The 57,671-nt window shown below is 42.9% G+C and carries 48 protein-coding genes and 1 other RNA gene (1 of these 49 running past the window's edge); 26 read left to right on the top strand and 23 right to left on the bottom strand.

The window, feature by feature from the left end; all coding sequences use genetic code 11:
• The 5 genes from lon to AACX68_RS06575 form a co-directional block, all read left to right on the top strand.
• A protein-coding gene (lon, locus tag AACX68_RS06595; RefSeq protein WP_228857822.1) for an endopeptidase La crosses the window boundary here: on the top strand, positions 1-1,278 show its 3' portion. The gene continues 1,077 nt to the left of window position 1, outside the view; only the last 1,278 of its 2,355 coding nucleotides appear in the window; its start codon lies beyond the left edge, outside the window; the stop codon is at positions 1,276-1,278.
• A 240-nt stretch (positions 1,279-1,518) separates the two neighbouring features.
• Positions 1,519-1,794 carry a nucleoid-associated protein HU-beta gene (hupB, locus tag AACX68_RS06590; RefSeq protein ID WP_153043670.1) on the top strand — a complete coding sequence of 92 codons (276 nt, stop codon included), beginning with the start codon at positions 1,519-1,521 and terminating at the stop codon, positions 1,792-1,794.
• Positions 1,795-2,020: 226 nt separating this feature from the next.
• On the top strand, positions 2,021-3,886 hold the full coding sequence (gene ppiD, locus AACX68_RS06585; RefSeq protein ID WP_228857821.1) for a peptidylprolyl isomerase: 1,866 nt from the start codon (positions 2,021-2,023) through the stop codon (positions 3,884-3,886).
• Between the two features lie 147 nt (positions 3,887-4,033).
• Entirely contained in the window at positions 4,034-4,411 is a 378-nt protein-coding gene (locus AACX68_RS06580; protein WP_339389299.1) for a ComEA family DNA-binding protein, read from the top strand.
• Between the two features lie 146 nt (positions 4,412-4,557).
• On the top strand, positions 4,558-4,968 hold the full coding sequence (locus tag AACX68_RS06575; RefSeq protein ID WP_228857819.1) for an acyl-CoA thioesterase: 411 nt from the start codon (positions 4,558-4,560) through the stop codon (positions 4,966-4,968).
• Between the two features lie 42 nt (positions 4,969-5,010).
• On the opposite strand, the gene queC is transcribed toward AACX68_RS06575, so the two are convergent.
• Entirely contained in the window at positions 5,011-5,709 is a 699-nt protein-coding gene (gene queC / locus AACX68_RS06570) for a 7-cyano-7-deazaguanine synthase QueC (RefSeq protein WP_228857818.1), read from the bottom strand.
• Between the two features lie 32 nt (positions 5,710-5,741).
• On the bottom strand, positions 5,742-6,794 hold the full coding sequence (locus tag AACX68_RS06565; protein WP_228857817.1) for a PLP-dependent cysteine synthase family protein: 1,053 nt from the start codon (positions 6,792-6,794) through the stop codon (positions 5,742-5,744).
• 121 nt (positions 6,795-6,915) lie between these two features.
• Between AACX68_RS06565 and AACX68_RS06560 the strand changes: the two genes are divergently transcribed.
• The 6 genes from AACX68_RS06560 to ffs all read left to right on the top strand — a co-directional run bounded on the left by AACX68_RS06560 (position 6,916) and on the right by ffs (position 13,658).
• A complete protein-coding gene (locus AACX68_RS06560; protein WP_099122221.1) occupies positions 6,916-7,377 on the top strand; it encodes an Lrp/AsnC family transcriptional regulator in 462 nt (153 codons plus the stop codon).
• Positions 7,378-7,445: 68 nt separating this feature from the next.
• Entirely contained in the window at positions 7,446-9,194 is a 1,749-nt protein-coding gene (locus AACX68_RS06555; RefSeq protein ID WP_228857816.1) for a SmdA family multidrug ABC transporter permease/ATP-binding protein, read from the top strand.
• Positions 9,178-10,971 (top strand): SmdB family multidrug efflux ABC transporter permease/ATP-binding protein, encoded by a 1,794-nt coding sequence (locus tag AACX68_RS06550; RefSeq protein WP_304957233.1) that lies wholly within the window; start codon positions 9,178-9,180, stop codon positions 10,969-10,971. Before AACX68_RS06555 ends, AACX68_RS06550 begins: the two co-directional genes overlap by 17 nt.
• A gap of 181 nt (positions 10,972-11,152) precedes the next feature.
• A complete protein-coding gene (gene glnK, locus AACX68_RS06545) occupies positions 11,153-11,491 on the top strand; it encodes a P-II family nitrogen regulator (protein WP_099123909.1) in 339 nt (112 codons plus the stop codon).
• 14 nt (positions 11,492-11,505) lie between these two features.
• Positions 11,506-12,786, top strand: a complete 1,281-nt coding sequence (gene amtB / locus AACX68_RS06540) for an ammonium transporter AmtB (RefSeq protein ID WP_228857815.1) — start codon at positions 11,506-11,508, stop codon at positions 12,784-12,786.
• 775 nt (positions 12,787-13,561) lie between these two features.
• Positions 13,562-13,658: signal recognition particle sRNA small type (ffs, locus tag AACX68_RS06535), an RNA gene on the top strand.
• A gap of 126 nt (positions 13,659-13,784) precedes the next feature.
• Here the strand turns inward: ffs and AACX68_RS06530 are convergent.
• The 4 genes from AACX68_RS06530 to AACX68_RS06515 all read right to left on the bottom strand — a co-directional run bounded on the left by AACX68_RS06530 (position 13,785) and on the right by AACX68_RS06515 (position 19,512).
• Complete coding sequence (locus AACX68_RS06530; RefSeq protein WP_010845060.1) at positions 13,785-13,988, bottom strand: HHA domain-containing protein; 204 nt, start codon at positions 13,986-13,988, stop codon at positions 13,785-13,787.
• 46 nt (positions 13,989-14,034) lie between these two features.
• Positions 14,035-14,403, bottom strand: a complete 369-nt coding sequence (gene tomB / locus AACX68_RS06525; protein ID WP_099111573.1) for an Hha toxicity modulator TomB — start codon at positions 14,401-14,403, stop codon at positions 14,035-14,037.
• A gap of 744 nt (positions 14,404-15,147) precedes the next feature.
• Positions 15,148-18,297: an efflux RND transporter permease subunit gene (locus AACX68_RS06520; protein ID WP_228857814.1), complete on the bottom strand. Its 3,150-nt coding sequence runs from the start codon at positions 18,295-18,297 to the stop codon at positions 15,148-15,150.
• Between the two features lie 15 nt (positions 18,298-18,312).
• Complete coding sequence (locus AACX68_RS06515) at positions 18,313-19,512, bottom strand: efflux RND transporter periplasmic adaptor subunit (RefSeq protein ID WP_228857813.1); 1,200 nt, start codon at positions 19,510-19,512, stop codon at positions 18,313-18,315.
• Positions 19,513-19,664: 152 nt separating this feature from the next.
• Between AACX68_RS06515 and acrR the strand changes: the two genes are divergently transcribed.
• Together acrR and mscK are read left to right on the top strand one after the other, a co-directional pair.
• Positions 19,665-20,318, top strand: coding sequence for a multidrug efflux transporter transcriptional repressor AcrR (gene acrR, locus AACX68_RS06510; RefSeq protein WP_228857812.1), 654 nt, complete (start codon positions 19,665-19,667; stop codon positions 20,316-20,318).
• Positions 20,319-20,457: 139 nt separating this feature from the next.
• Complete coding sequence (gene mscK, locus AACX68_RS06505) at positions 20,458-23,919, top strand: mechanosensitive channel MscK (protein ID WP_228857811.1); 3,462 nt, start codon at positions 20,458-20,460, stop codon at positions 23,917-23,919.
• A gap of 201 nt (positions 23,920-24,120) precedes the next feature.
• Here the strand turns inward: mscK and rsmS are convergent, their stop codons facing one another.
• Together rsmS and priC are read right to left on the bottom strand one after the other, a co-directional pair.
• Positions 24,121-24,291 (bottom strand): pleiotropic regulatory protein RsmS, encoded by a 171-nt coding sequence (gene rsmS, locus AACX68_RS06500; protein ID WP_099111367.1) that lies wholly within the window; start codon positions 24,289-24,291, stop codon positions 24,121-24,123.
• Positions 24,292-24,312: 21 nt separating this feature from the next.
• Positions 24,313-24,855, bottom strand: coding sequence for a primosomal replication protein PriC (gene priC, locus AACX68_RS06495; RefSeq protein ID WP_228857810.1), 543 nt, complete (start codon positions 24,853-24,855; stop codon positions 24,313-24,315).
• Between the two features lie 204 nt (positions 24,856-25,059).
• On the opposite strand from priC, the gene apt reads away from it, so the two are divergent.
• From apt to AACX68_RS06450, 9 genes are all read left to right on the top strand, one after another.
• Positions 25,060-25,611 carry an adenine phosphoribosyltransferase gene (gene apt, locus AACX68_RS06490; RefSeq protein ID WP_228857809.1) on the top strand — a complete coding sequence of 184 codons (552 nt, stop codon included), beginning with the start codon at positions 25,060-25,062 and terminating at the stop codon, positions 25,609-25,611.
• A 118-nt stretch (positions 25,612-25,729) separates the two neighbouring features.
• Complete coding sequence (gene dnaX / locus AACX68_RS06485) at positions 25,730-27,736, top strand: DNA polymerase III subunit gamma/tau (RefSeq protein WP_228857808.1); 2,007 nt, start codon at positions 25,730-25,732, stop codon at positions 27,734-27,736.
• A 47-nt stretch (positions 27,737-27,783) separates the two neighbouring features.
• Positions 27,784-28,113, top strand: a complete 330-nt coding sequence (locus AACX68_RS06480; protein ID WP_099111363.1) for a YbaB/EbfC family nucleoid-associated protein — start codon at positions 27,784-27,786, stop codon at positions 28,111-28,113.
• Positions 28,113-28,721 (top strand): recombination mediator RecR, encoded by a 609-nt coding sequence (gene recR, locus AACX68_RS06475; RefSeq protein ID WP_228857807.1) that lies wholly within the window; start codon positions 28,113-28,115, stop codon positions 28,719-28,721. The genes AACX68_RS06480 and recR overlap by 1 nt, the downstream gene beginning before the upstream one ends.
• Positions 28,722-28,943: 222 nt before the next feature.
• The gene (gene htpG / locus AACX68_RS06470; RefSeq protein ID WP_228857857.1) at positions 28,944-30,833 is read left to right on the top strand and encodes a molecular chaperone HtpG; all 1,890 of its coding nucleotides are present in this window, start codon (positions 28,944-28,946) and stop codon (positions 30,831-30,833) included.
• A 172-nt stretch (positions 30,834-31,005) separates the two neighbouring features.
• Positions 31,006-31,650 carry an adenylate kinase gene (gene adk, locus AACX68_RS06465; protein WP_099111360.1) on the top strand — a complete coding sequence of 215 codons (645 nt, stop codon included), beginning with the start codon at positions 31,006-31,008 and terminating at the stop codon, positions 31,648-31,650.
• A gap of 340 nt (positions 31,651-31,990) precedes the next feature.
• On the top strand, positions 31,991-32,956 hold the full coding sequence (gene hemH, locus AACX68_RS06460; RefSeq protein WP_228857806.1) for a ferrochelatase: 966 nt from the start codon (positions 31,991-31,993) through the stop codon (positions 32,954-32,956).
• 214 nt (positions 32,957-33,170) lie between these two features.
• Positions 33,171-34,283, top strand: a complete 1,113-nt coding sequence (gene wzz(fepE), locus AACX68_RS06455; RefSeq protein ID WP_228857805.1) for an LPS O-antigen length regulator Wzz(fepE) — start codon at positions 33,171-33,173, stop codon at positions 34,281-34,283.
• A gap of 171 nt (positions 34,284-34,454) precedes the next feature.
• The gene (locus AACX68_RS06450) at positions 34,455-35,765 is read left to right on the top strand and encodes an inosine/guanosine kinase (RefSeq protein WP_228857804.1); all 1,311 of its coding nucleotides are present in this window, start codon (positions 34,455-34,457) and stop codon (positions 35,763-35,765) included.
• Between the two features lie 59 nt (positions 35,766-35,824).
• Here the strand turns inward: AACX68_RS06450 and ybaL are convergent, their stop codons facing one another.
• Together ybaL and AACX68_RS06440 are read right to left on the bottom strand one after the other, a co-directional pair.
• Complete coding sequence (gene ybaL / locus AACX68_RS06445) at positions 35,825-37,537, bottom strand: YbaL family putative K(+) efflux transporter (protein ID WP_228857803.1); 1,713 nt, start codon at positions 37,535-37,537, stop codon at positions 35,825-35,827.
• 221 nt (positions 37,538-37,758) lie between these two features.
• Positions 37,759-39,000, bottom strand: coding sequence for an MFS transporter (locus AACX68_RS06440; RefSeq protein ID WP_228857802.1), 1,242 nt, complete (start codon positions 38,998-39,000; stop codon positions 37,759-37,761).
• Between the two features lie 351 nt (positions 39,001-39,351).
• Here AACX68_RS06440 and ushA point away from each other — a divergent pair, with 351 nt between their 5' ends.
• Entirely contained in the window at positions 39,352-41,010 is a 1,659-nt protein-coding gene (ushA, locus tag AACX68_RS06435; RefSeq protein WP_255705036.1) for a bifunctional UDP-sugar hydrolase/5'-nucleotidase UshA, read from the top strand.
• A 115-nt stretch (positions 41,011-41,125) separates the two neighbouring features.
• Here the strand turns inward: ushA and AACX68_RS06430 are convergent, their stop codons facing one another.
• From AACX68_RS06430 to copA, 5 genes are all read right to left on the bottom strand, one after another.
• Positions 41,126-41,455, bottom strand: a complete 330-nt coding sequence (locus AACX68_RS06430) for an acetyltransferase (RefSeq protein WP_228857801.1) — start codon at positions 41,453-41,455, stop codon at positions 41,126-41,128.
• Between the two features lie 197 nt (positions 41,456-41,652).
• Positions 41,653-41,820 (bottom strand): hypothetical protein, encoded by a 168-nt coding sequence (locus tag AACX68_RS06425; RefSeq protein ID WP_228857800.1) that lies wholly within the window; start codon positions 41,818-41,820, stop codon positions 41,653-41,655.
• A 159-nt stretch (positions 41,821-41,979) separates the two neighbouring features.
• Positions 41,980-42,456 carry a Cys-tRNA(Pro)/Cys-tRNA(Cys) deacylase YbaK gene (ybaK, locus tag AACX68_RS06420; RefSeq protein WP_228857799.1) on the bottom strand — a complete coding sequence of 159 codons (477 nt, stop codon included), beginning with the start codon at positions 42,454-42,456 and terminating at the stop codon, positions 41,980-41,982.
• Between the two features lie 42 nt (positions 42,457-42,498).
• Complete coding sequence (locus tag AACX68_RS06415) at positions 42,499-43,308, bottom strand: TraB/GumN family protein (RefSeq protein ID WP_228857798.1); 810 nt, start codon at positions 43,306-43,308, stop codon at positions 42,499-42,501.
• A gap of 145 nt (positions 43,309-43,453) precedes the next feature.
• Positions 43,454-46,213, bottom strand: a complete 2,760-nt coding sequence (gene copA, locus AACX68_RS06410; protein ID WP_228857797.1) for a copper-exporting P-type ATPase CopA — start codon at positions 46,211-46,213, stop codon at positions 43,454-43,456.
• 141 nt (positions 46,214-46,354) lie between these two features.
• Between copA and cueR the strand changes: the two genes are divergently transcribed.
• Complete coding sequence (gene cueR, locus AACX68_RS06405) at positions 46,355-46,759, top strand: Cu(I)-responsive transcriptional regulator (RefSeq protein ID WP_228857796.1); 405 nt, start codon at positions 46,355-46,357, stop codon at positions 46,757-46,759.
• A gap of 35 nt (positions 46,760-46,794) precedes the next feature.
• On the opposite strand, the gene AACX68_RS06400 is transcribed toward cueR, so the two are convergent.
• The 6 genes from AACX68_RS06400 to tesA form a co-directional block, all read right to left on the bottom strand.
• A complete protein-coding gene (locus AACX68_RS06400) occupies positions 46,795-48,045 on the bottom strand; it encodes a patatin-like phospholipase family protein (RefSeq protein WP_228857795.1) in 1,251 nt (416 codons plus the stop codon).
• 399 nt (positions 48,046-48,444) lie between these two features.
• The gene (locus tag AACX68_RS06395) at positions 48,445-48,894 is read right to left on the bottom strand and encodes an NfeD family protein (protein ID WP_099123925.1); all 450 of its coding nucleotides are present in this window, start codon (positions 48,892-48,894) and stop codon (positions 48,445-48,447) included.
• Positions 48,895-48,896: 2 nt separating this feature from the next.
• Positions 48,897-49,826, bottom strand: coding sequence for an SPFH domain-containing protein (locus AACX68_RS06390; RefSeq protein WP_099111347.1), 930 nt, complete (start codon positions 49,824-49,826; stop codon positions 48,897-48,899).
• A 46-nt stretch (positions 49,827-49,872) separates the two neighbouring features.
• On the bottom strand, positions 49,873-50,751 hold the full coding sequence (locus AACX68_RS06385) for a co-chaperone YbbN (protein ID WP_304957232.1): 879 nt from the start codon (positions 50,749-50,751) through the stop codon (positions 49,873-49,875).
• 73 nt (positions 50,752-50,824) lie between these two features.
• Positions 50,825-51,598: an SDR family oxidoreductase gene (locus tag AACX68_RS06380; RefSeq protein WP_228857793.1), complete on the bottom strand. Its 774-nt coding sequence runs from the start codon at positions 51,596-51,598 to the stop codon at positions 50,825-50,827.
• A 66-nt stretch (positions 51,599-51,664) separates the two neighbouring features.
• On the bottom strand, positions 51,665-52,297 hold the full coding sequence (gene tesA, locus AACX68_RS06375) for a multifunctional acyl-CoA thioesterase I/protease I/lysophospholipase L1 (protein WP_228857792.1): 633 nt from the start codon (positions 52,295-52,297) through the stop codon (positions 51,665-51,667).
• Here tesA and ybbA point away from each other — a divergent pair.
• Both ybbA and ybbP read left to right on the top strand, forming a co-directional pair.
• Positions 52,268-52,954, top strand: coding sequence for a putative ABC transporter ATP-binding protein YbbA (gene ybbA, locus AACX68_RS06370; protein ID WP_228857791.1), 687 nt, complete (start codon positions 52,268-52,270; stop codon positions 52,952-52,954). The two genes, tesA and ybbA, sit on opposite strands and share 30 nt — an antisense overlap.
• Complete coding sequence (gene ybbP, locus AACX68_RS06365) at positions 52,951-55,383, top strand: putative ABC transporter permease subunit YbbP (protein WP_228857790.1); 2,433 nt, start codon at positions 52,951-52,953, stop codon at positions 55,381-55,383. The genes ybbA and ybbP overlap by 4 nt, the downstream gene beginning before the upstream one ends.
• A gap of 103 nt (positions 55,384-55,486) precedes the next feature.
• On the opposite strand, the gene AACX68_RS06360 is transcribed toward ybbP, so the two are convergent.
• Positions 55,487-56,752 carry an MFS transporter gene (locus AACX68_RS06360; RefSeq protein ID WP_228857789.1) on the bottom strand — a complete coding sequence of 422 codons (1,266 nt, stop codon included), beginning with the start codon at positions 56,750-56,752 and terminating at the stop codon, positions 55,487-55,489.
• Positions 56,753-57,310: 558 nt separating this feature from the next.
• Positions 57,311-57,671 (bottom strand): hypothetical protein (locus tag AACX68_RS06355; RefSeq protein ID WP_228857788.1); only part of this gene is annotated, 361 nt, incomplete at its 5' end.

Below are 57,671 nucleotides of genomic sequence, written 5' to 3'. Positions count from 1 at the left end.
GTGGGTAAAACCTCATTGGGGCGTTCTATTGCTCGTGCAACTGGCCGTAAATACGTCCGCATGGCACTGGGTGGAGTACGTGATGAAGCAGAAATACGTGGACATCGCCGTACTTACATCGGCTCAATGCCGGGTAAGTTAATCCAGAAAATGTCTAAAATCGGGGTTAAAAACCCACTGTTCCTGTTAGATGAAATTGACAAAATGTCGTCTGATATGCGCGGTGATCCAGCATCGGCTTTGCTGGAAGTCCTTGATCCTGAACAGAACGTGACATTTAACGATCATTATCTTGAAGTGGATTATGATCTGTCTGATGTGATGTTTGTGGCGACATCCAATTCCATGAATATTCCGGCACCTTTGCTGGATCGTATGGAAGTGATCCGCTTGTCAGGTTACACCGAAGACGAAAAACTGAATATTGCCAAGCGTCATTTGTTACCTAAACAGATTGAACGCAATGCATTGAAAAAAGGTGAACTGACCATCGATGATGGTGCGATTCTCGGCATTATCCGTTATTACACCCGTGAAGCTGGTGTGCGTAGTCTGGAGCGTGAAATTTCCAAACTGTGTCGTAAGGCGGTTAAAGCATTGTTGATGGATAAAGCGCTTAAGCATATCGAGATCAATGCTGAAAACCTGAAAAATTATCTGGGTGTTCAGAAAGTGGATTATGGTCGTGCTGACACTGAAAACCGTGTTGGTCAGGTAACCGGGCTTGCATGGACTGAAGTTGGTGGTGATCTACTGACCGTGGAAACAGCCAGTGTTCCGGGTAAAGGTAAATTGACTTACACCGGTTCGTTGGGTGAAGTTATGCAGGAATCCATTCAGGCTGCATTGACAGTAGTCCGGGCTCGCGCGGATAAGCTGGGCATCAGTTCTGATTTCCACGAAAAGCGCGATATTCACGTTCATGTCCCTGAGGGCGCAACACCTAAAGATGGCCCGAGTGCAGGTATCGCAATGTGTACAGCGTTGGTTTCCTGCCTGACTGGTAATCCGGTTAATGCCAATGTGGCGATGACTGGTGAAATTACTCTGCGTGGGCTCGTTCTGCCTATTGGTGGTTTGAAAGAAAAATTGCTGGCTGCTCATCGTGGCGGAATTAAAACGGTCATCATCCCTGATGAGAATAAACGCGATTTGGAAGAAATTCCTCAGAACGTAATTCAGGATTTGGAAATCCACCCTGTTAAGCGTATAGAAGATGTTTTGACTATTGCTTTGCAGGAGCCTGCATTTGGTGCAGAGGTGATATCATTAAAGTAGTACAAAAATAGTGAGCTGAATCAAGACACTGTATGAAAATAAGGTTGGTAAGCTAATTCAGGCTTGCCAGCCTTTTTTTGTCTCATTAAGTTATCTTAATCTAAAGATCTGATTAAATATTTTGCTGTTCTATGATTTCTTGCTAATACTGGAATTGATTGATATAACGGCAAGACTGTCGTGTTAGCCGTTATAAATAGGCGTTTGTTACGATAGCAAAACTAAATGGGGATGATAAGCGTGAATAAGTCACAACTGATCGACAAAATTGCTGCTGATGTGAATATCTCTAAAGCAGCAGCCGGGCGTGTAGTAGATGCATTCATTTCTTCAGTTTCTGGAGCATTGAAAGGCGGTGATGATGTCGTTTTGGTAGGGTTTGGGACATTTACTGTACGTGAGCGGGCCGCTCGCATAGGACGTAACCCTCAGACAGGCAAAGAAATCAAAATCGCAGCAGCAAATGTACCTGCTTTCCGTGCCGGAAAAGGCTTAAAAGATGCTGTTAACGGGTAATTGTTAAATAGCCACCTTATTTACCATTACAGTTATACCCTATGGGTTCAAGATGTTGTCAAACAAAGCTGTCGTTTGTAAGTACCGTACAGATTGAACTGACTGGCTGGATCTGTAGGTTAAAAATATAAGCGCGTCACTTGATTGATGCGCTTTTTTTCTCTTAGCGTTCGAATTAGCGTAATATGGCAGTTTCTTTTTCACTAAAGCGGAGTTTTACGTCTTTATGATGGACAACCTACGCACAGCGGCAAATGGCCCAGTGCTTAAAATCGTGTTGGCTCTAATTATCCTGACCTTTTTGGTGACGGGTTTAACAGGCTACCTGTCAAGTGAAGGCGGTAATTATGCTGCCAAAGTGAATGGTCAAACCATTAGTCGTGCTCAGTTAGAGCAGGTATTTCAACAAGATAAAATGTCACTACAAGAAAGGCTGGGGGATCAATTCTCTGCCCTGTTAAGTAATGAGCAGGAAGTGAGAGCTTTGAAGCGCCAGTCATTGGACAGTATTATCAATACCGTTTTGCTTGAACAATATGCAAATAAGCTGGGACTATCAGCTAGCGACGAACAGGTAAAGGAAGAAATCCGTAAGCAGCGTTATTTCCAGACTGACGGTAAATTTGATAACGAAAAATATTTACAGGTGCTCACAAACGCTGGCCTGAATCCGGATAATTATGCGGAGCAGATTCGGCAGGATCTGATTTCCCGCCAGTTGCGTACAATATTAATGAGTACCGAAATTGCTTTACCAGCAGAAATTAAACAGCTTGCGCAGTTATCGCTACAGGAAAGAACGGCTCGTCTGGCAACTCTTGAACTGAAATCAATCGAAGCACAGCAGTCTGTGACAGATCAAGAGCTGAAAAATTACTACAATATGAACAGTAAGCATTTCACTGTTCCTGAGAAAGTCAAAATCAGCTACATCAAGATGGATGCTGCGGATGAACTGAAAAATGTTACCGTGACTGATGCTGATATTGAAAAGTACTATAAAAACAACCTGTCAAAATATACGCAGCCAGAAAGAAAGAAATACAGTCTTATCCAGCTGGCATCTGAAACTGATGCAAAATCGGTTCTGGATGAATTGAAAAAAGGGGCTGATTTCAGCAAATTAGCAGAAGAAAAATCAACAGATAAATATTCTGCTAAACAAGGAGGGGATCTTGGTTGGATGGAAGAGAGCTCCTCACCTGACGAAATCAAATCAGCTCATTTAACAGAAAAAGGGCAACTTTCTGCTGTTATAAAATTGTCTAATGGTTATGCAGTTTTCCGTCTGGATGATATTAAGCCTCAGGTAGTGAAGCCACTTGCTGATGAGCGCTCAGCCATAGAGAAAACGGTTAAGCAGGAAAAAGCGATTGATGCATTTTATGCATTACAGAGAAAAGTGAGTGAAGCTGCAGCCAATGATAATGAGTCTTTAGCAGCGGCAGAGCAGGCGGCAGGTTATAAAGCAGTCACTACAGACTGGTTTGATAGAGACCACGTTCCGGCAGATATCAATTTCAGTCAGGTCGTTCAGGCTATTTTCTTTGGTAATTTGGTTGATGATAAAAGCCCTTCAGGAACCAATTCTGACGTGATATCTGTTGATGGTGACAGGGCCTTTATCATTCGCGTTGATGAGGTTAAACCTGAATCTATTTTGCCATTTGAAGAAGCCAAAACTGAGGTGACTGAGTTAGTTAAACGTCAGAAAGCTGAAAAACAGTTACAGGTTGATAGTGAAAACCTGCTTACAGCATTAAAAGCAGGCAAGGGCGATCAAGCACTGAAAACGGCAGGAATTCAGTTTGGTGAACCAACGGTAATGGCACGCAAAACCAGTCCGGTTACTGATGTATTATTTACGCTGCCTCACCCTAAAGACGGTAAGCCTGTATATGGGTTAGCGTATGATGGAGTTGGTAATGCTGTTCTGATTCAATTAGATAAAGTCATTCCGGGCTCTATTTCGGAAGAGCAGATTAAACAGGCAATGATGATGGAGCAGTATCAGATTAGCAATACTATGTTTGAATCCCTGATCAATAATTTGCGTGATAACGCTGAGATTAAATTAGGGCAAATTGATTAAATTGCGATGCTATTCGCAATTTCTCTTGCAAAATAGTAATTGAAAAAGGCCACTTTCGTGGCCTTTCGCATATCTGGATCTTCCCTGTTGTGTTGAAATTTTGTTATGGCACTCTTTTATCCGTCAACAAAACATGGAGGAATTTTTATGAAGTATCTAAAGGGACTATTTAATTCATTTGTTCTTATTCTGGGTATTAGTATGCCATTGTCTTATGCTGTTGCAGCAGAAGAGCTTGTTAATAAAACGGCACAGCTTCAACCAACTGATCCTCATAAGATAACGGCTGAAAAAAGTGAATTAAATAACAAGGAAGAAAAAACGCTTTCAGGCAAAGTCAATATCAATACAGCGAGTGCTGAACAATTAGCCAAAGAACTTAATGGTGTTGGTGCCAAAAAAGCACAGGCAATTATTGAGTATCGTGAAAAATATGGCTCATTTACAGCCATTGAGCAGCTACAGGAAGTGCAAGGTATTGGTCCAGCATTTATAGAAAAAAATCGAGATAAATTAATCCACTGATTAAAAGCCTTCTTGGTAAATACACAAATGATTTTATCAAGGGGGCTGTGATACTGATCAAGAATCATTGATTAAACAATATTGTAATTAAAATGTTCTGCTATTGTTAATCACTTTCTGGTCAGATGAGTTTGAGGAAAAGAGTAATGAGTACAATTATCAAAGTCAGAGGTTATCATATTGATGTTTTCCAACATGTAAATAATGGGCGTTACTTAGAGTTTATGGAGGCTGCTCGTTGGGATTTGCTTTCCGACAGTGACACGTTACAGTGGTTAAATAATAATAAAATTGCTTTTATTATAGCCAATATTAATATTAACTATCGTCATCCAGCCGTGTTAGGAGATGAATTGGAAGTACATTCATCCATGCAGGAATTACGTAACAAAAGTGGTACTTTTTTTCAGAAAATTATACGTAAAGGTGATAACAGGATTATCGCTGATGCTTTGAGTACATTTGTTTGCGTTGATTTAAAGACACAACAAACGTTAGTGCTTGAAGGTGAATTACGCGAAAGATTAAATGAGTTTAAAAATGAAACAGTAAAGTGAGAGATATTTGGTATCTCCCACTGATAGACTGAATTATTTGTATTAGTTCAGTTGTGTTTTGGATTTCATTTCTGCCATTGTCGACTCGGCATTATTTAAATAAACATTTAATCCGTTAGCACGAAGATGGCAGGCTGCGCACTCACTACAGCCATCACCCTGGATACCGTTATAGCAAGTGAGAGTCTGAGAACGAACAAAGTCCAGTTTTTGGTAATAATCCGCTAACGCCCAGGTTTCCGCTTTGTTGAGCCACATTAAGGGAGTTTCAAAGCGTATATTGCGAGCGATGCCAAGACAGACTGCATTGTTCAGGGATTTGACAAACTCATCACGGCAGTCAGGGTAACCGGAAAAATCAGTTTCACAAACGCCAGTAATAACGGCTTCAGCTTCAACCTGATATGCATAAATTGCAGCCAGAGTTAAGAACAGTATATTGCGGCCAGGAACAAACGTATTTGGTAGGCCATTTTTTTCGCTTTCACTAAAATCGGGTACAGGAATGTTATCTCTTGTCAGGCTGCTGACTGCAAGCTCATTCAATAAAGTAACATCAAGTACCTTATGGGCGGCTGCACCAAGCTCTTTACTGATGCGGCTGGCAACATCAATCTCAGCACGGTGGCGTTGACCATAGTCAAAAGTGACACAATGGACTTCATCATATTGGCGGAGTGCCTGAATTAAGCAAGTGGTGGAATCTTGCCCACCACTGAATACAACAACGGCTCGTTTCATGATACCTACCTTTTTAAATTGAAGGAGGTATGTTACTCATAACTATTTAATTTGGGTAGTTGTGTGAGATATTGCGTGAGGTCACCGATATTATTTTTTACCCAGTCGGGATTGTAATAGGTATCAAGGTAGCGTTCGCCGCTATCACATAACAAAGTTACGATTGAACCTTGCTGGTTGTTATCATGCATTTGCTTGGCTAACTGTAAAGCTCCCCAGACATTAGTTCCTGTTGAGGCACCTGTTTTTCTGCCAATGAGTTTTTCCAGCCAGTGGATAGTAGCGATAGACGCACAATCAGGAACTTGCATCATGTCATTGATTACATCGGGTATAAAAGAAGGTTCAGCGCGAGGGCGTCCAATACCTTCGATTCTACTGCTGGTACTGCTACGGATTTGTCGGCAATTCTGTTGGTAGCAATCATAGAAAACGGAGTTTTCAGGATCAACAACAATAAGCTTGGTAGAGTGTCCCTGATAGCGCATATAACGGCCCAGTGTTGCGGAGGTTCCGCCAGTTCCTGCTCCCATCACAATATAAGTTGGTTCAGGAAAGGGCTCTAATTTCATCTGGCGGAAAATGCTTTCGGCAATGTTATTGTTACCTCGCCAGTCAGTTGCGCGTTCAGCATAAGTGAATTGATCCATATAATGGCCATTCAATTCTTTTGCCAGACGTTCTGACTCTTCATAAATCAGGGCTGAATGTTCTACAAAGTGACATTTTCCACCGTAAAATTCTATTTCCTGAATTTTGCGTTTAGCGGTGCAGGTAGGCATTACTGCAATAAAAGGCAGTCCAAGTAAACGGGCAAAGTAAGCTTCAGAAACAGCGGTGCTGCCGGATGAAGCTTCAATAATGGGGGTTCCTTCATCTATCCAGCCATTACTGAGTGCATAAAGGAAAAGTGAGCGAGCCAGTCGGTGTTTAAGGCTACCGGTAGGATGAGTACTTTCATCTTTAAGATACAGATCAATCCCAGGAAACATGGGTAGATTGAGTTTAATTAGATGGGTATCAGCACTACGTTGATAATCAGCTTGAATAGATTTTATGGCATTAGCAGCCCATAAAGATGACATAAATTGACCCTGGGTAAAATATATTTTCAATGTATAGAATACTCTTACATTTGGAGAAATAGGTTGTTATCTTTTTGAAGCTGTACTTTATTTTTAGGAAAATTTTCTACAGGATATAGGTATGTTAGATAAAACAGACCGCAAGCTATTAAAGCTGCTCCAACAGGACTGTAGTCTGTCCTTGAATACGCTGGCAGAAGCCGTTAATTTGACTTCTACACCTTGCTGGAAACGTCTTAAAAGGCTTGAAGATGAAGGATATATCGTTGGAAAAGTTGCGTTGCTTAATGGAGAGAAGCTTGGATTAGGCCTGACAGTTATTGTCATGATAAAAACTCAGCAACACAGTAGTGAGTGGTACGAGCAGTTTGTTACTTTTGTTAAAGAGATGCCGGAGGTTTTAACGTTCTATCGTATGGCTGGAGAATATGATTATTTAATGCATGTAGAAGTTGTTGATATGAAAAGTTATGATCGATTCTACAAACGCATGGTTAATGGGATACCTGGCTTGATAGATGTAACCTCAAACTTTGCAATGGAAAAAATAAAATATACAACGGCGTTACCTATACCAGATTAGACAATGACTAAAATCTCTTTGGTGAAGTGGGCGCTGATCCTTTCATTTTTTACCTCGGGAATAGTTTTGTGAGATTATTTTCTCAATTACGTTGGTATTTTCTTAGTGAATGGCGCCGCTATTTAGGAGCCATTATTTTTCTTGTGATGGTTGCGATATTGCAATTAATTCCTCCACGTCTGGTTGGAATTATTGTTGATGGAGTCAGTACCAAAACAATGTCATCCAATCAGTTATTGATGTGGATAGGCATTATGCTCGTTATAGCGATAACTATATATGGTCTGCGATACGTTTGGCGGGTATGGTTATTTGGAGCCTCCTATCGTTTGGCTGTTAAGCTGCGTAGTGATTTTTACCAGAGATTGAGCCGTCAGGATCCGGAATTTTATTTACGTCACAGAACGGGGGATTTAATTGCCCGATCAACAAATGACGTGGATAGAGTTGTTTTTGCAGCAGGTGAGGGAGTACTTACTTTCGTTGATGCCTTAGTCATGGGATGCGCTGTACTTATTGTGATGAGCGTAGAGATAAGCTGGCAATTGACTCTATTATCATTGTTACCTATGCCTATTATGGCATTAGTAATTAAACGGTACGGTCAACAGCTTCACCATCGTTTTAAATTAGCCCAAGGTGCTTTTTCTGCACTGAATAACCATGCTCAGGAAAGTTTAACCAGTATTCGCATGATCAAAGCTTTTGGATTGGAAGATCTACAATCCAGTCAGTTTGAAGAAGTCGCCACCGAAGCTGGCCGCAAAAATATGCGTGTTGCACGGGTGGATGCTCGTTTTGATCCCACTATCTTTATTGCCATCGGTTTTTCTAACTTACTGGCAGTCGGTGGAGGAAGCTGGATGGTAGTAAATGGTTCTCTGACACTGGGGGAGCTGACAAGCTTTGTCATGTACTTAGGGTTGATGATTTGGCCTATGTTGGCGCTGGCATGGATGTTCAACATTGTTGAGCGTGGTAGTGCGGCATATACGCGTATTCTCAGTCTGTTACAGGAGCCTTTGGTGATTGAAGACGGTTCACACTCCTTATCTGCGGTGCGTGGTACATTAACTGCGGATATCAACACCTTTATTTATCCCGGTTATAGTGAACCTGTTTTGCAGAATATCTATTTTCAGTTATTGCCGGGGCAATTATTAGGCATTTGTGGGCCCACTGGGTCAGGAAAAAGTACATTACTCGCTGTATTGCAACGTCAGTTTGATATTACTGATGGTGAAATTCTATTCCAGTCCCAAAATGTTTCTACATTGAGGATGGATGAATGGCGCTCACGACTGGCTGTTGTGAACCAGACACCTTTTTTGTTTTCAGATACGGTTGCAGGGAATATTGCTTTAGGGCGTCCAGATGCTACTCAAGAACAAATTGAGGAAGTTGCCCGTTTAGCAAATGTTCATGATGATATTCTGCGGTTACCACAAGGTTATCAAACAGAAGTCGGAGAACGGGGTGTGATGCTTTCTGGTGGTCAAAAGCAACGTATTTCTATCGCAAGAGCACTTCTATTAGATGCAGAAATTTTGATTCTGGATGATGCCCTTTCTGCTGTAGATGGTCAGACTGAGCATCAGATCATGAAAAACCTCAGTCAATGGCGGCAGCAGCGAACTGTTATTATCAGTGCGCATCGATTATCTGCTTTAGTAGAAGCTGATAATGTTCTGGTTATGCAAAATGGTATGATTTCTCAACAGGGGCAACATAAACAGCTCATTGCACAATCTGGTTGGTATTCAGAAATGTACCAATACCAACAACTTGAAGCTGCATTGGATGGTGAATATGAGTAACACTGGTATGGAAAAGCCTAATACACGCAAACTCTGGCCATCTTTAAAGCGCCTGTTGTCTTACAGTAAAAATCATCGTAAGCCCATTGTTCTGGCTGTAATTATGTTATGGGTAGCTGCTCTGGCAGAAGTCAGTGGTCCAATGCTCATCAGTTATTTTATCGATAATATGGTTTCAACTGGCCATATCCCGCTTGGTATTGCCAGTGGCCTTGCGGTTGTATTTTTGATATTACAGGTGGTGGCTGCTGCGTTACATTATTTCCAATCTCTACTGTTTAATCAGGCATCAGTAGGAGTCGTGCAGCAAATTCGAACAGATGTTATGGATTCAGCTCTGCGTCAGCCGCTAAGTACTTTTGATAACCAACCTGTCGGGCAGTTAATTTCCCGTGTGACGAATGATACGGAAGTTATCAAAGATCTGTTTGTGAATGTCATTCCTACGGTTTTTCGCAGCGTTGCACTGATTGGTGCAATGCTAATGGCAATGTTCTTTTTAGACTGGCGTATGGCGAGTGTTGCGCTGACTATTTTCCCTGCTGTTTTTCTTGTCATGATACTTTATCAGCGTTTCAGTACGCCTATTATTCGTCGGGTAAGAGGGTACCTTGCTGACATCAATAATGTTTTTAATGAAGCCATTAATGGTATGACTGTCATCCAGCAGTTTCGTCAGCAGGCGCGCTTTGGTGAGAAATTGTTTGCTACTAACCGGGCTCACTATCAGGCGCGAATGCAAGCATTGCGCTTGGATGGCGTTCTGTTAAGGCCTTTGTTGAGCCTGTTTTCTGCTGCAGTATTGTGTGGTTTATTACTGTTGTTTGGTTTTCAGGGAACAGAGTTTATTGGGGTAGGGGTATTGTATGCATTTATCAGTTACCTTGGACGCTTGAATGAGCCACTGATTGAACTGACAGCGCAGCAGTCGTTATTACAGCAGGCGGTGGTTTCAGGTGAACGCGTTTTTGAATTAATGGATAGCCCTCAGCAGCAGTATGGTGTTGATAAACAGATTCTAGAGAGTGGCAGAATTGATGTTGAAAATTTAAGCTTTGCTTATCGTAATGACAAAGTTGTGTTAGGTAATATCAATCTGCATGTACCATCACGGGGTTTTATTGCTTTAGTTGGGCATACTGGCAGTGGTAAAAGTACACTGGCTAATTTGTTGATGGGGTATTACCCATGGCAAAGTGGTGAAATTTATCTTGATGGGCGGTCGGTATCTTCTCTTTCCCATACCACCTTGCGCAATGGTGTGGCAATGGTTCAGCAGGATCCTGTTATTCTGGCTACCTCATTTTTCGATAATATCACGTTAGGACGAGATATTTGTGAGGAAAAAGTTTGGCAGGTACTGGAAGTGGTGCAACTGGCGGAGTTTGTACGTAAATTACCGGAAGGTATTTATTCAAGACTGGGAGAGCAGGGAAATACGCTTTCTGCCGGGCAAAAGCAACTTTTAGCAATGGCCCGGGTCTTGGTGCAAACACCACAAATTCTGATTCTGGATGAAGCGACAGCAAATATTGATTCAGGAACAGAACAATCCGTTCAACAGGCATTACGGATGATCCGCAAACAGACAACCTTGGTAGTTATAGCGCATCGTCTTTCAACGATTGTTGAGGCTGATTCCATATTTGTGCTGCATCGTGGTGCAATTGTAGAGCAGGGGCAGCATCAACAGCTACTGGAAAGGCGTGGCCGTTATTACCAGATGTATCAGCTGCAACAAGTAGGCGAAACATTAAACGAACCTCTGCACATTTAGTGTGCATATCGGGAGTGGCTGAACAGGTTGCTCCCGTTCTTACATCTTCTTTTAACACAATTCATTTATAACCCAATGACTAAAAAAGATTTTTAATTTTTGGCATTCCCTTTGCAACTATCTCCTGTAATTCATTTTTGTAAATACTATTTGATAAGTACAGATAAAAAGCGGGGGAGATATGAAGTTGATCACTACCATCATTAAGCCCTTTAAATTAGAAGAGGTAAGGGAAGCTCTTTCAGATATAGGCATACAGGGCATGACAATTACTGAAGTAAAGGGCTTTGGTCGTCAAAAAGGTCATTCAGAGCTTTATCGGGGAGCTGAGTACAGTGTCAACTTCCTACCAAAAGTAAAACTTGATATTGCCACTCATGATGAACGAGTAGAAGAAATTATTCATGTGATAAAGCAGGCTGCTTTCACGGGAAAAATGGGTGATGGCAAGATCTTTGTTTTTGAATTACAGCATGCCGTCAGGATTAGGACAGGTGAAGTTAATGACGCGGCATTGTGAATGGGGGAAGAGAAATGAGAAAACAGCAATTAATTATGGCCAGCCTTGTGGCTGGAGTTCCTTCCTATGCTTTTGCGGCGGGAAATTCGGTAGATAAAGCTGATACTGTATTTATGCTGATAAATACAATCCTTGTGATTTTTATGACTATACCCGGTATTGCTTTATTTTATGGTGGATTGTTGCGCCGTAAGAATGTTTTGTCATTGATGTCACAAGTGATTGTCAGTTTTTCACTCGTTTGGGTTCTTTGGATTATTTATGGTTATAGTCTTTCTTTTGAAGCTGGAAACCCTTTTTTCGGTGGGTTTAAGCAAATTATGCTGAAAGATATATCTATTACTGATTTAAGTGGTAGTTTCTATCAATTAATTTATGTCGTTTTTCAGGGGGCATTTGGCTGTATAACTGTGGCTTTAATTGTTGGAGCCTTGTGTGAAAGAGTCCGTTTTTCTGCGTTACTGATTTTCATAGTATTGTGGTTTACTGCTTCTTATATTCCTATGGTTCATATGGTGTGGGGTGGTGGCTGGCTGGCTCAGGATGGAGCTCTGGATTTTGCTGGTGGAACAGTTGTGCATATTAACGCCGCTGTTGCGGGTTTAGTTGGTGCTTACTTACTAGGGAAACGCTCAGGGTTTGGCAAGGAATCCTTTAAACCGCATAACCTGCCTATGACTTTTATTGGCACGGCGATCCTTTATATTGGTTGGTTTGGATTTAATGTTGGCTCGGCTGGAGCGGTAAATGCTATTGCAGCATTGGCACTTGTGAATACAATGGCAGCAACGGCAGGAGCCGTGTTGTCATGGGTTTTTTCAGAATGGGTATTCCGCAATAAACCCTCTCTTTTAGGTGCATGCTCTGGCTGTATTGCCGGGCTTGTTGCCATAACCCCCGCAGCTGCGACTGTTGGCATTGGGGGAGCTCTGGTGATTGGTGTAATCGCTGGTATCACTGGTTTATGGGGTGTTGTTGTATTAAAACGCTGGTTGCGTGTCGATGATGTCTGTGATGTCTTTGGTGTTCATGGCGTATGTGGCATTATTGGTTGTTTATTAACGAGTATTTTTACTGCGTCTACTTTGGGTGGGACCGGGTTTTCGGAAGGTATGACGATGCTGAAGCAGGTTGGTGTACAGTCGGTTAGTATCTTGGTGTGTGTTGTCTGGTCAGCTGTAGCCGCTTATCTCTCATTCAAGATTGCTGATAAGGTAATCGGGTTACGCATCAGTATTGAATCAGAAAGAGAAGGGTTAGATATTACTGCACATGGAGAAAGTGCCTACAATTGATGTGTTGCTTTCCCACTACCGTTTTTTAAACATACAGCTGTCTACGACGTTTCCAGAGACTAATTAGAGGATTAAGCCTCTCACCGGAGGCCAGCCTCTGGTTGGTTCCGGTTAGCTCTTCTTTCCCTTGCTACCGAAACACTGATGAAATCCATTGATATACATAATTTTAAATTGATATTTTATGTTACCGAATTTATTTATTTATTGATTGTTACACTTATAGTCGTATTAGTCATTTTTATTGGTTGGTTATTTAGTTTAATGATTGTTTTACTGTGCCTGAGCAATAATTTTTTAAGTGTAATTCTTTAAATATCATTTTTTTAATATGGTGTTGATTAAATCTATTTAAATAGAAAGCCGCTAGTGAGTAATCTTATTAAACTATTTTATTTGTTATTTTAATTAAGAGCATGATTATAATTTTCATGAATTATACTCTCCACCTTTCCTGGTTGCCTCTTTTGTTGGTGGCATTTACTCTGGTATCAACATACAGTTCGGTTATTTATGTTGTAGGGGGGCTCTTTGGTCACCATTGATGAACTTCAAAATTCATTGGGTATAGAAAAGGTACATAACCGCTCTGGCTCTTGTGTAGAGTCTGCAATTAACATCATGGTAATGCGGCTCAGTCAAATAAATGAATTGTCTCTGGGCCTGTGTTATGTCTAATAAATAGACATTTAGACTAGAGTGGCTTGCTATTTTTAATAGTATGCAAGATAATGAGCGCCGCTTTGAAGTTGAAAGCAAACGTCAATGAGGGCTCTATTGGTTCTCCCGCAATGCTAACTTGTTAACTTGGTCAGATCTGGAAAGAAGCAGCCATAGCAGGGGATGTGTGTGCTGGGATGTCGCTGATAGAGCCCTCACCCATTTTTTCGGTCCGCTATTCTCATCCCATATTCAGTTTAATCAAGAAATAACCAATATATGGGGAGCCGATAATAGTTACCGGCCTTCACTACTTCCTATCTGATCACGACAACGTATTATCGAACAAATTTCCAGACAGACGATGGGATTTTGTCATAGAGTTTATTCATGGTCAGTTCAGCCAGGCGGTGGTCAGCTGCGGAATAGAACAATTCCAGCTCATCGTCCGAAAGCTCATATTTGTTTTTTTCAATTACACGTTCCAGCGTTTCAATAGAGGTGCATTTTCTCAAACGCATCAGATAGTCAGTTTTAGTCATGGTCGCCTTATCTTATTTGGTATAAAAATGGTTAAGAATATATTTATCAGATTTTGCTTAAAGAAGCGTTCAAATCATGTAGTAGAATACTCGTTAAGTGTTCGTTTGTTCTTTGCCAGTTTGTTAGTTCAACAAAGCTTATCTTATCACTACCAAACAAATTATATGTTTCATCCAGATATTTATCAATTAAGGTACTGAGGTTGTAGTTATCAGTATATTTAATTTTAAAACTCCAGACAAACGCCGTAATGTGCTCAATCAATTCGTTTAGTCTTAAGTTTTTTTCGGAAGTCAGATCATTGATCCAATGATTATCAGTGCGATTCAACACTGAAAATGCTTCGTGAATTAAATTTTCACATAAGTACTTTAATTCAGCAATATCATGTCTTCTTGGTGAATATTCATCCATAAACACCCTCCCGTAAACAACGCACGGCTTATTTGATCTAAGGCTTATACATATCAATTATTATAGTCGTTCTTTTAAAATTAAGCCTATCAAAACATGATTATTATTTATTAATAATAAAACTCTGTTTTTCTGTTCACCACCAGTTCATTTAAATGATTGCCAATTTACCTCTGGCTTCAGCCAAAGGCTAGCTATCAGCTAAAAAGGTGGGTATAAGCCATGTATCATTGAATATATTGAATTATACTAATATAGTGGATGTTATAGCAATAGGTACGCAAATCATTATATACCTACCTTCTTTCAAATTGCTACTTTTTTGCTGGCTGCGCTGTTAGCTGTACTTACTTACATCGCGTTTTACACATAGTTATCTACCATAGTGTTTATAAGCCGGCTTTATGCTTGCAACTTGGGTTTGGCCTATATATGAATTGTATTGCAGCGTTAAAAATGAATATGATGCCATTATTGCATATGTCATCAGCGTGGGGGAACATTTTTTATCATTAAATGGCTAATCAGAAGAAAAAGATGCTAAGTTCCCGACTTATCTTCCCTTTATTATAAAAAACGTAAAGGTATCACTTTTAAATGTAAGGTATTTTTTATAAATATTTATTTTGCTTACTGTAAGAGTGTTTGTCTTTTGTTGAAATATCAGTAAAAAAATTTTTCATCTAATGCCATTTTTCCAATATTAAAGGCCACCGGAGTGGCCTTTAAAGTTATTTATTGAATTTAATGAGAAGATGAAATGTGTTCAGTATCCTCATTTTTCTTGTTAAAACGGCGTTTAATCACAACGAAGAATACAGGAACGAAGTAAATTGCCAGAGATGTCGCTGCAATCATTCCTCCCAGTACGCCAGTTCCTACGGCATTCTGAGCACCGGAGCCTGCACCGTTGCTCAGTACCAGAGGCATGACACCTAACATGAAAGCCAGAGATGTCATCAGAATAGGGCGTAAGCGCATTCTGACTGCTTCCATCGTTGATTCAATGAGCCCCTTGCCGTCTTTTTCCATCAAGTCCTTGGCGAATTCAACGATAAGGATGGCATTTTTTGCAGACAGGCCGATCGTTGTCAGCAAACCAACTTTAAAGTAGACGTCATTATCCATGCCACGCATAAAGGTTGCTAGTAATGCACCAATAACACCTAATGGAACAACCAACATTACAGAGAATGGTATGGACCAGCTTTCATACAGGGCTGCCAGACAGAGGAATACCACAAGCAGAGACAGGGCATATAAAGCCGGAGCCTGATTACCTGAAAGTCGTTCCTGATAGGACATTCCAGTCCAGTCATAGCCAATACCTGCCGGCAATTGTGACGCGAGTTTTTCCATCAGAGCCATTGCCTCACCAGTACTTTTTCCAAGTACAGCTTCACCAACAATTTCCATGGATGGTAATCCGTTATAGCGTTCAAGGCGCGGAGGACCGTAGATCCACGGTTCTTTGGTAGTATCCATGAATGTAGAAAATGGCACCATTTCACCGTAGAGGTTACGGACATATAATTTGGCAATATCTTTTGGCAGCATACGGAAACGGGCATCAGCCTGAACGTAGACCTGCTTAATACGACCCCGATCAATAAAGTCATTCACATAAGTACCGCCAAACATTGTACTGAGCGTGATATTAATGTCATTGATGGAGACACCCTGTGCTTCTGCTTTTTCCTGATCAATGTAGAAGCGGTATTGAGGCGTATCATTCTGACCATTAGGACGCACACCGGTCAGTACATCTGAATTTTGAGCTGCCATGCCCAGTAATTGATTACGAGCATTTGTCAGTGCTTCATGCCCAAGATTTCCTTTATCAATTAACTGGAAGTCAAAACCACTGGCAGAGCCTAATTCCACGATAGATGGAATGTTAAATGCGAATACCATCCCTTCTTTAATTTGTGAAAAACGAATATTAGCTCGGTTTACAATTGCCGGGACCTTATCTTTGTCTTTCTTACGTTCATCCCAGTCTTTTAAGCTGACAAACGCCAGCCCCATATTTTGCCCCTGACCGGCAAACCCAAAGCCGTTTAAGGTAAATACAGACTGAACAACGTCTTTTTCATTGGTATGGAAGTAATCATTAATTTCATTCAGTACCTTCTGTGTTTGCTCCTGAGTCGAGCCGGGAGGTAACTGAACCATTGCCAGCAATACACCCTGATCTTCTTCTGGCAGGAAAGATGCCGGGATACGAATGAATAACAAAGCCGTTCCTGCGATGAGCATGACATAAATCAGCAGATAACGCCTTGTACCGCGCAGCATACGCCCGACACTGTCAGTATAATGATGAGTGCTTTTTTCGAATAAACGGTTAAACCAGCCAAAGAAACCTGTCTGAATACCGTGGCTGCCTTTGGCAATCGGCTTAAGCATTGTTGCACAAAGTGCTGGTGTCAGGATCAGGGCAACAAATACAGACAAGATCATTGCCGAAACGATGGTGATGGAGAACTGGCGATAGATTGCCCCTGTTGCGCCACCAAAGAAGGCCATCGGAACAAATACTGCGGAAAGAACCAGCGCGATACCGACCAAAGCACTCTGGATCTGTCCCATTGATCTTTTTGTTGCTTCTTTTGGTGAAAGCCCTTCTTCCTGCATGACGCGTTCGACGTTTTCTACTACGACGATTGCGTCATCAACGAGCAGACCGATGGCTAATACCATAGCGAACATGGTTAATGTATTGATGGAATAACCAAATGCAGCCAGAACAGCAAATGTACCCAGCAATACGACCGGAACAGCAATGGTTGGGATCAGTGTAGCCCGGAAGTTTTGCAGGAACAGGTACATGACAACAAATACCAACAGGATAGCTTCTATCAGTGTTTTCACCACTTCGAAAATAGAAATCTTAACGAAAGGGGTGGTGTCATATGGGTACACAACATTTAAGCCATGCGGAAAGTAAGGCTGCATCTCTGACAGTGCTTTCTTGACGGCTTTAGAAGTATCCAGCGCGTTGGCACCTGTTGCTAATTTGATACCTATACCTGATGCCGGTTTACCATTAAATCGGGCAAGAAAACTATAGTGCTGGGCACCGAGTTCAACAGTGGCAACATCAGCCAGAGTGATTTTGGAACCATCAGGAGTAACACGCAGCAGGATCCGACTAAACTGCTCAGGAGAGCTCAGGCGAGTCTGGGCAATAATAGAAACATTCAGACGCTGACCGGGAACAGAAGGCGTTGCCCCTAATTGTCCGGCAGCAACCTGATTATTCTGCTCCTTGATGCTCTTCATGACATCCAGCGCAGTCATTTTATAGTTGACCAGTTTATCGGGATCGAGCCAGATACGCATGGCATACTGCGTACCAAGAAGCATGGCTTCACCCACTCCAGCCACGCGGCTCAGGGAATCTTTGACATTGGCTCCAACGTAATCGGAAATGTCCTCCTGAGACATGGTATTATTCTCAGAAATGAAACCCGCAACCATTAAAAATGAGCTGGTTGTCTTCTCAACGCTAACACCTTGCTGTTGAACTTCCTGAGGTAACAGAGGGAGCGCCTGCTGTAGTTTATTTTGTACCTGAACCTGAGCTGTATCAGCATTGGTTTCTGCTTCAAAAGTAAGAGTGATACTAGTACGGCCTGCTGAGTCGCTGTTGGAAGACATATACACCAGGTTATCGATACCATTCATATTTTGCTCGATAACCTGAGTGACTGTATTCTGTAACGTTATTGCGTCAGCACCCGGATAAGTAGCCGAAATAACAATCGATGGAGGAGCAATGGCAGGATATTGCTCCACAGGTAATTTCATTATCGCCAACAGACCAGCAAGCATGGTGATAATCGCAATTACCCATGCAAAGATTGGTCGTTCTATAAAAAACTTAGGCATGAATCCCCAACTCCTTTATTGAGATTTTTTGGCTGATTCAGTTTTATTTGTTTCAGGTTTGGCATCCAGATCCACTTCTGTTGGCTGAACAGTAGCTCCCGGCGCAGCTTTAAACAGACCTGTGACAATCACTTTATCCCCGGCCTTCAACCCTTCAGTGACGAGCCATTTATTACCAATTGCCTGAGGGGCTTTGAGATAACGCAATTCAACCTTGTTATCTTTATCAACAATCAGTGCTGTTGCCTGCCCACGAGGCGTTCTGGAAATGGCTTGTTGTGGTACCAGAATCGCATTATGGCGAACGCCTTCCTCCAGCTTGGTACGGACAAACATACCCGGAAGGAGTTCTTCATTCGGATTTGGGAAAACTGCGCGCATTGTGATGGTGCCTGTCGTTTCCTCAACGGTAATATCAGAAAACTCAAGGTGGCCCGTCCGGCTGTATTCCATTCCTGTATCTGTGACTAAATGAATTTTGGGCTTGCCGTTTTCTCGCTGAATCGTACCTTTTGCGATTTCATTTTTAAGCCGCAGATAATCATCACTAGATTGGGTGATATCAACATAAATCGGATCCAATTGCTGAACACTCGTCAGTGCCGTTGTCTGACCGGCAGAAACCAAAGCACCTTCAGACACAGCCGATTTACCTATACGTCCGGAGATAGGCGCAGTGACTTTGGTATAGGCTAAATTGATACGGGCACTTTCCAGCGCGGCTTTAGCAGACTGAACATCTGCGACAGCCTGAGCGTAATCAGAGTTAGCTTTATCAAATTCCTGCTTACTGACATATTGTGTTCCCAGCAGTGGCTTATAGCGTTCAACAGTTAAATGGCCGACGTTTTCATTTGCTGTCGCTCTGGCTAAGTTTGCTTTGGCTTTATTGTAATCAGCCTGATAGCTTGCTGGATCAATTTGGTAGAGTGATTCTCCGGCGGTGATATCACTGCCTTCTTTGTAGTTACGTTTCAGGATGATGCCACTGACTTGAGGACGGACCTCGGCAACTCGGAAAGCTGAAGTTCTGCCCGGCAATTCAGTGATGACTGTCAGAGGTTCAGCTTTGAGCGTCACGATACCGACTTCAGGAGCCTGCTCGCCAGCAGCCCTTTGCTGAGTATTTTGATTATCGTTACATCCTGAGAGAATGAAGCTGCCTGAAAGTACCAGTAATGTGGCCAGAGGCAAAACCCCTCTGTTTTTTAGCATAAGTAAACCTCAATTTTTCAATGTAAACTCTCGAGCTTTATGAGCGTTAACGAGTGAAATTATTACTTCATTAATGAGCGGTGCTATAGTACAAACATACATGAATGTATGTAAATCAGCCTTGAGTCAAAAACAAAGTTTATGGCATGAAAATGGCACGAAAAACTAAACAGCAAGCTAACGAAACCCGCCAACACATTATCGAAGCCGCGATAAAGGTTTTTTCTGAGCGTGGTGTGTCTGCAACATCATTGTCTGAAATCGCGGTTGCAGCGGGTGTAACGCGAGGTGCAATTTACTGGCACTTTAAAAATAAAACTGATTTGCTTTTTGCTGTGTGCAAAATGCCAGCAAACAAAATAGACGCGTTAGAGAAAGAGTATCAGGCAAAATATCCTAATAATCCACTCCTCGTACTGAGATATATATTAATTTTTCTACTAAAAGTTATGACGACTGATTCTCAAAATCGTTTATTAATGGAAATATTTTTCCATAAATGTGAGTTTGTTGGAGAAATGTCTTCATTAGCTGAACAGATTAGAGAAGTCTGTATTTCTGATTATCAAAAAATAGAAGACATGTTGGTTATGTGTATTCAGTCAGGAGAATTACCTTATGATCTTGATATAAAGCGTTCAGCTATCATGTTAAGGGCATTAATGACCGGGTTGCTTGAAAACTGGTTATTTGCACCAGAGAGTTTTAATATTCAGGCACAATCTGAGTCTTTGGTGGATGGCTTTATTGACACCCTAAAATATAGTCGTCACTTGCGTCGCATTGAAGAGCATCGTACTGAGTAAGTGAAACTAATAAAAAGACAATTAAGCGGTAAAGGTTATGCATCTATACATTATGGTGATGGCTCTTTCTTAACGAGCAGAATTGCCTGTACTTCAGTGCTATCATTCCATTATCTGTAAACGATGAGTAGATTAATTCATGGTTCTATTTAACCGCGGTTTGAGTGTCTTACTCAACAAAACGGGCCTGTCATGCAATAAAAGGCCCGATATATTATATTTTCGCCAGCTGGGCTTAATCAGCCTGCTTTTTTTTCTGTTGTTTTTTCTTCACCCGGCCTCGGCGGCGTTCAGCAATGATGTACCAACACGTGATGATATTCAGAACCAGCTTAAGGTGTTAACGGACCGTAATGAGCATACTCTTGAAGAGAGAGCCTCTATTGCCGATTTGGAAAAAGCACTTTCTTTCTTTGATAAGATCGAGAGGATTCAACAGGATTCTGAGCAGCTGGAAAAAAATTTACAACAATTACCTCAGAAGTCACAACAACTCACCGCTGAATTAGCGAGCCTGAAAAATAATTCTCAACAAAATGAGGATGAATATAAGCACAATCTGGCGACTTTATCGCTGAAACAACTTGAGTCTAAACAAAGTGTTACACTTAACAGTTTACAAAAAGCGCAGGACAATCTTGCTAACTACAATAGCCAACTGATTGGGTTGCAAACACAGCCTGAACGGACACAAAATCTGCTGTTTAATAATGTCCAAAGATTACAGCAACTCCGTAATTTGCTTAATAATGCTGTTACGGAGCAATCGGACGTTCGCCATACTGAGATTGAATTATTACAGGTAGAGCAAGCTTTCCTGACGCAGCAAAAGGAATATCAAAAATCAGCTTTGCGCGCAAATACACAGCTGCAAACCCTTCTGCAGCTACAGCGCGATTATACCTCCTTTCAGATTGAACAATTAGAGCGGCATGTCCAGTTTATTCAGGATATGGTCAATGGAAAGCATCTAATTGATTCGGAGGAAACCGCTAAAGAAGCCCAGAATTCAGACGATACCAGTCCCCATATTCAGTCTAATCCGCTGGTCAGAGAAGAAATTATGGTGAATCGTGAATTCAGTGAGCGTCTGGTAGCGGCAACACGGGATAATAATCAGCTGGTGAAGAAAAAAATTCAGGTGAAGAATTTTTTAGACAGAGCTATCCAGTCTGAACGTGATTTAAAAGAACAGGTTAAGGTGTTACGCGGTAGTTTATTGTTATCGCGCATTTTGTTTCAGGAACAGCTAAAGGTTCCCCAAACTGTCCTGACAAAGGATTTACCCACGAAAATTGCTGATTTACGGTTGGAGCAGTTTGAAATCGCACAACAGCGTGATCAACTTTATTTAGTGGACGATTATATTAATCAGCTGCTGAATCAGCATGCCAATGATATAAAAAATGAATCTCAGGAAGCTGTTGGCGAAATTCGTAATGCGATAGGGCAATTGCTGGAAATTCGTCGAGAGTTGCTGAATCAATTGAATAACCAGTTGGGGCAGCAGATCACACAAGCAATTAATTTACAGATGGATCAACAGGAATTGTTGAATGTGACACAATCGCTGGAACAGACGCTCGCCCAACAGATTTTCTGGGTTAACAGTAATAAGCCGATGAACTGGGTCTGGCTGAAATCATTGCCTATTTTAGCTCATGAAGAGCTGACTCACTTTAGTGTGCACTTTACTATCAGAGGGATTATTTCCGGGTTGCAGAACTCTGTCCACTTTGTCATTCCTCTATTACTGGTAGGTCTGTTTCTGCGTTGGCAGACAAAAAGTATTAACGCACACTTGAAGAAAATTTCAGCTGAAATAGGGCAGCTACGCAGGGATAGTCAGCTACATACTCCACTGGCTTTGGTTCTGACGCTGATAAAAACGCTGCCACTGGCGTTTATTATTCTGGCTATAGGTTATTGGTATTCGAAGTCAGAGGATGAACTGGGAGGAATGATATGGGATTTCTCCAGTCATTTGGCTTTATTCTGGGTTGTCTATGGCTCCAGTTACCAAATTCTGGAAAGAGGCGGGATTGGAGAGCAGCATTTTTCACTCGATAGAGAAGTCTGTTCCTTGTTCCGCAAAAATTTGGTCAGATTATCAGTCGCTTTGCTGCCGATTTTGTTTTGGGTAACTCTGGGAGTTAAGCATCCGCTTCGCTTGGCTGATGATGTTATCGGTCAATGTACAGTGTTGATTTGCCTGCTCTTCGTTTTTATCTTTGTTTTTCCGTTCTGTCGTCAGGTATGGCGTGAAAAAAGTTCGCATATGATCCGCACGATCGTGGTGACAATGTTGACTTTTTCACCACTGATTCTGATAGTGCTGATGGTGTCAGGTTATTTTTACACTACGTTACGTTTGTCTGAACGCTGGCTTTACAGCGCTTATTTGCTGCTTCTCTGGCATATTTGCTATCAATCCTGTCTACGTGGATTAAGCCTTGCTGCGCGCCGTATCGCATATCGCCGGGCCATGTCTCGCCGTCAGGCACAGGCAAAAGAAGGTGCGGAAGGTGAAGTCATCGAAGAACCGCCAATGGCCTTGGAGCTGATTAATCAGCAATCATTACGTCTAACGACCATGGTGCTGTTTTTGATCTTCTTTATGGCGTTTTACTGGATTTGGTCTGATCTGGTAACGGTCTTCTCTTACCTTGATGGAATAAACCTGTGGCAATACAGCACGACAACCGATCAGGGAAATATTCTGCAACACGTTACCCTGAAAGATTTGGCACTCTCAGTCGCAATGCTGGTTATTTCATGGGTGATGATGCGAAATTTGCCGGGGTTACTGGAAGTATTAGTGTTGTCCCGCTTACAGCTACAACAGGGTTCTTCTTATGCCATTAAGACAACGCTGACTTATTTAATTATCGGTGTCGGCGGAATTAGTGCATTGGGCACATTGGGAGTTTCGTGGAATAAATTACAATGGCTGGCAGCGGCACTTTCGGTTGGTTTGGGATTTGGGTTACAAGAAATATTTGCCAACTTTGTTTCGGGCTTAATTATTTTATTTGAGCGTCCTGTCCGTATCGGGGATACCGTAACAATAGGGACTTATTCCGGTTCAGTCAGTAAAATCCGTATTCGGGCTACAACAATCACTGACTTTGACCGCAAAGAGGTCATTATTCCTAACAGGGCTTTTGTGACAGAACGCCTGATCAACTGGACCCTTTCTGACACTATCACGCGCATTATCATTAAAGTTGGTGTCGCCTATGGTTCCGATCTCGATAAGGTGAAAGAAGTCATGCTACAGGCGGCGAAAAGTAATCATCGTGTAATGAATGAACCGGAACCACAGGTTTATTTTATGAGTTTCGGTGCCAGCACGCTGGATCATGAACTGAGGCTTTATGTAAGGGAACTGGGAGATCGCAGCCGTACAGTCGATGAGGTAAACCGTAGTATAGATAAATTATGCCGGGAAAATGATATCAATATTGCCTTCAATCAACTGGAAGTCTATTTGCATAACGGTCAGGGCAATAGCCTGCAAGAGGTTAAAAGGTCGATAAGTGGTGCTCAGCGCCAGACTGGTGAGCCTCCGACGCCTGATGATAAGCCGTTCTTACCTTAAATAATCATAATATACCCAATGGATTTCAAATTGCATCGCGGCGGCTGGCCTCCGGAGAGAGGCAGGAGCCTCTCAGTAATCCCCGGGAGCACAGGTAACCGTATGTTTATAAAAACGGTGACTGGGGTGAGCGAGTACAGCCAACAAAGAGGCAGTTTGAAAGACGACGGGTATAAAAGGGGAACATTCCGGGCTGTATAATCAGGAATGTTCCTCAGATTGTTGAGGTAATTGTTTTAATTTGCCCTGTAGATCCTGTCTGACGATATCTAATGCTGCTAAAGCCGTTTCAGGGGAAATATCATTACATTCGAGCAGGTAAATGAGATCAACCGCAAGCTTGACCTCTGGTGGCGCATTTTCGAGTGACATAATGGGGTATTCCTCTAATCATTAATCAGAATGTTCCTGCTTTTCTATCGTTCTTTCTATGCGCATTAACGCCTGACGACAACGAGCGAGTCTTCCTGCCAGAGCGGCGATCTCTTTTTGCAGTTTATATTTATCGACGGACTCAGCTTTCTGAGTCAGCTGTAATTCTCGGTCATCAATCATTGCCATTAAGCGACGCTCATAATCCTGATGTTCGGCCAGACGATGATAAAGATCCTGCTCTTGTGACTGACGCCCGAATTTATCTTCCTCCTTGCGGAGAACCTGCGTGGATAATTCCCGTTTCAAAGCTTCTATTTGCATCACTAAACGTTCAGAGAGAAATTTAACCTGTACAGTGCGATTATCCCGGACGCAGCTTTTCAGTTGATCCATATTCTGATTAATTTCCAGCATATATCCACTGAGTTTATTCGTATGGCTGTGGAATAACGCCTGATCAAAACGGGCAATTGAAAATGGTCTATCAGGCAGGGAAGATAATTCGGCCGCTAGCATACTGATTTGTTTTTCAAGCACATCTAATAAATTTTGTATACCCATCAGTATCCCGTTATAGTCGATAATCTTTTGGTTGAATGCTATTTCATCTGACCCGCGTTGTGTTTAACGATACGCAGGGATCAGCTGAGGATAAGCTTGATAAATATCAACAAAAATTAAGCGACAACTTGCTTTGTTGTTGCTTTTTCCCGGTAGTTTGCATAGATTTTAGCGTTTTCATTTTTTAACTGGCTGGCATTGATTATGACCGCTAACGCACAAAAACTGCAATTTATTAAAGATAGTATCGAAACAATACCTGATTATCCGAAAGCAGGCATACTTTTCCGCGATATTACCACGTTATTGGATAATCCTGTTGCATATCAGGCGACGATCGATTTATTGGTAGCCCATTTTCAGGACAAAGGTATTACCAAAATTGTCGGTACTGAAGCTCGTGGTTTCTTGTTCGGGGCACCAGTGGCACTGCGTCTGGGAGTTGGTTTTGTTCCTGTCCGTAAAAAAGGCAAACTACCCAGAGAGACGTTAAGTGAAACTTATGCTCTGGAATACGGTACTGATACATTAGAAATTCATAAAGACAGCATCAAAGCCGGAGATAAAGTTCTCGTTGTTGACGACCTGCTTGCAACCGGTGGCACGATTGAAGCAACTGTGAGCTTAATCCGCCGTCTTGGTGGTGAAGTTTCAGAAGCGGCCTTTATTATTGGTCTACCTGATTTGGGAGGCACAGAACGCCTGAAAAATCAGGGTATTGATAGCTACGTTCTTGTTGAATTCCCGGGGCACTGATAGCTCTTGTTTTTGTATTGATTGCTCTGATTTTTGCATAATTGATACATCAGCCTCGCCGACTATGGTGAGGCTGTGCTAGCATGATAGGCAGTCGTGTTCAATTTCCCCGGTATTCATGAGCTATCAGGTACTTGCCCGTAAGTGGCGCCCACAAATATTTTCTGATGTGATTGGTCAGCAACATGTGTTGACTGCATTGGCTAATGGTCTTGAACACCAGCGCCTCCATCATGCTTATCTTTTTTCCGGCACACGTGGTGTTGGGAAGACTACTATTGCCCGCCTGTTGGCAAAGGGCCTGAATTGTGAAACAGGTATCACAAAAACGCCTTGTGGGCAGTGTGTTAACTGTCTCGAAATTGAGCAGGGGCGGTTTGTCGATCTGATTGAAATCGATGCTGCGTCACGAACAAAAGTAGAAGATACCCGTGAACTGCTGGATAACGTGCAGTATGCCCCAGCCAGAGGGCGTTTCAAAGTTTACCTCATTGACGAAGTTCACATGCTGTCCCGCCATAGTTTTAATGCTTTACTCAAGACATTAGAAGAGCCGCCGGAGCATGTGAAATTTTTGCTGGCGACGACAGACCCACAGAAATTACCCGTAACCATTCTTTCACGCTGTCTACAATTCCATCTGAAAGCACTTGATGTCAGCCAGATTTCAGGCCAGCTGGAACATGTGCTTAATGCGGAACAAATAGAGAGTGAAGCCCGGGCCCGTCAGCTATTGGCCCGCGCAGCGGACGGCAGTATGCGTGATGCTCTGAGTCTGGCTGATCAGGCGATTGCTCTTGGTGGCGGAAAACTGACAGCAGATATTGTCAGCCAGATGTTGGGAACGCTGGATGATGAACAGCCTTTGGAAATGGTTGAAGCTCTGGTTCGTGCGGATGGGCAGAAACTTCTGACTTTGGTGGAACAGGTCGCAGCCCGTGGTATGGACTGGGAAAACCTACTGGTCGAAATGTTATCGTTGCTGCATCGTGTTGCGATGATTCAGTTATTGCCTCAGCAACCAGAGGTTGAACCTTCTTCAACAGAGGGGCGCTTGCGGTTGCTGGCAAGATCAATGCCACCCAGCGATTTACAACTTTATTATCAGGCGTTATTAACTGGCCGTAAAGATCTCCCCTATGCCCCAGAGCGTAGGATGGGGGTTGAAATGGCGTTATTACGTGCTCTGGCATTTCATCCAAAAACGATAATTGAAGAAATACCCGTCTCTAATAACGCAGAGATACCGGTCGCATCGGGTATAGCATTCATGCCTCCTCAGCAACAGCCAGTTTCTGATAATTTTGGTTCTGTCAGCCCTGAATTTGGTATGGCAGATAAACAGCCCTCTGCCCAGAAACAGAGAATGGCCCCAAGGGAGGGGTTAGAGCCAGTTGCTGATAGCCCGACTGCAAAATTACTACAGGCAAAAAATCTGCTTTCGCGGCAGGAAGGCACTTCCTCAAAAGGAAGTGCTCCTCCAAAAAAGGCTGAGCCGGCAGCGTCTGTTAAGACGAAGCCGGCAAGTTCGGCACTGGAGCGATTGGTTGCGGTGGCCGAACAACGGCCCCAGTCTTTTGTTCCCAAGGCACGTGAAGTTAAACCGGTAAAACAAGAGGCTTATCGGTGGCGTGCTAAAAACATTGAAGAAAAGCGGGTTGTTACAACACCAAAAGCTATCAAATCAGCACTTGAATATGAAAAAACACCTGAATTGGTGAAAAAGCTGGCTATTGAATCCAGACAGCGGGATCAATGGGCGGCTGAAATTGATAATCTGAATATTCCTAAACTGGTTCAGCAGGTAGCCTTGAATGCATTTAAAGAGCAGATTAATGAAAATCAGTTCTGTCTTCATCTGCGTTCAAAGCAACGTCACCTAAATTCGGCTTCGGCACAGAGATCTTTATCGGAAGCGTTGACTGAATTGCATGGAAAACCTATTGAACTCAGTATTATTGAAGATGATAATCCAGCCGTAAAAACACCGCTGGAGTGGCGACAAGCCATCTATGAAGAAAAATTGGCACAAGCGCGCCAATCCATTATTTCGGATAAAACGATCCAAACACTTCAACAATTGTTTGATGCTGAAGTGGATGAAGAAAGTATCCGGCCTGTTTAACCCCGCAGTGTGTATTGATACTGTGTCTACAGCAAAGAGAGAAAATTATGTTTGGTAAAGGTGGTTTGGGCAATTTGATGAAACAGGCCCAGCAGATGCAAGATAAGATGCAGAAAATGCAGGAAGAAATTGCAAATCTGGAAGTGACTGGTGAATCTGGTGCGGGTCTGGTGAAAGTCACTATTAATGGCGCACATAACTGCCGTCGTGTTGAAATCGATCCAAGCCTGATGGAAGATGATAAAGACATGCTGGAAGATTTGATTGCTGCGGCATTCAATGATGCGGCCCGTCGTATTGAAGAAACTCAAAAAGAAAAAATGGCTAGTGTTTCCAGCGGAATGCAGTTACCACCCGGCTTTAAGATGCCTTTCTGATGCAAACCAGCCCTCTTCTTCAATCCCTGATGGAATCATTGCGTTGCTTGCCGGGAGTTGGTCCCAAATCAGCACAACGGATGGCATTTCATCTTTTACAACGGGATCGCAGTGGCGGTATGCGGCTTGCTCAGGCATTGACACGTGCTATGTCTGAGATTGGTCATTGTCAGGACTGTCGAACGTTTACAGAACAGGAACAGTGCACAATTTGTACCAATCCCCGCCGTCAGCAAAACGGTCAGATCTGCGTGGTTGAAAGCCCGGCGGATATCCACGCTATTGAACAGACGGGTCAGTTTGCGGGGCGTTATTTTGTCCTTATGGGGCATTTATCGCCGCTGGATGGCATCGGTCCTATGGATATCGGCTTGGATCGTTTGGAAGAACGTTTATCTTCTGAAACGCTGTCGGAAATTATTCTGGCAACTAACCCGACTGTCGAAGGAGAGGCAACTGCGAACTATATTGCTGAAATGTGTTCGCAATATGGTGTGACCGCCAGTCGTATAGCACACGGTGTTCCTGTTGGAGGGGAGCTTGAAATGGTAGACGGAACAACGCTGTCCCATTCCCTTGCCGGTCGCCATAGAATTACTGATTTGTGATCATACCCCCATTTTTTAATGTAAAATTCCAATGGATGGTGTTGTTAAACCCGCCACCATCCATAATTAGTTGTATAACTAATTGTTTTTAAATGTCTAAATAATTAATTTCACATTCTTCTTATTCCCTGAACTTGAAAGTCTTAAGTTTTATCCCCATCTGATTACCATCGTCCGATTTTACATATCTGAACTGGATTTAGATTGAGGTAATAAATGAGCATGAAAGATCAGGAAACCCGTGGATTTCAATCAGAAGTCAAACAACTGTTACAGTTGATGATCCATTCTCTCTATTCCAATAAAGAAATTTTCCTCCGTGAGCTGATTTCAAACGCATCAGATGCGGCGGATAAATTACGTTTCCGTGCATTATCAGCGCCAGAACTGTACGAAAATGATGGTGAACTACGTGTTCGTCTGGCTTTCGATAAAGAGAATAAAACAATTACCATTAGTGATAATGGTATTGGTATGACCCGTGATGAAGTGATCGATAACTTGGGAACGATTGCAAAATCTGGTACTAAGGCATTTCTTGAATCTATCGGCTCTGATCAGGCTAAAGACAGCCAATTGATTGGTCAGTTCGGTGTTGGTTTTTATTCTTCCTTCATTGTTGCCGATAAAGTGACTGTACGTAGCCGTGCAGCAGGTGCGGCGCCGGAACAGGGTGTATTCTGGGAATCAACCGGTGAAGGTGATTACACTGTCGCTGATATCGAAAAAGCAGAACGTGGAACAGAAATTACCTTGCATTTGCGTGAAGGGGAAGACGAGTTTTTGAATGACTGGCGTTTGCGTTCTGTCATCGGTAAATATTCTGACCACATTGCCTTACCTGTTGAAATTGAAACCCAGACTAAAAATGAAGAAGATGATTCAGTTACTGTAGCATGGGAAAAAATCAACAAGGCACAGGCACTGTGGACCCGCGGTAAAGCTGAAATCAGCGATGATGAATATAAAGAATTTTATAAACATATTTCCCACGATTTCGCTGATCCTCTGAGCTGGAGTCATAACCGTGTTGAAGGAAAGCAGGAATATACTAGTCTGCTGTATATCCCTTCTCAGGCACCATGGGATTTGTGGAACCGTGAACATAAACACGGGCTGAAACTGTATGTACAGCGTGTATTCATCATGGATGAAGCTGAGCAGTTCATGCCAAATTATCTGCGTTTTATTCGCGGGCTGATTGATTCCAATGACCTGCCTCTGAACGTTTCCCGTGAAATTCTACAGGACAGTTCAATCACTCGTAACCTGCGCAGCGCACTGACTAAACGTGTATTACAAATGCTGGATAAACTGGCAAAAGATGATGCAGAGCAATACCAGTCTTTCTGGCAGCAGTTTGGTCTGGTTCTGAAAGAAGGCCCTGCTGAAGATGGCGGAAATAAAGAAGCTATTGCTAAGTTGCTGCGTTTTGCGACTACGCATAATGACAGTGCTTCACAAACTGTTTCTCTGGAAGAATACGTCAGCCGCATGACCGAAGGTCAGGAGAAGATTTACTACATTACCGCAGATAGTTATGCTGCAGCGAAAAATAGCCCGCATCTGGAACTGTTCCGTAAGAAAGGCATTGAAGTTCTGCTGTTATCTGACCGTATCGATGAATGGATGATGAGCTATCTGACAGAATTCGATGGAAAATCATTCCAGTCAGTCAGTAAAGCTGATGAATCTCTCGATAAACTGGCTGATGAAAACAAAGCAGACCAGGAAGAAGAAGATAAAAAACTGGAACCATTCGTTGAGCGTGTGAAGACACTGCTTGGCGAGCGTGTGAAAGAAGTCAAACTGACCCATCGACTGACTGATACACCGGCGATAGTGACCACTGATGCTAACGGAATGACCACTCAAATGGCGAAACTGTTTGCAGCGGCAGGACAGTCAGCCCCGGAAGTCAGCTATAATTTTGAACTGAACCCGGATCATAATCTGGTTAAAAAGGCAGCTGAGATTCAGGATGACAGCCAGTTTGCTGACTGGATTGAGTTGTTACTGGAACAGGCTCTGTTTGCTGAACGTGGAACGCTGGATGATCCAAACCAGTTTATCCGCCGTATGAATCAATTATTATTAGCTGAAAGCGCGTAATATCGTTTAAATTATGCCAATAAACCACGCTTCAACGGAAAATGGGGCGTGGTTTATTTTTTGATAAGCGCGAAAACGTTTACCTGTTTTCTTGAGCGACTACCATTCCAGTGGTATGGTGGTTCGTTTTCTTTAAAAAATACGAAAAGCAAATAGCAAGGGGATTTACGCGATGCGTATTATTCTGCTGGGCGCGCCAGGCGCCGGTAAGGGGACTCAGGCGCAATTTATCATGGAGAAATATGGGATCCCTCAAATTTCGACAGGTGACATGTTGCGTGCCGCAGTAAAAGCAGGCAGCGAGCTGGGTTTAAAAGCAAAAGAACTGATGGATAATGGCAAACTGGTTACTGATGAGCTGGTTATTGCTTTGGTTAAAGAGCGTATCAAACAAGATGACTGCCGTAACGGGTTCTTGTTGGATGGGTTCCCACGCACCATTCCTCAGGCTGATGCTATGAAAGAAGCGGGTGTCAGTGTTGATTATGTACTGGAATTCGATGTGCCGGATGAAATTATCGTTGATCGTATTATCGGCCGCCGTGTACATGCCCCATCAGGTCGTGTTTACCATATCAAATTCAATCCACCAAAAGTGGAAAATCGTGACGATATTACAGGTGAAGAACTGACTGTCCGTAAAGACGATCAGGAAGATACGGTCCGTAAACGTCTGGTTGAATACCACGCTCAGACTGCACCTCTGGTTTCTTACTATCAGCAAGAAGCACAGGCAGGTAATACAAGCTACTTCAAACTTGATGGAACCCGTCAGGTTGCTGAAGTCAGTGAAGAGTTAGCCCGCATTCTGGGTTAAGACTCTGGGATATTAGAGCCCTGAGGTATTAGTATCCCGAATAGTTGCGCGACAGATTTCAGGTTAATTTGATCCTGAAGCATAGGGCAGGCGGTGTGAATACCGCCTGACTTTCACCTTTCCGTACCAGATCCCCCCCATAAAATGTATTATACCCTTCGTTTTTCAAGTTGCCTCTTTTGTTGGCTGCGCTCACTCACCCCGGTCACATAGTTATCTATGCTCCCGGGGATGCGTTCCCTTGCCGCTGCGACGCACCTTGAAATCCATTGTGTGTATGTGACTATCACCGAGTTTTATCCTGAATTATCCGTCACTTTAATGGGTGGAGTGTTGAATAATGAGTAATCGTAATTATGGTGTGCTATTAGTTAATCTTGGTACACCAGACGCGCCGACACCTGCTGCAATAAGGCGTTATCTGGCAAAGTTTTTAAGTGATCGGCGCGTTGTGGATATTCCGCCATTGATTTGGAAGCCTCTGTTGTATGGCTTTATTCTTCCTTTTCGTTCTTTCCGTGTAGCCAGGCTGTATCAGGAAATCTGGACAGATGAAGGTTCGCCCTTATTGGTTTACAGCAAACGTCAGAAACAGCGATTAAGTGAAAAACTGGGTAATATACCTGTTGAACTGGGGATGACTTATGGTTCACCTTCATTATCTCAGGCAGTCGATAAATTACTACAGCAGGGTGTTGAATATCTCATCGTACTTCCTTTGTATCCTCAGTATTCAAGTACAACATCAGCGGCAGTATTTGATAGTCTCAGCAAAATATTACAGGGATATCGTACTATCCCACATCTAAAATTTATTCGCAGTTACGCCCAGCACCCGGCATATATCGCCGCATTAAAGGAAACTGTAGAACAGAGCTTTGAAAAGCATGGTCAACCTGATCGCCTGATTCTTTCCTATCACGGTATCCCTGAGCGTCTGGCTGAAATGGGGGATATTTATCCACAGAACTGTCTGGCGACAACTCAACTGCTAACGGAATTGTTGGACTATCCGGCAGATAGAATTATGATGACATACCAGTCGCGTTTTGGGCGTTTACCGTGGTTAGCACCCTATACGGATAAAACAATAGCCCTGTTGCCAGAGCAGAATGTGGAGCATATTCAGGTACTGTGTCCCGGATTCGCAGCCGATTGTCTGGAGACACTGGAAGAAATTAAGCAGCAGAATAAAGCTATTTTTTTAGATGCGGGCGGGAAAAAGTTTGAATATATACCAGCACTTAACGATAATGAAGCGCATATTTCACTATTCATGCAATTAATCAATGATGCCATGAGATAATGAATAACTGGCAGTTATGGATTATGGCTGGGTTTCATACCGAAAGGACATTGGCAGATATGGATATTTTTGCTTATAGTTAGACGGTGTGTATTCTGCCAATTGTGTGATTTTTTTAGAATATTGCTTCAAAATCAATATATAACGTAAGCTGGGACAGTAATCTGGCAGGGAATAACGAGAAGCAAAATTATTTGGATTGGACATAGAGATAATGAGTAATAAACCAGTTAAGCATACAGACTTTTATGAGGAACATGCAGACTATTATCATCCAAAGCAAGATGATGAAATTGATCTGTTTGAACTATTCTCCGTAATATTTCAGTCAAAATATTTGATTATTGCAGTATCCTTCATTTTTGCAGTGATTGGCTTTGGTGTTGCGTCATTTTTACCACAAAAATGGACCAGTACGGCGGCAGTGGTGCAACCTGAACTGGAACAGTTTCAGCCATTAAAAAATGTTTTAACAGAACTGAATGTTCTTAATCTTGATCCCAAGATTACAGAGGATTCACTATTTAAGCGTTTTGTTGAAAACTATAACTCCCGTGTACTGCGTGAAGAATATTTGGTAGATACCGATTACTTCAGAACACTGCTTGCCAGTAAAGGAGATATTACGGCACAGGCTAAAAGAAGTCTGATTGAACAGATTGTAAATAAAAATATCTCTTCGTCTGTACCTAATAAAAAAGATAAAGATGATGAATTTTATGAAACAACGCTTTCTTTCAGTGCGGGGACAGCAGAAGATTCATACAAATTATTGTCTGGTTACATCAAATTTATCTCCTCTGTTGTTCGTGACCAGATAAAAGATGAACTGAATGATGCGGTGAGTCAGAAACTGGTTTACTCGAAAAAAATGTATGATATTGATTTGGGCCGCATCACCAATATGCGTTCTACCGATATTGAACGACTGAAGTATGCAATTTCTATTGCCAATTCAGCGGGTATTAAGAAACCAGTCTCTAGTGGTGGTGCAGTCGTTAAGGATGACCCGGATTATTCCATCGCTCTGGGTGCTGATGCGTTGCAACGTAAATTACAGATCACAGAAGGCATTACCGATGCAACAACGATAGATCCTGACTTACGTAACCGTCTTCTTTATATCAAAAATCTGGAAGCGGTAAATATTGATAAGCTTGATTTCCAGCCATTCAAATATATGCAGGAACCATACGAGCCAACGGCGAAAGATTCACCTAAGCGTTTGTTAATCCTGATTGGTGCTGGCTTTATTGGTTTTATTCTGTCTGTAATGTTTGTCCTGATGCGCCATATGATGCGTAGCCGTCAGAAGCAAGCAGCCTGAAGCTTATGAGCTACACTTAATCATCAGCAGTTTGTAATCAGCGAAATTTGGCAGCCAGTGTGATAACACACTGGCTGTTTCTTTTCATCAATACTGAATACTGTGCTTTTTGTTTCATAGTGGGATTATGCTAATATGGCGCATGTTTTGGCTCCATAGCAACAATCAATTATGAAATTCCCCGGTAAACGCAAATCTAAACACTATTTTCCTGTCAGTCTGAGAGACCCTCTGCTTCAGCCCATCAAAGAGATGATGGATACTGAGAATAACCGAGCATATATTGTTGGTATTGACCAGATATTGGTAGATATTGAAGCTAAGGTTGATGAAAGCTTTATCCAACGTTATAACCTGAGTCAGGGACATTCATTAGTTATTGAAGATGATGTTGCTGAAGCGCTCTACAATGAACTGGCAGATAATAACCTCATCAGCCATGAATTTGCGGGTGGAACGATTGGTAATACTCTGCATAACTATTCTGTGCTGGCGGATGACAAATCTGTGTTGCTTGGCACCATGTGCAATAACATCCAAATCGGCAGCTATGCCTATTGCTACCTTTGTAATACTTCCAGCCGGATGGATTTGAATCATCTTCAGGGTGTCGATGGCCCAATTGGTCGCTGTTTTACTCTGATCACTGAAAATGGTGAAAGAACATTTGCCATCAGTCCGGGGCTAATGAATCAGCTTAAACCGGAAAGTATTCCTGAGCATATCATTGCAGAAGCATCAGCACTGGTAATCACGGCCTATCTGGTACGCTGTAAATCAGGTGAACCGATGCCGGAAGCAACCATGAAAGCCATTGAATACGCGAAGAAACATAATGTGCCAGTTGTTCTGACACTGGGTACAAAATATGTTATTGCGGATGATCCTCAGTGGTGGCGCGATTTTCTGGCAGAGAATGTTTCTGTGGTCGCCATGAATGAAGATGAAGCGCTGGAACTGACCGGTTTCAGTGATCCTTTGTTGGCAGCAGATATGGCACTGAATTGGGTCGACCTCGTATTGTGTACGGCTGGCCCGGCAGGGTTGTATATGGCCGGTTATACAGAAGAAGAGTCCAAGCGTCAGACATTACACCCATTATTGCCGGGAGCGATTGCTGAATTCAATCGTTTTGAATTCAGTCGTGCCATGCGTCAGGATGATTGTCAGAATCCTATGCGGGTCTATTCTCATATTGAGCCATATATGGGAGGACCTGAAAAAATTATGAATACGAATGGTGCCGGAGATGGTGCACTGTCTGCCTTACTGCATGATATTACAGCTAATAGTTATCATCGTATGAATGTTCCTAATTCGAGTAAACATATGCGCTCCTGCCTGACGTATTCTTCTCTGGCTCAGGTGTGTAAGTATGCGAACAGAGTGAGCTATCAGGTATTGAGTCAACATGCTCCACGTCTGACACGCGGTTTACCAGAAAGGGAAGATAGTCTGGAAGAGTCTTACTGGGAACGTTAATTTCTGATTCAGGAGTATCCCCCTTGGAATTTTTGGGATACTCCCTATTAATCAATTCATTATGCTGCTGATGAATTAGTTGGTGAAAATGCTGATGGTAGTGCTATCGGGCAGTCAGGCGTGGATTCAGGGAGTGAATCAGCCATCGCCCTGGCGATTTCATGTTCGCCAATAATAATATGATCAGCGCCACGTGCTGTAAGGTAAGTGACTTCATCATCGTAATGAGCGCGAACGATAATATTGATATCCGGCCTGATTGCTCTTGCACTCTCGATAATTTTGCCGGCTTCATAACCATTCGGGATAGTCAGAAACAGTACACAAGCACAATCCAATCTTGCTAATGCCATAATATCTTCTCTGGCAGCGTTCCCCATCACAGCACTAATCCCCATTTCTCCCAGCTCTTCAAATCGGGCACGAGTGTCCTCAATCGCAACCAGTGGAAAATGTTTTTCCTGCAGACGCTGGCAAAGCAGGCGACCGACCCTGCCATATCCCACAACAATCGCATGGCCGCAAATATTGACAGGGATTTGAGTTTCTTCCTCTAATGTTTCTTCCAGTATCTGTTCTTCTATTGTTTCTGTTTTTTCCAGATAGCGATCCAACAGGCTGAACAAAATCGGATTCAACATAATGGAAAGAATAGCTCCCGCCAGTATCAGGTTACGTGCATCACCATCCAATACGCCTAAGGTGACACCTAATCCAGCCAGAATAAAGGCAAACTCACCAATTTGGGCAAGACTGACAGAAATAGTCAGTGCGGTACGTCGTGAGTGGCCGAAAAGCCTGACCAGCAACAGTGCTGCGACAGATTTTCCGATAATAATAATGGCCAGCGTTCCTAAAATGGCAATGGGTTGCTGGATCAAGATTATTGGATCAAACAACATACCGACCGAAACAAAAAACAGCACAGCAAAAGCATCTCTGAGAGGTAACGTATCCTGAGCGGCTCTATGGCTCAGTTCTGATTCATTCAGTACCATCCCGGCAAAAAATGCTCCCAGTGCAAATGAGGCATCAAACAGCTCCACTGCACCATAGGCGACCCCTAAGGCGATGGTGAGAACAGCCAGAGTAAATAACTCGCGTGAGCCTGTACTGGCTGTTTTTGCCAGCAGCCAGGGGATCAGACGACGCCCGACAAAAATCATCAATAAAATAAATGCGACAACTTTGCCGACGGTAATGGCAAGTTCCAGAAGTAATTGGCCGATATCAGTATTATGGTTATCTAAAATACCCGCAGAAGCAGGCAATAATACCAAAGCCAGCACCATTGCCAGATCTTCGACAATCAGCCAGCCAATGGCAATTTTCCCCCGCTGGCTGTCAATGAGTTGGCGTTCTTCCAGTGCTCTGAGCAGTACTACGGTACTGGCGGTGGACAGGCAGAGGCCAAAGACAATTCCGCTGAATAAACCCCAGCCCAGTAATTTTGACAGGCCGGCTCCTAATAGCGTTGCTACGGCAATCTGGGCAATCGCTCCCGGGATTGCAATTGATTTTACGGCTAATAAATCTTTGAGTGAAAAATGCAGACCGACACCAAACATCAGTAAGATCACGCCAATTTCTGAAAGTTCAGGCGCCAGAGAAGTATCGGCAACAAAACCTGGTGTAAAAGGCCCGGCAAGCACACCGGCCATAAGATAACCTACCAAAGGTGAGATTTTCAGACGCTGTGCAAGCATGCCAAGCAGATAGGCGAGGAGAAAACCGCCAACAATAGTCGTGATGAGAGGTGTCGAATGCTCCATCAAGTCTCCTTCTGGGTTGGATAAATGTAATAGGATGTATTATCAGATTGGGTAATTATTAATTTTACAAATAATTTAAAATGTTTGCTTGAAAAATATACTTTATTGGGGAAATGAGGGTGATCTACATAAAGAGCATTGTAATGGTATTTTATGTAGATCTTTTTATTATTTACTCATGTTTACAAAGAGAAATGATAGTAAATAATGAATATTTATTATTATTTCGTACTGATTTTATTATTTTTATTTCCTATATTTGGTAAGAATAGAGTGAAAATGCCAAGAAGTGGTAAAAAAGCACAGATTTTATAAACTAATTCTATACTGGTTTTATCTGCTATATATCCGAGAGCGGCTGCTCCGACACCCCCCATACCGAATGCTAATCCAAAGAATAATCCTGCTATCATCCCCGTGTTGCCGGGAAGTAGTTCCTGTGCATAGACGAGAATGGCGGAAAATGCAGATGCCAGTATCAGGCCGATAATAACGGTGAGTATGCCTGTCCAGAATAGTGATGCATAAGGCAAGAGAAGAGTGAAGGGAGCAACACCCAGAATCGAACCCCAGATGACATACTTACGGCCGATTTTATCTCCGATAGGGCCACCAATCATGGTGCCTGCGGCGACAGCAAACAAAAAGACGAAAAGATGAATCTGTGCATTTTGAACAGAAACACCAAATTTCTGGATCAGATAAAAAGTATAGTAGCTACTGATGCTGGTCAGATAGAAATACTTTGAAAAGATCAGTATTAGTAGAATGATGAATGAACGGACAATGATTTTTCTGGGAAAAACGGGCTCAAATCTTGTATTGGAGGCGTGACGTGAAGTCGTACGATACTGCATTTTGTACCATTGACTGATTTGTAACAGAATGATGATAGCCAGCAGAGCTGCCAGAGAAAACCACCCTATATTTCCCTTACCGTAAGGCGCGATGAAAATAGCGGCTAACAGTGGGCCAAGTGAACTTCCCAGATTTCCGCCTACCTGAAATAAAGATTGCGCTAACCCAAGACGCCCACCCGAAGCCATTCGGGCAACTCTGGATGATTCCGGGTGAAAAACCGATGAACCTGTACCGACCAGTGCTGCTGCCAGCAGTATCATAGGAAAACTTTCAGCATAAGCCAGCAAAAGCAATCCTGAAAGGGTAAAACCCATCCCAATGGGTAGCGAATAAGGCTGAGGGTGTTTATCTGTATATAAGCCAATGAGGGGCTGTAATAAAGACGCCGTGACCTGATATGTCAGGGTTATCATTCCAATCTGTATAAAACTGAGAGTAAATTCAGATTGTAATAGTGGATAAATCGCCAGAATCAGCGATTGGATCATATCGTTCAAAAGATGAGACAGGCTAATTGCACTAAGAATAGAGAAAACCGTTTTCTGTGTTCTTTTTTGTGAGCCTGATTGTGGAATTGTACTATTTTGCTTATTTCTGTTCATTTTGTCACCAATGTCACCTGTGTTGTATGGTGTTGAACGGTTATTTAATTGTTACACCTTAATGCATATTCACTTTCCAATAAAACCTTTGCTCATCTTGGTATAATTTGATGCCTATCGCAAAAAAATGGAACAACACTCTATTTAATAGCTTATTTATGTAATCTTGATCGAAAAAATACGGCATTAAGTGCTGTGCCGCTAGTCCGTTCTGTTGTTGAATATATGCCTGTGCCAGCCATGTTTCTTGTCATAAAAAAGTAATATTCTTTGAAATGAGGCAGGTTTTAACGCCATTGAAAAACAATAACAGTCATGCAGTCAATTTATTTAGGAGCATGGAGATATCCGATGAAATTCTCATTTAAAGCGTCAGTATGTACCCTTGTTGTTTCTCTTGCTTTGTCACCGATGGTGGCTTCGGCCTGGGAAAAAGATAAAACCTACGATATTACGATCTTGCATACCAATGATCATCATGGTCACTTTTGGCAGAATGATCATGGAGAGTACGGATTGGCTGCTCAGAAAACGGTAGTGGATTCCATACGACAGGAAGTTGCTAAAAAAGGTGGCAGCGTATTACTGCTATCGGGTGGAGACATCAATACGGGTGTACCTGAATCGGATATGCAGGATGCTGAGCCGGATTTTAAGGGAATGAATCTGGTGGGTTATGATGCGATGACACTGGGAAATCACGAATTTGATAAGCCTTTGAATGTACTTTATCAACAGGAAAAATGGGCTAACTTCCCATTTTTGTCAGCGAATATCTACCAGACCAGTACCGATAAGCGTTTATTTAAGCCCTATGTGATATTTGATAAGCAAGGGGTGAAAATTGCTGTTATTGGCTTAACCACTGACGATACCGCGAAAATAGGTAATCCGGCTAATTTCCCGGATGTGGAATTCCGTGTACCTGCGAAAGAAGCGAAAAAAGTCATTGATGAACTGAAGAAGAATGAAAAACCGGATGTCATTATTGCTGCAACGCATATGGGGCACTATGATGATGGTCATCACGGTACGAATGCTCCCGGAGATGTGGAAATGGCGCGCAGTTTACCTGCTGGCTATTTAGATATGATTGTGGGGGGGCATTCACAAGATCCGGTCTGTATGTCTGCGGAAAATAAAAACTATAAACAAGTGGATTATGTGCCGGGAGCGCCTTGTTCCCCGGATCGTCAAAATGGAACGTGGATTGTTCAGGCGCATGAATGGGGCAAATATGTCGGTCGGGCAGATTTTCAATTCCGTAATGGTGAATTTAAGTTAATGCACTATCAGTTAATTCCCATCAATTTAAATAAAAGAGTCAAACAAGAGGATGGGAGTGCTGAGCGAGTTTATTACACTCAACAAATTCCCCAGAACGCAGAAATGCTGAAATTATTGACCCCTTATCAGGATAAAGGCAATCAGAAACTGAGTGTCAAAATTGGGTCAGTTGACGATAAATTAGAAGGGGATCGTAGTAAGGTTCGTTTTATACAGACCAATATGGCTCATCTTGTGCTGGCAGCTCAGATGGAACGGGCCAATGCTGATTTTGCTGTGATGAGTGGTGGCGGTATCCGCGATTCTATTGAAGCAGGGGATATTACTTATAAGGATGTATTAAAAGTTCATCCATTCGGTAATCAGCTAATTTATGTTGACTTCAAAGGCAGTGAAGTTCTGCCTTATCTGACCGCTGCTGCTAATATGGAAGCGGATTCAGGTGCTTATGGTCAGTTCTATAATGTCAGTTTTGTGAAAGAGGGTAAGAGCATCAGCGACGTAAAAATTGCTGGGAAGCCTTTAGATCCGAATAAAACTTATCGTATGGCAACATTGAATTTCAATGCTATCGGTGGTGATGGTTATCCACGGATTGATAATTTTCCGGGATACGTAAATACCGGTTTTGTCGATGCGGAAGTATTGAAAGGGTATATTGAAAAACACTCTCCACTGAAAGCCGCTGACTATGATCCTAAAGGCGAAATAGTTTTCAAATGATGATAAGTAAAATCTGATTTTTGACAAAAAAGACCATCTTTAAGACAGATGGTCTTTTATTACCATTTAGAATGGTAATAAATAATTTGAAGTAGGTATGATTGAAAGAAAATAGTTAATTGTTTAATATCATAGTTATTAGCGTGTTTTTCTCTCCTTCTTTTTTGGGTAATTCTTTAAATCCATTTGAAGTGTATAGCTCGATAAGTTTGGTATTGTTTTCACATTCTAAAGCAATTACTCTTCCTCCAATCAGAGTTTTTACTGTAAGAATAATGCTTTTCACATAAGTAAAAATCCCGTTTAATTTTATCGTGTTTTTACTAATGGAGAAGTTTTTTGCTATTTGCCCGACTAAATAAACTTTTATTGTATTAGCATTTTTACTGATACCGTTTAGTTTCTTTGTCGTTGTTTTTGAAATTTCAAAATTATATGTTTCCAATTCCTTAAAAGTTAATGAAAAGTAGGCAAGGATTAACCCTTTTTCATTTATTATCAGGTAAGTTCTAGTTACATCAGCCTGTTCAAATCTAATTGCATTTATGTGTAAAAAATATTCTACATATGGGTTGACGGGGCAGGAGAATGAAAGTAAATATTTTGTGGTTTTATCTCTGCCTAGTATTGATAATACTTTACTTAAAGTGAGAATTTTCGTTTTAATATTTCTATTGCCTCTTCTTGTTGAGCTTCAATGTCTATTTTCTCAAAGTTAGTTTTAAATGGCCTTCTATTAGCCTTGCGTAACATCTTAATTGCCTTGGGATCAGTAATCACAATTTGCCGGAAAATTGACGAGGTAGCCATTTTATCTCCTTTCATTTAAATATATTAAGTTACTTAAAATAGTAAATAATATTATTTTTGCCATAAGGAAAGTATATCGATATTAGAAAATTGAACAAGACTCTGTTTTTGGGAAAACAGAGCCGGCTCGAAAAATTTAGAAGTAATTACAATTGATTTTCAAATTCTGGCGATATCAGCAAATGAACCATTTAGTAGTTTACATAAATCAGTAGGAGCCAGTTCAATATCCAGACCTCGTTTTCCTCCGGAAATAAACAGAGTAGATAAAGTCTCTGCCTGGCTATCAATAACAGTAGGGAGACGTTTCTTCTGGCCTAATGGGCTGATTCCTCCCACCAGATAGCCCGTAATCTTTTGTGCCAGTTGAGGGTCTGCCATATCGGCTTTTTTGGCTTTAAATGCTTTGGCGACTTTTTTCAAATCCAGTTGTCCTGCAACCGGGGTGACAGCGACAACAAGATTTTTAGGATCACCATTTAATGAAACCAAAAGGGTTTTAAAAACTCTTGTCGCATCTAAACCCAGTTTTCTGACTACTTCATCACCAAAATTATGTTCATTGGCATCGTGTTCGTAAGGATGAATCTTAAAATTAATTTTTTGTTTTTCCAGCAGAATGATGGCAGGGGTCATATGTAATGTCCTATATAAGCTCTCAATTATTTGAAATGTTTTTTATTCCTGTTGCTGTAACAACTGTAGCAAATTGTTTTCACCATGAAGATGTAACGCCCCGACCGCCACGACATATTTTCCTGAAGGTAAGGTACGCAACTGCGTGTTCCATTGGTAGTTACGTTCAGTCATCAGGGTTTGGTAAATAGCGTCGCAGAAAGTTTGTGGCAATACCGGGTTTTTCTGGTCTGATTTGTAATTCATCCACCAGCCAATCATAGTTTGCAAAGCTCGGGCATTAGTATGCCAGTGAGCAAGAGTATCTTCTAATAGAGAAAGGCCACCATTGGGCAACTCGGTAAGCAAATTGATCTGCTTATCAGTTCCTTCCAGCTCGATGATATCTTTATCAATGGCTTTTGCGCTGTTTAGTAATTGATAATCAATCCCATATTGAGGACTCATTCCCAAATATTTAGCCTGAGCAGCCTGAAGGATCAGGGCAACCTGCCAGAAAGGCAGCCGATCCAGCAATTCTATCGGCTGATGGATCTCATGACAGTATTGCTGTAGAAACGAAAAGTATTCAGATGATAAACGTTGTGACAGCCCGGCCTGCTCGGGGAGTATTTGCTGAAATGGCGACCCTGACTGGGTAATATCTGCCTCAACAATTAAAGAATTGCATTGTTCCAGTTGTTCCAGCAATACTTCAGAAAGTGGATACATATTTTCTGTACCCATATGGATACTGCCAACAATATGTAATTGTCTGTTCTCAGGCAGAGTGACATCATAAGCAGGATAGGGGTAATTTCGTTGGGAATTTAGTCCTAATACATTACTGAGATAGGTCATAAGTTTTCCCATTTCACAACTCCGTTAATGGACGTAAATTAATATGCTAATGTATTAAAGGTTAACAGGAAAGTGTGAAAAAGTGCGAAATCCATAGGGTATGTATGATAAGTAGAAAGCTAAACTTCCTTGTTTAGCTTTCCGGAGCTTAGATCAGTTAATCTTTCGTTTTAAAGCGTAATAATCGGTTAGCGTGACTGACTACGGTAATAGAAGAGAGAGCCATGGCGGCACTGGCAATCACCGGATTTAATAATGTACCGGTGAAAGGGTAGAGGATACCGGCTGCAATCGGGATCCCCAGCGTATTATAGATAAATGCCCCGAACAGGTTCTGTTTCATATTACGTAATGTCCCTTTAGATAATTCAGCGGCATCGGCAACTCCATGCAGGCTGTGGCGCATCAGGGTAATTGATGCTGTTTCAATAGCAATATCACTGCCGCTTCCCATTGCAATACCTACATCGGCTTGTGCTAATGCCGGAGCATCATTAATTCCGTCACCAATCATCGCTACTTTTCTGCCCTCAGATTGTAAGGCCTGAATAGTTGCTGCTTTACCATCAGGCAAGACACCCGCAATAACCCGATCAATGCCCGCTTCTTTGGCTATAGCATGAGCCGTTGCCGGATGATCTCCCGTCAGCATCACTAAATGATACCCCTGATTATGCAGGCGTTGCAGGGCCGAGATTGTATCCTGACGCAGTGGATCACGTATTGAAAACAGGGCTGCTATTTTACCGTCAACAGCCAGAAGAACAGGAGTAATACCTTTTTCCGCCTGTTGTGCCACTTGCTGTTTTAATGTGGTTGTTTCAACCTGATTTTGTTCAAGTAGGCTCAGATTACCTAACAGCAGTGTCGTGTTACCAATATTGCCGCTAATCCCTGTGCCTGCCAGAGTGCGAAACTGCGTGACGTCAGGTAATTGTTTACTCTCTATTTTTCTGTCTTCAGCTTTCAGGAGAATTGCTTTTGCTAAAGGATGGTTTGAACCGCTTTCCAGCGCACCTGCCCACAGTAATACCTGTTCTTCCGTGTAGCCGTTGAAAGTATGAATTTCCGTAACCTGCGGCATACCTTCTGTCAGGGTTCCGGTTTTATCAAAAACAAGGGTATCGAGTTGACTGGCCTGTTGCAGGGCATCAGCATCGCGTATTAATACGCCTAATTCAGCAGCCCTTCCGACTCCTGAAATAATAGACATTGGAGTTGCCAGACCAAGCGCACAAGGGCAGGCAATAATCAGTACCGTTGTGATAATGACCAGTGCGTACATGATTTGTGGAGCCGGGCCGGCAAAATACCAGATAGCACCGGCAACCAATGCAATAACAACGACGAAAGGGACAAATATTGAGGATATTTTATCCACCAGTTGACCGATTTCCGGTTTACTGCTTTGTGCCTGACGTACCAGATTGATAATTCTGGCTAAAGTGGTTTGGCTGCCTACGGCTGAAGCTTTGAACAGTACCGTTCCGTCCTGCACGACTGTCCCGGCATGAACTGTATCACCGAGTGTTTTTTGCTGAGGAATAGCTTCTCCCGTCAGCATCGCTTCATCCAGCCAGACTGTGCCCTGAATGATCTCTCCATCAACAGGAACCCTATCACCCGTTACCAGCCGTAATGTCATATCGGGTTCAACATCAGCCAGCGGTAATGATACTTCGCCTTCTGATGTGATGACTCGAGCTGTTGGAGGCGTTAAATCCAACAGTCGCTCAAGTGCTTGTGAAGAGCGCTGGCGTGCTCGCTGTTCTAAGGCATGACCAAGATTAATTAAGCCGATAATGATAGCGCTGGCTTCATAATAAATATGGCGCGCCTGAGGTGGAAAAATATCCGGCCATAAGTTGACGCTGATGGAATATAGCCATGCAGCCCCTGTTCCCAGTGCAACTAATGTATCCATTGTCGCGCTGCCATTTTTCAGGCTTTGCCAGGCGTTGCGATAAAAATGCCCGCCAGCAAATACCATGACGGCAAGAGTCACCAGACCAATGCTCAGCCAGATGGTATGATTTTCCGGTGTGAGCATCATATTGTCGCCTATCATGCCCCAAATCATAACCGGAACCCCGACAATCAGAGCAAGGGCTGATTGCCAGCGGAAACGGCGCATATTGGCTTGTGCAATTTGTTGCTGTCGTTCCCGGCGTTCAGTTTCATCCAGAATGATTTCAGCGCCATAACCGGCTTTGATAACCGCATCGACTAAAGCCTCGGAGGAGGCGGATCCTGTGACCAGAGCACTTCTTTCCGCCAGATTGACTCTGGCATTTTTAACACCCTCAACAGATTGCAGGGCTTTTTGTACTTTACTGACACAACTAGCACAGCTCATGCCATCCAGCAGAAGCTGAATGCTGTCGTCGCTGTTATGAGGAGCACCAGAGCCAGTTTTTTTATCAGATTTTGCGTTCCGAATAGAGGTAGGGTCTGTTGCCGCTGGCAAAAATTCTGGTTCAGGTGTTGTCAGCGGCTCATTTTTTGGGAGATGCGCACTCATGGCTGATTCAGCATGATAGCCTGCTTGTTTCACTGCGCTAATTAAGGCATTTTCGTCAGCCTTGCCGTAAATTCTGGCTGTTTGCTTATCGACTTCAGTAGCAACAACACCTTCCACTGATTCCAGGGCTTTCTGGGTTTTGCCGACACACTTCATACAACTTAATCCGGAAAGTTGTAACTCAACATCGGGGCGATCTGCGATTGAAGCCTGATAATTAGCATCACGGATAGCCGCTATCAAAGCATCAGGTGTTATATTGCTGATAACTTTGGCGTATTCAGGAGTGACCTCGGCTTGTTCAACTCCGGGTAGATGCTCCAACGCTTTTTTGACCCTGCTGACACAGTGCATACAGGTTAAGCCCTGAAGTGCAAGAATGGTTGTTGTAGACATAGTAAAATCTCCTGAAACAGAGTGATATACCCCGCGATGCAACTCGAAATCCATTGGGTATATACTTACTATTATTATTGGGGATAGCTCGTTATCTGTTTAGGCTAAACCTTCCTGCAAGGGGAAGGTCAAGGGGGAATGATGAATATCAGTGAAATTGCCCAGAAAACGGGCTTAACCAGCAAAGCTATCAGGTTCTATGAAGAAAAAGATTTGATTACAGCGCCGGGGCGGGAAGAGAATGGCTACCGTTTTTATCAACAGAAGCATATTGATGAATTAATCCTTTTACGGCAGGCGAGGGAGGTGGGGTTTACTCTGGAAGAGTGCCGGGAATTATTACGGTTATTTCATAATCCTAATCGCCATAGTATTGATGTTAAGGCCGCAACATTGCAAAAAGTAGCTGAAATAGAAAAAACGATCGCAGAATTACAGAATATCAGGAAAAAGTTATTAACACTGGCGGCTGAATGTCCGGGAGATGATGGCGCAGAATGCCCCATCATTGAACAACTATCTGGTATGTGTGCAAAACATGGTTGATGATATCAGCTTAATTGTCAGAAGCTGAAAATATTTTATATCCAGAGTCGCTTAACCTGATTGCATATGCTCTCCCAGTCAGGTGTTTGTAAATATTTATCCACTTCAGCTTCAAGGATTTTGATATCTTGCCAGTTGTCTATATCGAACGGTTTACTAAGCATAAAATTCGCGCGTAAATAATTGTTGCCAAGAATTTTTTTTGCCTGAAATTCTGCCATTTTAGCTGTCGTTTCAAATATGAGCATCAACAGAGCCGCCGGTGGTATCTCATCTTTGTTTCCCCACCGCAGAGGCCAAAACCAATTATTTGCTCCCCAGCTTAACGGTGCGAAGTTGTCGAAATTGATCGAAGTCACTCCGTTAGACATATCTCCGGTACCTACTGATAGTATGCGGATGTCAGTTGGGCCAGAAACTCCCTTCAGGGATAATGCTTCGGTAAGTGCTGTCATGGACGGATTATTGGCAAAAACCCCACCATCAACGAAATAGCCAAAATCCGTGCTACTCACCTGAATACGATGTGGCGGGAAGAACGTTGGAGCCGCGGATGTCGCCATTGCTGCATCAAGCATGGAGATATTACGAAAGGGATTTTCTGGCAGGTTGGAAAATGTGCACGGTAGCCAGGATTGATTGTTTTCGTTCCAAAGCTGGGCCGCATTAATCGCTATAAAATGTCCTGAACTGGATAGTTGTGCATCTGAAAAAAATTCCTGTAGAATTTTTTTCAGGCCATCGCTGTAATATCTTGCGCCCATAGCACCGGGTCTTCCAATAGATTCATCATTTTGAGCGGAAAACCCTCTGGCCCTGCTTATATTTTGTAATGATATTTCATTCGAGACAAAATGCTGAATACCATCATTTCTGCACCGGTCAATCATTTTCGAAAGAGTGATATCTTGTGGCATACCTTGTGATGATATTCCTTCTGTGGATATCCCGGAAAACCTACTGTTTTTTTTAGTAATTTTAAATTGCCTATCGAGATCCTGGATAAGTTTGGTGACCTGCAAATCACAAATTCCAGTCCTGTATTTATTTTGTAAGAAACTATGGACTTTGAAAATATTAGCCCCCTCCTTTTTGTATAAATCAACCATTTTTGAGATAGGGACACCGTGTGCCATGCCCAGTGCTAATAAGCCTCCTGTGGATGTTCCGGCAAATCCATTGGTTCTTTTAATAATCTGAAATTTCTTATCGAGATCTTCGATAAGTCTGGCGGTCAGCAAACCACGAATTCCGCCGCCATCGCAGCAAATAATTTTAAAAGTCATGATTAAATCCCTATCCGGTTTTCTCAGAACTGGGTATTCGATTAATTTTAATTTTCGCTACATTGAAATATTTTTATCTTGACTATTTGTTTCGAAGTGGAGCTGTCATTTCTGCTGTTCTTTTCAGAAGAAACGTACTTCCGGTCAGAGCTTAGGTGTGCTTGTTTGCTGGGGTTATGTGGCTTTGATATAACGATAAATGAATGATAATTCAGTTGCCTGTAACATATTGTAAACAGAAATTACTAAACTCCAGTCAATGGCCGTTTTCAACGTTTTCCACTGGATCCATCGTTTGGTTTCATTAAAGGTTAAATATGGCTGGCGTAGCCAGCCTGTATTAGGGAGTGTCGTTGATGAATGAGGGCAATTTATACACTTCGTCTTTCAAGCTACCTCTTATACCGGCTTAACCTTCAGTGTGATCCCGTCGACGGCGATGATTTCAACTTCTGTATTGGCAGTGAGTTCATGGTCACAGTGAATGCGCCAGCTACCATCAGCCAGTTTGATTCGTCCATAGCCATTTTCAGTATCTGTCGTTAAGCGGGCGTGTTGCCCGATTAATTGCTGATTTTTCTGATTGAGCCTCTCATCACTACTTTTCTGCGGGTGGCGGCGCAACCAGGCCCGCCACGCGATAGCAGAAAGTAATGTTAATAAGGCAAACAGTATGCCTTGCAGCTCCCAGCTCATTGAGGGAAAAATCCATGTGATCAGGGCGACAATGACCGCTGCAATCCCTGTCCACAGCAAATATCCCCCCGTACCCAGCAATTCAGCAATTAACAGTAATCCACCAAAACAGAGCCAGAACCAGACCGGTTGAGTGGCTATCTGTTCAATCATAGTTAGTTATCCTGTCTATCCTTCTTACTTTCGTTAATCAGCTCAGCAATACCGCCGATAGCACCCATCAGATTGCTGGCATCCAGCGGCATCATAATGACTTTGCTATTATCTGCTGCACCGATACTGGTAAGTGCATCCGTATATTTCTGGGCGACGAAGTAGTTAATCGCCTGCATATTGCCGTCAGCAATCGCGTCAGAAACCATTTTTGTTGCTCTTGCTTCAGCTTCTGCGGCACGTTCACGGGCTTCTGCCTGTAAGAATGCTGACTGGCGTTCACCTTCTGCTTTCAGGATCTGAGACTGTTTTTCCCCTTCGGCTTTCAGAATTGCGGCCTGACGAACCCCTTCAGCTTCCAGAATATCTGCACGTTTGGTACGTTCAGCTTTCATCTGGGCATTCATTGCAGAGATCAATTCTTTCGGTGGACGCACATCACGGATCTCGATACGGGTAATTTTCACCCCCCACGGGTTAGTCGCTTCATCGACGATGGTCAGCAGGCGGCTGTTAATTAAATCGCGCTGTGACAGCATTTCGTCCAGTTCCATTGAACCCAGAACGGTACGGAAGTTAGTCATAGTCAGGTTGATAATAGACAGCTCAAGGTTACTGACTTCATAGGCAGCACGTACCGGATCGACAACCTGAATAAAGCAGACAGCATCAATAGTGACATTGGCGTTATCGCGGGAAATCACCTCTTGCGATGGAATATCCAGTACCTGTTCCATCATATTGATTCTACGACCCACGCGATCAATAAACGGAACCAGAATATGCAACCCAGGTGTTAAGGTGCGTGTATAGCGACCGAAACGTTCTACGGTCCACTGATATCCTTGTGGAACGGTTTTAACACAGGTAAAGACGATAACGACCGCAATAATAATCAGAATGGGCACAGCCCCGAGAGAAAGTAAATCCATAACAATTCCTTTATTAGTTAATCATGGAATACATAAATGCGCTTAATTAATAGAGTAAAGAGTATACATGACGACGATATTTGGATGCCAGTGCATCTCCGGTACCGAGCGCGGTGATAATATCCATTAGTATTTTTTTCACTTCACCATTGCCAGCAGAGAGATCCTTTTTCAGAAAACCGAACAATAATTCAAGCGCTTCTTCATTACGTCCGACTTCATGTAATTTAGACGCCAATTGAAGCGCAAGTTCCGCATTTTCCGGCTGAGACGCCATTTCCAGCAAAAGTTGCCTGATTTCAGGAGAATCCGCTGCTTGTTTGTGTGATTCAATGGTAGCCAGTAAATCATGATAACGTTGGTCTTGCTCTTCTGATGGAATAGTTTCCAGTACTTTTTGCGCTTCTTCCACATGATTGAATGAAATATGAACTTCAGCCAAAAATAAGCTGAGTTCCGTATCCTGCGGATCTTCCTGATGAGCTTCTTTCAGTAAAGCCAGCGCTTCCTGATTTTTTCCTTCAACAAGTAATTCACTTGCCTGTTCCAGCGGGGACTTTCCTGACAGTGGCAGAATTTGGGCAAACATCTTTCTGATATTCTCGTCGGTTTGCATCCCTTCAAAGCCGTGGAAAGGGCGGGCTTCACGTACAAAAAGTACGGTTGGTACAGTCCGCACACCGAATTGTGCCGAGATATGGCCCAGTTGGTCACAATCGACTTTCGCCAGAATAAATTGACCGGCATATTCATGGGCGAGTTTATCGAGGGTGGACTCTAATTCATGACAATGCAGATCCTGAGGGGACCAGAAATAGAATACAACAAGTGTGGTTAGAGACTGTTGAACAACCTGAGCGATATTTGCTTCATTAATGCGAACAATCTGAGCAGTGTTGCTGTTAGTATTCATTGTTGGTTCCATGGGTTCTCTCTCGTTATAAGGGCATTCATTAAAGTATACATAGGGCTGGCTTGCCGGTTTTTCAATCTGATGACTAATGCGAAGATACGATTTTATCGATTAATCTTGCTGGCAGAAGGCGACGCAGAACAGTAACAGCATGAGATATTAGCGTCACAGGATAGCGTAACTTAGGGTTAGGGCTTTCCAGTGCATGGATTAATTTTTCCACAACATCTTCAGGCGTCATCGTTAAACGGCGAGCCATTGCCGAGTTTTCGACGGGGTTATCAATCTCGGTCTGAGCAACATTTTCTGTGAAACGCGTTTTAATCGGTCCCGGCTGTATCAGACTGACTTTTATTCCACTTCCTGCTAATTCCATTCTCAGAGCATCAGACCAGGCTTCAAGCGCATATTTACTGGCAGAATAGGCACCACGTCCCGGCGTGGCAATTAACCCCAGCACAGAGCTGGTCTGGATGATCCGCCCTTCACCATTCGCCCGGATTGCGGGTAGAAGCAGGCATGTCAGCTGATGGGTGCCAAAGAAGTTGGTGGAAAATTGTTTTTCCATCTGTTCACGGGAAATACCCGCCAACGGGCCATAAACGCCAAAACCACCATTATTGAATAATCCGAACAAACGACCATTTGTTAACTCAATAACTTGCTCAGCAGCTTTCTTAACACTTTCCTGATCATCTAAATCCAGTTCGATGGGTTCTAAACCTAATTCGCGCATATGTACTAAATCAGCAGGTTTACGGCAAGCAGCCAAAACGCGATAGCCACGTTGATGAAGCGTTTTGGCTGCGGTTAATCCGATACCACTGGAGCATCCCGTAATAAGAATGGCTTTTTGCATAACTTTACCTGTCAATTTACAACAATTTACTGGCATAAATGATTTACTATTAATAAGTGAACATTTTTACTTATGGATAATATATGCCGATAGTTTTCTGGACATCCAATCTGCAATAAAGGGTTGTGCGGCCTGATTGGGGTGCAACCCGTCATCTTGCATCCATTCTGGTTTGATAGCAACTTGCTCCATAAAAAAGGGCAATAAAGGGATATCATTATTTTTTGATAAAGCAGGGTAAATTCCGGCAAAAGATTCGGTGTAACGTTTCCCATAATTGGGCGGAATGCGGATTTGCATTAAGAGCGGCTGAGCTTTGGCCTGTTTGATTAATGAAATGACTTTTTGCAGATCCTGTTCTATTTGCCGAACCGGAAAACCACGTAGCCCATCGTTAGCCCCGAGTTCTATTAAAACCCATTTGGGTTTGTGTTGTTTCAGTAATTCAGGCAGGCGTTCAAAACCTTGTGCTGCGGTATTCGCGCTGATACTACCATTAATGATATTCACTTTATTACCGGATTGATGCCACTGGTTTGCCATAAGAACAGGCCACGACTGCTCAACCGGCAAGCGATAACCTGCACTGAGGCTGTCTCCTAATATCAGCAGAGTATCAGCCGCCATTGCTCTGGCACTGCATAGCATTAACAATAAAAGGAAAAATACATGGCTGTAGAGTGTGCTCTTGAAGTTCATAATCTCATTAAATATGTTGGTGAAGGGGAACAGGTAATTAATATATTGCAAGGTGTTGAGCTGCTTGTCGAGCCAGCGCAGACAATTGCATTAATTGGTGAATCAGGTTCAGGGAAATCGACCCTTTTGGGTATTATTGCTGGTTTGGATGACGGCAGTTCAGGTGAAGTTCATCTGCTGGGACAGAATATCAGCCGTATGAATGAGGAACAGCGGGCGCAGCTACGGGCAGAAAATATCGGTTTTGTTTTCCAGTCGTTTATGTTGATCCCCACTTTGAATGCACTGGAGAATGTCCAGCTTCCCGCACTTCTGCGCGGAGAATCAGAAAGTCAGAGTCGTCAGCAGGCTATAGAATTACTGGAGCAGCTAGGTTTGGGCAAACGCCTGAAACACATGCCGGCCCAGCTTTCAGGCGGGGAGCAGCAGCGCGTTGCATTAGCCAGAGCGTTCAGTACCCGTCCTAAAATTTTGTTTGCAGATGAGCCGACAGGCAATCTTGATCGTCAGACAGGTGAGCGTATTGCGGATCTCCTGTTTTCACTCAACCATGATTATGCGACCACACTGATTTTGGTCACTCACGATAGCCAGCTTGCTGCCCGCTGCCAGCGGCGCTTACGTCTGGCAGACGGAAAATTGCAGGAGGAAGCATGATCTGGCGCTGGTTCTGGCGTGAGTGGCGTACTCCGTCGCTGTTGATTGTCTGGTTATCGCTGACGCTGGCTGTGGCTTGTGTCTTGGCGCTGGGGCGTATTGGTGATCGTATTGATCAGAGTGTTCATTATCAGAGCCGCGATTTTCTGGCAGGCGATCTGGTATTACGGGCGTCATATCCTGTTGATCCATCCTGGCTGCAACTGGCACAGAAAAAGGGGCTGACACTCAGCCGACAGCTCTCATTTTCAACGATGACTTATGCGGGAGACGTTCCACAACTAACGGATGTAAAAGCCGCCGATAAACATTATCCGTTGTATGGTGAACTGGAAACCAGCCCTCCGGGGTTGAAGCCGGAAAAAGGTTCAGTTCTGGTTGCCCCGCGTTTGCTGGCGTTATTACATATCAAAGTGGGAGATAGCCTTGAAGTTGGTGATACCACACTGAAGATCAGTGGAGAACTTTTGCAGGAGCCGGATAGTGGTTTCAATCCGTTCCAGCTCTCTCCCCGGATCTTAATCAATATCGATGATGCGCAAGCGACGGGTGCTATTCAGCCGGGAAGCCGTCTGACTTATCGTTACATGTTTGCTGGTTCACCAGATGCGATTCAGTCATTCCAACAATTAATTGACCCTGAATTAAAAGCGGATCAACGCTGGCTAACATTGAAACAGGATAATGGCGCGCTGGCAAAATCCATCGAACGCGCCCAGCAATTCCTGTTGTTATCAGCCTTGCTGACATTATTGCTGGCTGTCGCTGCCGTTGCGGTTTCTATGACGCATTATTGCCGCAGCCGCCATAATCTGGTTGCGATACTGAAAACGCTGGGGGCCGGGCGTTGGGCACTACGCAAATGGATCATCGGGCAGTGGTTGGTGATATTACTTGCGGCAACTGTTGTTGGTTCCGTATTGGGGCTGGTTTTTGAAGCTGCCCTGATCCGGGTACTGGCTGCGATGTTACCTAAAATGTTGCCGGAAGCAGGGATGTGGCCGTGGGTATGGGCGATTGGTGCTCTGTTCAGTATTGCTCTGCTGGTGGGGATCCGTCCTTACCGCCAGTTGATGGCAACCCAGCCCTCCAGAGTATTGAGAAGTGGTGTTTCTGCCAGTATCTGGCCACTACGCTATTACTTGCCTGTAGTCGCTCTGCTTATTGCAGGAGGATTAGTACTGTTAGCAGGGACTGAACCACTATTATGGTCATTACTGGCGGGGGTCCCTGTTGTAGCACTTTTATTAGGTGGATTAGGCTGGAGCGGCCTGTGGTTACTGCGCCGTATCACATTTCGCCAGCTGAGCCTGCGTCTGGCTGTGAGCAGGCTGTTATGCCGGCCATTCCAGACAATGACTCAGCTGGCCGCATTTTCACTCTCTTTCATGCTACTGGCATTGCTGGTGATGGTGAGAGGAGATTTACTGAACCAGTGGCAGCAACAGTTACCGCCGGATAGCCCGAATTATTTCCTGATCAATATGACTCAACCACAACTCACATCAGTGGATGAGCTGTTGGCACAATATGACGTTAAGCCAACGGAATTTTATCCGGTGGTACTGGCGCGTCTGACAGAAATTAATGGGCGGTCTGCGATTGAATGGGCTGACAAAGTGCATCCTAAGAGCACGACGGTGCGGCGTGAACTTAACTTAACATGGAAAAAAGAATTACCGCCGTTCAATACCCTTGTTGAAGGTAACTGGCCGCCGCAATCAAAGGAAGTTTCCCTTGAGCAGGGAGTTGCGGATCGGTTGCAGATTAAAATCGGCGATAAACTGACTTTCACCGGTGACACCAGAACTTTTGACGTCACTGTCAGCAGCATTCGCAAAGTAGACTGGGAAAGTCTGCATCCGAACTTTTTCTTTATTTTTGATAAAGAAACACTGGCACAGCAGCCTCAGACATGGCTGACCAGCTTCCACTATGTCGGAAACGGGAAATTACTGACAGAAATTAATCGCCATTTCCCAACGATCAGCATGCTGGATATTGGTTCTATGGTTAAGCAGATCCAAGGTATCTTGCAGCAGGTTAGCCGGGCACTGGAAATCATGGTTGTGCTGGTAATGATATGTGGAGGGTTACTCTTATTGGCACAAATTCAGGTCGGTATGAGCCAGAGGCAGCTTGAGCTGGTGGTTTATCGCACACTGGGAGCCAGTAAGAAACTATTGCGGCGTACATTATGGAGTGAATTCTCCTTGCTTGGTTTTATGGCTGGTCTGGCGGCGGCATTTGGGGCTGAAATCGCCCTTTGGCTGTTACAGACACAAGTTTTTGAATTTCCGTGGCAGCCACAGTGGTTGATGTGGCTTCTGTTGCCGGTTATCAGCAGCCTGTTACTTTCACTTTGCGGGGGTTGGCTGGGAGTGCGGCTGTTGCGCAGGCAGGCGCAATACCGGCGTCTACCGGAATAAATAAAACGTTTCTGTTCTATTCACTTTTAACACATTACCGATAATGGGAAGCTTTGGCTTCCCATGTTTCAGAACAGTAAATTTCCGGGTGATTCAGGCAATCCTATTCAGTTTTAACTGAAGCGCCTTTTATTTTATGGCTGGGTGGTTTCATCACCATTGTTACGGTTAACACAGCAAAAACAGGGAAAGCAATGATGAGGAAAGCCCAGGTAAAACTACCGGAATAATCTTTAATAGCTCCAGCGAAGAAAGGTGCCAAACAAGCCAGTGTAGAAATCAGATTCATAATCGAGAATAGTTCCAGATAAGGCTTACGACCAAAATAATTGGCGAGCAATACACTGGAAGCAAGAAAAGTCATGCCGTATCCCATACCGACGAACAGCGTAAATGCAATCAGGAATGGCCATGAAGAGGCAATACTCAGGGCGATTAAGCCAAGGATAATGATAGTCAGGCTACCAAGCAGTAATTTTTTCGGCTCAAGCCATTCCCCGACAGCACCTCCGGCCAGTCTTGAGAACGCATTGATAAAAGCCATGGAGCTTAGTAATCCTGCGGCAATGGCTTCATTGAAACCATTTTCAATAATATGGGCTACAGCGAAACTATTAACCGTAATACCACACCACAAAAATGCCGTGTAGGTGGCCGCAATAACATAAAACTGCCATGTCCGTAGTGCCTGATGGGCTGTCCAGAACTGTTGGGTGCGATATATACTGGATGAGTTTTCCCTATTATTTTTTTGGCTGACTGCCTTAGCGTGGGCAATTTCCTTTTCCCCTTCCCGAAGGGTGAAAATAGTCACGATAACAAAAACAGTGAGCACTATGGCGGAGATCATCCAGTGCATTCGCCAAGTTCCCCAGACCCGGGTTGCCAGAAAATAGATCCACGGACCAATCACGCCGCCCAGCCCGCCAATTGTAAAATAGAACCCGAAAGCCAGAGACTGTTTTTCATATAATCGTGAAATCACATAGGTGCCGGGTACAGTGGCCAGAAAGGTAAAACCGACACCAATTAAAGCCGTTCCAATGAAATATGATGCAATAGCATGGGTATGATAGAGGTTGTAGAAGCCAGCCAGAAAAATTAGTAACCCAATAAAGAGTGTGAACCGAACACCAGCCCTGCGAATAAACACGGTTGGCAGGAAACTGGATAGCCCGCAGGTTAGGCCAAGCAGTGTGAACCCTAAACCGGCATCAGTCCAGCTCCAGCCCAGTTCATTAATCATACTGGGAAGGACTACACCCAATGACGTAAAGGTTGTTGCTGTGGATAGAAAATAGACCATGCCTAAAAGTATCAGCAAAAACCACTGATAAGTACGCCCGAATTTGTCGTATTGAGTGGACATTATGACCCCATCAAGGATATGAACCGTTAAAAACAGCACTATTTTAAGTGGTTATCAGGAAAAACTGTATCGAATAAACACACCATAGCTCAATTGGTTAGTACGAAAATAAGATGTATCCTTGATTTTGTATTTATTTTTGACTGGGTTGAGGAAAAAAATGCCTATAGATGACTGGCCTGATACTCTAGTTTTTTTCCCCAAGGAGTCATGCAATTTTGGTTGAAAGTTAAACACTTTTGAAGTAAAGACTGCTATCAATTGATGGAGAATTGACGAAATTAACGAATTACACTTAACTTTTTTCATTATCTTACGGAAAATTACATAATTTTCGCTGTCATCAATTAAATTAACGTTACAATCAAAAAAAGTGCTAGTGTTAAAACCAGCACTTTTATAAGGAGAAATGAATGGAAGAGGAGATATAGTATTAAAATCTGATTTTTATTTCATGGAAGAATTAGTATTTCCTACCATCATTACATAATAGATAATATATTAACCTGTGATTTATTGCAGAATAATCTAGCTACGTCGTCATCATGATTTTGGGTTCTATTTGTTTTCTGGATCATTATTATCCTCTAAAATTAGAGTGGATACGTTCAGATCTGTGCATGTTACGGTAATTTTATTAAAATTAAATTTTGCTAATATAAGGAGGTCAGAAATATTTTTTCCTCTAGGTGTATTAATCCCTACTTCTTTTGATAGACTCATAATAGAATCTGGATAATTACTTAAAGTAAATGTGGGATATTCATAATTATTTTTATAAATGATTTTACCAACATATCCAGTATAGGTTCCATTCTTGCCATTAGGACATCCAGCATAAGCTGAACTAATTGACCAAGTTATTAAAAAAACAATAATCATGAGTGGATTTATGTATTTCATGATGTTACCTCTATCT

This window comes from Xenorhabdus sp. PB61.4 (assembly GCF_963894935.1).
Taxonomy (GTDB): domain Bacteria; phylum Pseudomonadota; class Gammaproteobacteria; order Enterobacterales; family Enterobacteriaceae; genus Xenorhabdus; species Xenorhabdus stockiae.
The sequence above is the reverse complement of the archived record's forward strand: the minus strand, read 5'-3'. Positions and strand labels throughout refer to the sequence as shown.

What these genes read in the sequence shown, in the direction of transcription:
- AACX68_RS06575 (WP_228857819.1), top strand. Translation starts at nt 4,558, where the DNA reads ATGAGTACAATTATCAAAGTCAGAGGTTATCATATTGATGTTTTCCAA.
- AACX68_RS06425 (WP_228857800.1), bottom strand. Translation starts at nt 41,820, where the DNA reads ATGGCTACCTCGTCAATTTTCCGGCAAATTGTGATTACTGATCCCAAG.
- glnK (WP_099123909.1), top strand. Translation starts at nt 11,153, where the DNA reads ATGAAGTTGATCACTACCATCATTAAGCCCTTTAAATTAGAAGAGGTA.
- tomB (WP_099111573.1), bottom strand. Translation starts at nt 14,403, where the DNA reads ATGGATGAATATTCACCAAGAAGACATGATATTGCTGAATTAAAGTAC.
- AACX68_RS06515 (WP_228857813.1), bottom strand. Translation starts at nt 19,512, where the DNA reads ATGCTAAAAAACAGAGGGGTTTTGCCTCTGGCCACATTACTGGTACTT.
- AACX68_RS06440 (WP_228857802.1), bottom strand. Translation starts at nt 39,000, where the DNA reads ATGAACAGAAATAAGCAAAATAGTACAATTCCACAATCAGGCTCACAA.
- amtB (WP_228857815.1), top strand. Translation starts at nt 11,506, where the DNA reads ATGAGAAAACAGCAATTAATTATGGCCAGCCTTGTGGCTGGAGTTCCT.
- copA (WP_228857797.1), bottom strand. Translation starts at nt 46,213, where the DNA reads ATGTCTACAACAACCATTCTTGCACTTCAGGGCTTAACCTGTATGCAC.
- AACX68_RS06530 (WP_010845060.1), bottom strand. Translation starts at nt 13,988, where the DNA reads ATGACTAAAACTGACTATCTGATGCGTTTGAGAAAATGCACCTCTATT.
- ybbP (WP_228857790.1), top strand. Translation starts at nt 52,951, where the DNA reads ATGATCTGGCGCTGGTTCTGGCGTGAGTGGCGTACTCCGTCGCTGTTG.
- AACX68_RS06380 (WP_228857793.1), bottom strand. Translation starts at nt 51,598, where the DNA reads ATGCAAAAAGCCATTCTTATTACGGGATGCTCCAGTGGTATCGGATTA.
- AACX68_RS06395 (WP_099123925.1), bottom strand. Translation starts at nt 48,894, where the DNA reads ATGATTGAACAGATAGCCACTCAACCGGTCTGGTTCTGGCTCTGTTTT.
- AACX68_RS06360 (WP_228857789.1), bottom strand. Translation starts at nt 56,752, where the DNA reads ATGTCCACTCAATACGACAAATTCGGGCGTACTTATCAGTGGTTTTTG.
- ushA (WP_255705036.1), top strand. Translation starts at nt 39,352, where the DNA reads ATGAAATTCTCATTTAAAGCGTCAGTATGTACCCTTGTTGTTTCTCTT.
- htpG (WP_228857857.1), top strand. Translation starts at nt 28,944, where the DNA reads ATGAAAGATCAGGAAACCCGTGGATTTCAATCAGAAGTCAAACAACTG.
- AACX68_RS06550 (WP_304957233.1), top strand. Translation starts at nt 9,178, where the DNA reads ATGGTGAATATGAGTAACACTGGTATGGAAAAGCCTAATACACGCAAA.
- ybaK (WP_228857799.1), bottom strand. Translation starts at nt 42,456, where the DNA reads ATGACCCCTGCCATCATTCTGCTGGAAAAACAAAAAATTAATTTTAAG.
- recR (WP_228857807.1), top strand. Translation starts at nt 28,113, where the DNA reads ATGCAAACCAGCCCTCTTCTTCAATCCCTGATGGAATCATTGCGTTGC.
- AACX68_RS06520 (WP_228857814.1), bottom strand. Translation starts at nt 18,297, where the DNA reads ATGCCTAAGTTTTTTATAGAACGACCAATCTTTGCATGGGTAATTGCG.
- cueR (WP_228857796.1), top strand. Translation starts at nt 46,355, where the DNA reads ATGAATATCAGTGAAATTGCCCAGAAAACGGGCTTAACCAGCAAAGCT.
- AACX68_RS06385 (WP_304957232.1), bottom strand. Translation starts at nt 50,751, where the DNA reads ATGGAACCAACAATGAATACTAACAGCAACACTGCTCAGATTGTTCGC.
- mscK (WP_228857811.1), top strand. Translation starts at nt 20,458, where the DNA reads ATGGTTCTATTTAACCGCGGTTTGAGTGTCTTACTCAACAAAACGGGC.
- dnaX (WP_228857808.1), top strand. Translation starts at nt 25,730, where the DNA reads ATGAGCTATCAGGTACTTGCCCGTAAGTGGCGCCCACAAATATTTTCT.
- acrR (WP_228857812.1), top strand. Translation starts at nt 19,665, where the DNA reads ATGGCACGAAAAACTAAACAGCAAGCTAACGAAACCCGCCAACACATT.
- priC (WP_228857810.1), bottom strand. Translation starts at nt 24,855, where the DNA reads ATGGGTATACAAAATTTATTAGATGTGCTTGAAAAACAAATCAGTATG.
- AACX68_RS06565 (WP_228857817.1), bottom strand. Translation starts at nt 6,794, where the DNA reads ATGTCATCTTTATGGGCTGCTAATGCCATAAAATCTATTCAAGCTGAT.
- apt (WP_228857809.1), top strand. Translation starts at nt 25,060, where the DNA reads ATGACCGCTAACGCACAAAAACTGCAATTTATTAAAGATAGTATCGAA.
- AACX68_RS06560 (WP_099122221.1), top strand. Translation starts at nt 6,916, where the DNA reads ATGTTAGATAAAACAGACCGCAAGCTATTAAAGCTGCTCCAACAGGAC.
- tesA (WP_228857792.1), bottom strand. Translation starts at nt 52,297, where the DNA reads ATGAACTTCAAGAGCACACTCTACAGCCATGTATTTTTCCTTTTATTG.
- hemH (WP_228857806.1), top strand. Translation starts at nt 31,991, where the DNA reads ATGAGTAATCGTAATTATGGTGTGCTATTAGTTAATCTTGGTACACCA.
- ybaL (WP_228857803.1), bottom strand. Translation starts at nt 37,537, where the DNA reads ATGGAGCATTCGACACCTCTCATCACGACTATTGTTGGCGGTTTTCTC.
- AACX68_RS06415 (WP_228857798.1), bottom strand. Translation starts at nt 43,308, where the DNA reads ATGGGAAAACTTATGACCTATCTCAGTAATGTATTAGGACTAAATTCC.
- rsmS (WP_099111367.1), bottom strand. Translation starts at nt 24,291, where the DNA reads ATGTCACTCGAAAATGCGCCACCAGAGGTCAAGCTTGCGGTTGATCTC.
- ybbA (WP_228857791.1), top strand. Translation starts at nt 52,268, where the DNA reads ATGGCTGTAGAGTGTGCTCTTGAAGTTCATAATCTCATTAAATATGTT.
- AACX68_RS06580 (WP_339389299.1), top strand. Translation starts at nt 4,034, where the DNA reads ATGAAGTATCTAAAGGGACTATTTAATTCATTTGTTCTTATTCTGGGT.
- adk (WP_099111360.1), top strand. Translation starts at nt 31,006, where the DNA reads ATGCGTATTATTCTGCTGGGCGCGCCAGGCGCCGGTAAGGGGACTCAG.
- AACX68_RS06450 (WP_228857804.1), top strand. Translation starts at nt 34,455, where the DNA reads ATGAAATTCCCCGGTAAACGCAAATCTAAACACTATTTTCCTGTCAGT.
- ppiD (WP_228857821.1), top strand. Translation starts at nt 2,021, where the DNA reads ATGATGGACAACCTACGCACAGCGGCAAATGGCCCAGTGCTTAAAATC.
- AACX68_RS06400 (WP_228857795.1), bottom strand. Translation starts at nt 48,045, where the DNA reads ATGACTTTTAAAATTATTTGCTGCGATGGCGGCGGAATTCGTGGTTTG.
- AACX68_RS06480 (WP_099111363.1), top strand. Translation starts at nt 27,784, where the DNA reads ATGTTTGGTAAAGGTGGTTTGGGCAATTTGATGAAACAGGCCCAGCAG.
- AACX68_RS06390 (WP_099111347.1), bottom strand. Translation starts at nt 49,826, where the DNA reads ATGGATTTACTTTCTCTCGGGGCTGTGCCCATTCTGATTATTATTGCG.
- queC (WP_228857818.1), bottom strand. Translation starts at nt 5,709, where the DNA reads ATGAAACGAGCCGTTGTTGTATTCAGTGGTGGGCAAGATTCCACCACT.